This is a genomic window from Cognatilysobacter bugurensis (assembly GCF_014652095.1).
GTDB classification, from domain to species: domain Bacteria; phylum Pseudomonadota; class Gammaproteobacteria; order Xanthomonadales; family Xanthomonadaceae; genus Cognatilysobacter; species Cognatilysobacter bugurensis.
The window spans coordinates 866324-923139 of the sequence record NZ_BMYD01000001.1 but is presented as its reverse complement, the minus strand read 5'-3'; the positions used below and the strand labels follow the sequence as shown (position 1 = coordinate 923139).

The window sequence follows — 56816 nt, the reverse complement described above, 5'->3', positions numbered from 1 at the left end:
GTCGGTGGACGTCCCGGTCTCGGTCTCCACGCCCTCCGCGCCGCGTGTGCTCATGCTCGGCGGAGCGCCGGGTCCCGAACTCAAGTTCCTGCGGCGCTGGGCGGAGGACGCCGGCGTGCCTCTCCACACGCAGATCAACCTGGGAGGTGGATTGCAGGCCGGCGATCCGCCGATCTCCTTGAGCAAGAGCAGCCTCTCGCGTTTCGACGTGGTGGTGCTCGATGAGCGGGCCTGGTCGTCCCTTGGCGAGTCCCAGCGCGATGCGCTGGCGGCTGCGGTCCGCAACGGACTCGGCATGCTGGTCCGTGTGACGGCCGCGCCGTCCGAGGTCGAGCGTCGCCGGCTGCGCGCGCTGGGATTCAGCGTCGACGGCGGCCGCGATGCCGTGGACGTGCAGCTCGCTCCGGCCCTTGGCGATGCGGATGCGCTGCGCGCGCGACTCGGCCCGGGAACGCCCGACGCGCCGCTCGGCCGCGAGGCAGACGTGCCCGAGGTACCCGTGCTCACGAGGCGCACGCTGCGGATTCGCGCACCGGACGGCGCAACGCTGCATGCCGGCAGCGACGGTACGCCGGTCGCCATCTGGCGCGGAGAAGGGCGGGGTCGCATCGCCGTCTCATCACTGGTCGACAGCCACCGTCTTGTCCTCGGAGGGCGCGGCGACCTCCACGCCGAACTGTGGAGCCACGCCTTGGCAACGCTTGCGCGCGCGCACTCAGGCACCCGCATCGAGATCAGCGGCGCCGGCCCGGTCGGCGAACGCATGACGTTGTGCCGCGTCGGCTCTGACGCACGTGTAATGGCGCCGGACGGCAAAGCAACTGCGTTGACCATTGATCCAGCCACAGGCTCGCGCAGCTGCGCCGCCTATTTTCCAAGGCTCGGCGGTTGGCATCGCCTCCACTCGAGGGAGCAGGCACAGCTGTTCCATGTACGCCGGGCAAACGAGCTTGCCGGTGCGCGCGCGCTCGAACGTCGGGACGCGACACTGCAGCTCGCTGCAAGGCAACCGGAGCAGCAGCCCGCCGGGCCCGCGGCTGGACCGATGCACGCCGGTCCGCGTTGGCCCTGGTGGCTCGCTTGGCTGCTCGTCAGCGCGGCGGTTTGGTGGTTCGAGCGTTCGCGTATCGGACGGCCTGCCTGATGCTGCCCGCGCGTCGTTGCAACTGTGGAGCGAAACGTATCCGGTGAGTCGTGCGTGGCCGGCCGGTCGTTCGAGAACTTCTTGTTCGACTCAACGCGGAGGCACCGCGCCACGACACTCGCTGCATCCGCGCCGCGCCAGACTCGCAGTCCGCCCACAGCCGTCTGGCGCTATGTCCCCTTCGACTCCGCGCTTCTTCCGCGACCGCGACGGTCGTGTCGTCATCGGTCAGTTGCCCAACGTGCCGCTGATCGGTTGGCTCGTGCTTCGCGTCGCCGCGTGGCTGATTCCGCCGGGGCATGCCGAAAGGCTCTGCGATGCGTTCGCGGACGGCTTCATGTTCACGTGGGCGTATCTTGAGCTCGCGCGCGGCGACAGCCCGTTCCGGCGCGTGCTCGGCGCCGTCGTCTTGGCGTGGTTCGGGTTCAAGATCTGGTCTGGGACGGCCCCATAGCAGCCGTCCTGGGCAAGCGCAGGGCGCCCGTGAGGCCTGCGCCCTCAACGTGGACGAGGCGGCGCAGGCGGCGCGACGACGCCTGACGTCGACGGCGCGCGCCAGCAGGTCGGCAGCCGCGGCGTCGCGAAATAGAGGTTTCGCTTGGCACAAAAAAAGAACGCGCGTTTCCGCGCGTTCTCAGTCGATGACGAAGGCGGATGCGCCGCACGCGACCACGACGCGCGACGCATCCGGCTCCGGAGCCCGTCAGTGCGGTCGCGATGCCGCGCCCGACGACGCACTCGAGGTCGTCGATGCACCGGTCACCGCGCTCGGCGTGACCGGAGTGCTCGACGCGCTGCTTGCTCCCTGCGAATCACCGCCCTGCGGCGAGGTCACCTCGCGGCTGGCGTCCTTGATCGTGTCGGCGCCCGTGCGGGCGAATTCCTTCGCCTTGCCGGTCAGACGGTCGCTGTGCTGACCCAGCAGCTCGTCTTCCTTGCGGGTGACCGGCATCAGTGCACCGAGCAGGGCGCCGACCGCGATACCGATGCCGGCGGCGGCCATCGGGTTCTCGTTGAGCAGACGCTGCATGCCATCGTTCGCGCGGCGAGCACCGTGCTTCACAGACTGGCCGGCACTGCTGGCGCGGTCACGGACCGATCCTGCGGCGCTGCTTGCGTGGTCACGAACGGAAGTGGCCATATTGTGCGTGCCTTCACTGACGCGGCTGCCCGCGGAGCTGATCTTGTCGCGCGCGGCGTGGATCTTGTCGCGCATGCCCGACGAATCGCTGCTGCTGGACTCGTAGGTCGACGTGGTGTCGAAATCGCTCGAACCGTACGCAGTCGCGGCATACGGGGAGGCGGTCGACGTGCGGTACGACGTGCTGCGCGTCGCCGGCGAGTCATTGCGGCCGGCATACAGCCACACCAGACCGGCAGCGGTCAGAAGCGCCGGGACCGGGTTGGCCTTCACGGTGTCCGCAAGGTTGCTCGCAAACTCCTTGCCGCCGCCACTGCGCATCACGCGGTCGAACATCTCGCTCGGCGAAAGACGGTTTTCGAGGGCCGAGACGATCTGCTCGATGTTGCCGCGCTTCTGATCGATTTCGCGTTCGAGCTGTGCCGGGTCCTTATGGGATTCGGCGCGGATATTGTCCTGTGTATTCATTGCGTCCCTCCACGAATGGCGTTCTTGTCCTTACGCAGCGAGTCGACCGTGCGGTCGGGCTTCAGCGCGCTCGAGTCCATCTTCTTCTTGCCTGCCGAGACCATCGCAAAGCCGATGAGCAGGGCGCCGGCGCCGACGAGCAGGGCCGCAAGCCACGGCGCCATGACGTTGCTGAGCGCGTAGACCACCGCCATCAGCAGGATCACAAGACCCGACAGAGCAACGGCACCGCCGGTCGCGATCGAAGCCGTGGCCTCCTTGACCTCCTGCAGGTTCTCGCGCATCTCGCTCTTGGCGAGCGCGACTTCCTTGGTCAGCAGGGCAGGAACTTCGTGTGCAAGCTCGCGGAGGAGCGTGCCGATCGACGCGTCGGTGACCGGGGCGCCTGCGGTATCACGCTGCGTCACGCGGATCTGGTCGTCGCGGCTGTCGTCGAAGTTGTAGTTAGCGCCGTGGCCATTGCCATTGCCGTTGCCACTGCGCGGCGTTTCGTTGGGTCGATAGTTCATGAGCTGGTACCTCCTCGATTACTGCCCGTGCGGTTCGCGTCATCCGTCGCGGATGTGCCCGCGGAGGACGCGAGGTTGCTGCCCGGGGAGTAGTTGTTCAGGCCGGTCGTACCGCTGCCGATGCCGCTGGCGCCCGTTCCAGTCGTCGAACCGGAGCTGAGGCCTGCGTTGCTCGTGCTGCTGCCGAGGCTGCTGGAGCCGCCGGTGCTGCCCGTCGAAGCGGAGCCGGAAAGATTGGAAGAAGACGATGACGACATGCCGCCGATGCTGGAAGTCGAGCCGCCGATGCTGGAGCCCGTGCTGCTCGAGCCGGTCGCCGTTGCGCCGCCGGTGGCGCCCAGGCTCGCGGAGCCGTAGCCGCTAGAGGCGAGGTCGCTGCCTGCAGTGGAGCCGCTGGAGTAGTTGGAGCCGGTGCCGACGGAGTACTCGTCGCTGTTCGAGCTGGAGCTGCGCGAGGTGCGGTTTTCCGGGGACGTGGCGCGCGCAAAGCGTGCGAGCCCGAAGCCGACGGCAACACTGCCTGCAACGAAGAGACCGGGGTTCTCACGACCAAGACGGCCGAGCTCCTGGGCAATCTCTTCACCGCTCTTGTCGCGCAGCCGGGATGCGAAGCTGCTCAGGCCATCGGCCATGTTGCCGATGTACTGCGAGAGGCCGCCGATGTCGTCGCCTTCGAGCTCCGACGCTGCAGCGCGTGCGCTGCGAGCAATCTTTTCGATGCTCTCGGCGCCGGTCTGGCGCGCATTCTCAAGCTGACGCTTGCTCTCTTCCTTCGCCTGTCCGGCAAGCTGGGTCGCCTGCTCCTTGAGCTGGTCTCCGTTCGCGCCGTTACGCGAGTCGGTCGTACCGCCTGGGTTCTGCGTGGGTGTGGTCATAGATGCCTCCTGCTGTGGGGGATGCAGGCCGCCGCCGTTGCGGCGACCGGTCCCGGGCAATAGCCCGGGTGGATCAGCGATGCATCACTCACGCTGTGCCGGGCCGGCCGGCGTCGGAAACTGCCGCATGTGCGGCCGGGTCCGGCGAGGCAGGACGGTGACGCGGCGGGATGCGACGTCGCGTGCTGCAGTCTGATCCGTGCCCAGCATGGACCGCGACCGGTGACAAGCCCGTAAAAAAAGGCCCGCAATGCAGCGGGCCGTTTAGATCAAGGCGAGATGAAGGCCATTCGCTGCGTGATCGAATCAAATGCTCGAGCTTCAGCACGCATCATGCGTTCGCCGTCGCGTCTTCCAGGGTCGGGTAGTCGGTGTAGCCCTGTGCGCCGCCGCCATAGAACGTGCTGCGGTCTGCTGCGTTGAGCGGCGCGTTTTCCTGCAGTCGGCGGACGAGGTCCGGATTGGCGATGAAGGGAACGCCGAACGCAACTGCATTGGCGTCGCCCGATGCCACCGCGCCAATCGCCATTTCGCGGTCGTAGCCGTTGTTGACGATCCAGGCGCCGGGAAACTTCGCACGGAGGCTTTTGTAGTCGAACGGCGCCGCGTCACGCGGGCCGCCCGTTTCGCCCTCAATGATGTGGACATAAGCCAGCCCAAGCGGAGCCACGCGCTCCAGCGCGCGCTCGAACAGCGGCTGTGGGTTGCTGTCATTTGCGTCGTTCGAGCCTGTGACCGGCGAGATGCGAACACCGACACGACCGGCGCCGATCTCCCCTGTGACCGCGTGGACTACTTCGGAAAACAGCCGCGTGCGCCCTTCGATATCCCCACCGTATGCATCCGAGCGGCGATTGCTGCCGTCGCGCAGGAACTGATCGATGAGGTAGCCGTTTGCGGCATGCACCTCGACTCCGTCAAAGCCCGCCTCGATCGCGTTGCGCGCCGCACGCCGGAACTCCTCGATAACGCCGGGGATTTCATCGAGCTCGAGCGCGCGCGGCTCGGACACATCCACGAAGCCCTCGGCGGTGAACGTCTTCGTTTCTGCACGGATCGCACTCGGCGCGACAGGCACCTCGCCTTCGGGCAGCAGGCTGGTGTGCGAGATGCGCCCCACATGCCAGAGCTGCACCACGATGCGGCCGCCGCGTGCGTGCACGGCATCGGTGACCTTTCGCCAGCCCTCGATCTGCTCGCTCGAGTAGATGCCCGGCGTGTCGAGGTAGCCCTGGCCGAGCGGGCCCACCTGCGTGGCTTCGGTGATGATGAGCCCTGCGCTCGCGCGCTGGGCGTAGTAGTCGACGGCGAGCGGAGTCGGGACGCGGCCGTCCACAGCGCGGTTGCGCGTCAGCGGCGCCATCACCACGCGGTTTGCGAGCTCCAGGTCTCCGAAGCGGGCCGGGTCGAACAGAGAAGGTGTCGTGCGATCGGTCGATGTCATGCGGGTTTCCTGAAAGGGCCAGTCGAAGCCAGCGGTCCTTCCCGGGTGAGGGCAACCGGCAGCCGGCACGAGAGCAGCCGATGCAACACTGCGTCGCACGCCATCAGCGCGGATGCTTCGCAGCCTGCGCAATGACGCGCACGCCGTCTGCTGCTTCACGTACGCGGCGCAGGTCGTCATCGAGGGTGAGCGCTTGCTCCGCCCGCTCGAGCGCGAGCGCCGAACCGTGCAGCGCGGCTTTGGTGAATGTGTCATCGCCCAGTCCCGCTAACACGCCCAGCGTTTCCTGCAGGCGCACGGCCACCTCCACCGTGCCGGCGCCGTCGCGCGCAATGGGCGTGAACAGGTCGTCGAACAGCTCCAGCGCGTTCACTTCGCGCAGGTAGACGAAGGGATAGCGCGGGGGGCTGGCCGGGCCGCGCGGGGGCACCTGCGTCCACGTTGCAAGAACACGCGCGGCTCGGCCGAGCACGTCGATCGCGGTGCCGGGATCATTGACGCCTGGCGACAGCGCGCGCGACGCGATCTCCGCGAGCACGGTCAGCCCGAACCGCGGGTCTTGATCGAACGAACGCGTGTCACCGATGCTGAAAGCCTCGCAGATCTCCTTGAGGTCCTTCTCATCCGTGGGTCCTGTGACCAGCGCCAGGGGACGCCGTGGATGCACGTAGGCGCCGGGTGGCGACAGCACGTAGATGCGGATCGCGCCCTGTCGGGTGCGGTCGTGCAGCGCGTCCATGTCGACGTGCTGCACGTACCCCATCTCCGGCGCTTCGACGCGGGTGGCGTCCTGCGGTAGGTCGTCCTCGGACGGGAACGGATAGCCCCCGAGGTTCGGGTGCTCGCGCCGTTCGCGCAGCGCGCGCTCGGCGGCCTTTTCGACACGGCCGGCCGTCTGGCTCACGCGGCCGAGCTGGAGCACGTGATCGATCCAGCGCAGGAGCGTGACCACGACCAGCAGAATGACCACGAGGGTGACGATGTAGATCAGCAGACGGCCCGTGCTGCCGTAGAGCCCGGTTTGCAGTGCGATCAAGCCGACGAGGCTGTAGAGGAACGTGCCAACGAAGGTCGACAGCGCGTTCTGGGCCGTGGGGTCCTGGCTCAGCAGCCTGGTTGCGCGCGGCGTCGCGTGGCTGGTGGCCTGCGCATGGGCGGCGACGACCGTACTCAAAGAGAAGATCGTGACTGACAGCATGCTGGTCGCAATGATCGTCAGCAGCCCGTCGACGGCCTGCGCTCCGATCTTGCCCGGGATGTCCGGCGGGATGTACGGGTCGAGCATGCCGGCGACCAGCGCAGTCGCAACAGCCAGGACCGAAAACGCAGTGGCGCGGAACCAGAGCCGCCGCGTCATCTGCTGCCACAGCCAGTGCAGGCGTGAGGTCATCCGGCGCGGCGGGCGTCGATAGGTGGGGGCACGAGCGGGCGGGGCAGTGCGATCATGGACGCTTCCCGGCGGACACGGGCGCAACACATATCGCGCCGCCGGTGAGCAGGCGGCGAAGGAACCGGGCGTGTAAACGGGCGTGACGGCGCCAGTGGTAACGTGCGAGTCGAACTGTCCGCGACCTGCAGATGAACCTTTCGAACGACCTCGTCACGCCGCTCGGCCAGCTCGAGGCCGTGTGCGAGAACGCCACCGTCGCGCTGTTTGTCATGGACGAGCGGCAGCACTGCGTGTACATGAATCGCGCCGCAGAGGCGATGACCGGTTATACGCTGGCCGAAGTGCAGGGCGGGCCGCTGCACAACTACGTGCACCACACCCATGCGGACGGGACCCCGTTTCCGATCGACGAGTGTCCGATCGATCGCGCCGCGCCCCAGAACAACCATGAACAGGGCGAAGAGCTGTTCGTACACAAGGACGGGCACTTCTATCCGGTCGCGTTCACGGCCAGCCCGATCCGCAACGGTAAGCGCGTCATAGGGACCGTCATCGAGGTTCGCGACATTTCGGAAGACAAGCGACGTGAAACGGCGGATCGCGCGACGCGCGAACTTGCCGAGGTCATGCTGCGCGAGGTACGACTCGAAGCCATCGTGCAGGCAGTGACGGACACTGCGACGCGCATCACGGGCGCCCAGTTCGGTGCCTTCTTTTATAACGTCACGGACGCAGCGGGTGACCGCCTGACCTTATACGCGTTATCCGGCGTTGGCCACGAGCACTTCTCGCAGTTTCCGATGCCGCGCGCGACACCGCTGTTCGGCCCGACGTTCGAGGGCGCGGGCACGGTCCTGATCGGCGATGTTCTGCGTGATTCGCGCTACGGCAGGTGGGGCCCGCACGGCGGCATGCCCGCCGGCCATCTGCCGGTAAGGAGTTACTTGGCGGTCGCCGTGAAATCCGACAACGGCGAAGTTCTGGGCGGTCTATTCTTCGGTCATGGCGAGCCCGATGTGTTCAGTGCACGTGATGCCGGCTTCGCGGAAGCATGCGCGGCCCAGGCGGCCATCGGCGTAAGCCGTGCGCACCTGTTCAAGGCGCTGGAGGATGCGCGCGAGCGCGCCGAGGCAGAGGCCCGCGAGAAGCAGGAGCTGTACGCCGAAGCGACCCGCGCCAACGAAATGAAGGACCTGTTCCTGGCGACCGTTTCGCACGAACTGCGCACGCCGCTGACGTCGATTCTGGGCTGGAGCGACATGCTCGTCTCCGGGCGTCTCCCGCCGTCCATGGTCGACAACGCGGTGCTGACGATCTCGAGAAGCGCACGCGCGCAGGCGCAGATCGTCGAGGACCTGCTCGATATCTCCCGCATCGTGAGCGGCAAGCTGCAGCTGCATCCGCGGTGCATCTCGATCGAGCGCGTCATTGAAGCCGCGATGGAGGCGATCCAGCCTGCCGCGTTCGCGAAGGGCATCGCGCTCGAGCTCGTGGTCGCCGAGGACGTCGGCGAGATCACGGCCGATCCCGACCGCATGCAGCAGGTGGTGTGGAACCTGCTTGCGAACGCGGTGAAGTTCACGGACCGCGGACGCGTCAGCATCGGCGTCGCCCGGCAGGGCGATTGGGTCGAGATCTCCGTACGTGACACCGGGCGCGGGATCGAATCACAGTTTCTGCCGTATCTGTTCGAGCGGTTCACCCAACGCGACTCGACGAGCACGCGCGAGCACGGTGGGCTGGGACTGGGCCTTGCGATCGTGCGGCAGGTGGTGGAAACGCACGGCGGCACCGTGTCTGCGGTCAGCAACGGTTTGGGGCAAGGCGCCTGCTTCACGGTGCGGCTCCCGGTCGGCCGCAGCATGCCATTGGAGGGCGGCGAACGCGGCCCCGCCGATCGCGATGCGCGTGGCTCGGCCGAGATGACGGATGCGCTTCCGCGACTCGACGGTTGCGATGTGTTGCTCGTCGAAGACGATCCGGACTCGCGCCGGATGCTGCAGATCGTCCTTGAGATGCAGGGTGCGCGCGTGCATGCGTGTGAGAGCGCGGCGGCGGCATTGAAGGTCGCAAGCACCGAGCCCGTCAATCTCGTGGTCAGTGACATCGGCATGCCCGGCACCGACGGCTACGCCTTCATTCGCATGCTGCGCATACAGGAATCCCACGCGGGCCGCCCGCCCGCGCCCGCGGTCGCGTTGACGGCGTATGCGCAGAACAGCGATCGCGAACGCGCGCTCGATGCTGGTTTCCAGCGACACGTCGCCAAGCCCGTGCATCCCGCTGAGCTGCTTGCGGTGGTCAGCGAGCTCCGTACTGCAGCGCTGGTCTGAGTCGTCGGAGCTCGGGTCCTGTTAGCAAGGCCCGAGCATTACCGCTGCTGCGCAAGGCCGGCGGCGACTCGAAGCCCGTAATCCGCGTCGCAGGCGTGGAAGTGCTCGATCATGTGTGAGCGGATCGGCTGGTCGCAGTCGCCGAGCGCGGCAACCAGGTTGCGCACGAGTTCCTCGCGTTCGGCGGAGCTGAGGCTGCGATACGTGTCGCCCGCGTGTCGATGATTGCTGTCGTAGCCCGCGCACTGGCGCGATCCTGCGGAGAGCCGCGGTGCATTTGCCGCCCGGCGACCGGCCATCAGCTGCCGCAACTCGTCCGCGTGGGTCCGCTCTACGGCACGAGCCGCCGGCAGCGGTGTTTGTCCCGTTTCGTGCTCGACCGACACCAGGCCGTCCACGAGCGCCGACGGCTTGAACATCACCTGCTCAACCTCGGCAAAGTAGCTGCGCGGGTTGCGGTCGAGCACCACCCGGCCAATTGGGCGGAGCGGGGCGCGGCTCTTCGGCCACACTGCGGTCGGGTCGAGTGGATCGAAGTCGTCTTCTGCGCAGTCCACGTCAGTAAGCACCTGCACTGCGAGCTCCCACTCGGGCGCATCGCCTCGCGCGATTGCCTCGTGCAGGTCCTGTGTCGCGTGGTTGAAGTTGACTGCCTGCAGTGCGTCCGCTTCCGCCTGCGTCAGGTTGCCGTCGCCGTTCTTCGGCACCAGGTGGTAGCGGACGTGGGACCGGCGACCGTTCGCGTTGACCCAGGCGCCGGTCCCGAAGCCGTGCATCGACCGATAGTTCGCAGGAATGCCCCAAGGGCTGAACAACCACGTCAACATGTTCAGTGCGGACGGCGCGAAACGGATGAACTCGAACACGCGCCGCGGGTCGAGCCGGTGGGTCAGCGGCTCCGGCCGGAACGCGTGGGCAACCGACGGAAAGAGCGTGGGATCGCGCACGAAACTCACAGGCAGGCTGCTGCCGACGAAATCCCAGCGGCCGTCGTGGGTGTGGAAGCGGATCGAGAACCCGCGCGGGTCGCGCACGGTCTCCGGCCCGTGGCCCCCGTGGGCGACGGTCGAGAACCGTGTAAACACGGGTGTGCGCGCGCCGGCATGCAGGAACAGATCGGCGCGCGTGTACGCCTCGATCGGCTCATCGCCGAGGCGACCATACGCTTCAAAAAAACCGTACGCACCGGCATTGCGCGCGTGGATCACGCGGTCGACAGTGCGAAGACCGGATACGCGCGGCAGGGCATCGATCATCGGATCGATTGCTCGCGCGCCGCCGGCCGCGAACGCAGCCGCGTGACCTAACGCCACGGATTGGAACTGCCCCGCACTTCGTAAGGGGTCCGATGACGCCGCCTGGCGTCCATTTCCTGAATCGAAAGTCACGCCCAACCCCGCACGAGAGCCCACGGCCTGCGCTTGGCGTCGGCGCCAGGCAGTGCCGCGAGAGTAGGCCCCCTGGGATCAACGACGCGTGGTGAGGCTCATCTAGACGAAGCCGAGCACGGCCGCCACGGCAAGCGCGGCCGCGACGAGCACGTAGTTGAGCCAGCGCATGCGTGAAAGGGGCAGCGACCGGATCTCGTGTGATTCGAGCTCGGACGCGACCGAGCACGCGCGCCGGAACGCGAACCAGATCACTGCCGCCCCGACCAGCGCGAAGACGATGGCGACTGCCTTCGCGACCCAGACCGGCTCGAAGTCGCGCAACAAAGCCCGGAAGCCGAGCGCGACGGCGACCGCCGCCATGCCGGTGCGCATCCAGCTCGCGTACGTGCGTTCGTTTGCGAGCAGGGTGCGGTCTTCGGCGAGATCGGTGCGTTGGCCCGCCTCGCCAGGTCGCTGGCTGTTCGACTCGGATGCGTCGGTCATGGCGGCGAGGCGCTCTTACAGCGCCGGGTTACTGGAGCTTGCCGAGGCTGCTGTCGAGCGCACGCTGCAGCTTGCGGGCCGCGCCGCTGACCGCGCTGGCGACGGTCGCCGCGTCGTCCGACGCCACCACGGGTGGCCGCCCTTCCAGGCGCGCCTCGAGCAGGCAGGTCTTGTCATCGTCACCTGACTTGCCTGCATTCGTGTCGCGCAGATGAACTTCCACTCGCGTGATCTGCGTGGAAAAACGGCCGAGCGCGGATTCGAGCGTCTGCTCGACATGGCGAACGACGGAGGGATCGTGCTGGATGTTGTGGTCCGTGTTGAGCTGAATGTGCATCGGCAACTCCTATTGATGGCCGCGTGGGGCGCGACGCGGATGGTTAATTCGAGTGCGGGCGCGAAACCGCGACGCCGCATAGATTCCAGGGGTACAAGCGTTCGTGTAGGAGGGCAGGGCCAGCGGCGTTGAATGCGTCGACGGCGATCTCCCCGCGCCGCGAGCGGCGCAGGAGGTGATCGCTGTCGCCCGAGTGTCGAAGCTTGGCCCCGGCGTGGCTCGGCGAAGGATCGCTGCAATGGCTCAAGTTCCTACCTCCTGCCGCGAATCCGGTCGACGCCCGAGATGGCGCACGCCGGAGCCCGGCTTGGATCAGGCTGCCGCGCAGGAGGTCAATGCAACGTGACTCGTATGAACGGCTGTTGGGCGGGGCGCGGTGCTGAAACGGAGCCCTTGGGGCGGCGTCTCGGACATCCGCTGACTGCGGGACCACAAACAACCGGTGCGATCAAGGCGCGCATTCGCGGCGAGCGCCGTCGGCCGGCTTTCTACGACCTGCGGCCAGGGGTTCAAACGCGCCAGGCGCAGCGGGCTGCCGGCGCAGCGCTCTTGGCCCGGCTTTGCCTGTTCGGGCGGCTGGAGCAGGGTGAGACCCGCGTCAAGTTGTGGTGCTCCCTGCCGATAGGGTGAAGGAGAATTCGAATGGATTCCTGTGAACGGCCGATCACAATGAGCCAGACCGTTTGCCGCGCGTCCGAGGCGGCGCGGCACCGCGCTCGGTCACCATGGCGCCGGCTTGCGGCGGCAGGGGTGCGCGCCGTCCTCCATGTGTCACACGGAACACTTGCATGAATGCCGCCGTCCGCGAATTCCGCATCAGCGTGCTCGGTCTCGAGCGCGGGATGTTTGTTGCGCGGCTCGACCGCCCGTGGCTCGGCACCGGCTTTCCGCTCGAAGGCGTCGCAGTGCGGACGGACGAAGAGGTCGAGCGGCTCCGCCGCATGTGCTCGTACGTCTATGTCGACCCCGCGCGCGGCCGCTCACCAGAGCTCAGATATGTCTCGCTCGGCGAGGAACCGGTCGTCCAGCGTGCGCGCGGCGAAGAGGAGATCGAGGCGCTCCGGCACACCCGCTGGAACGTGACGGCCGACTTTCATGAGGAGGCCGTCCGAGCGGAAACCTCGCACGCGCTCCTCCAACAGGGCGTGGGCGAAGTGATGCGCGACCTGCAGAGTGGCAAGAAGCTCGACCTGCAGAAGCTTGCAGACGGCGTGGACACGATGATCGAGTCGATCACTCGCAACCCCGCGGCGTTCCCGTGGATCATGGAGTTGCGGCGCACCTGTGATTACGCCTACCAGCATGCGCTCGGTTGCTCGGTCTGGATCGCTACCTTCGGCCGCCATCTCGGGCTGGATCGCGACGATCTGCGCGAACTCGCGATCGGCGGCCTGCTCTGCGATGTCGGCAAAGTGCGCCTGCCCCAGGCGCTGCTCGTAAAGCGAGGACCGCTGGCCACCAGCGACGTCGCGCAGCTGCGCAGCCACGTGGACGAAAGCGTACGAATCGTCGAGAGCACCGAGGGTATTACCTCGCGAATTGTGCAGATGGTGGCCGGCCACCACGAGCGGCACGACGGCAGCGGGTACCCACATGGCCTCGGCGCGCTCGAGATTCCGATTTACGCGCGGATCGCGGGGTTGATCGACAGCTTCGACGCGATGACCAGCGTGCGCCCTTATGCGCCCAGCCGCTCGCCTCACCAGGCGATCATGGAGCTCTACCAGAGCCGCGACAGCCTGTTCCAGGCCGAACTCGTCGAGCAGTTCATCCGGGCATGTGGCATCTATCCGACCGGGTCTCTCGTGGAACTCAGCGACGGCACGGTCGGCGTGGTTATGTCCGTCAACGCATGGCGGCGGCTGCGGCCCGTGGTGATGCTGTTGCTGGGCGCCGACAAGCTGCCGCTGCGGGAGTTCCGCCGACTGGATCTGGGCGAAGTGCTGATCGACGACCGCGGCCAGCCCCTGAACATCCGCGGCGGACTGCCGCGCGGCGCACACGGGATCGACCCGGCAGCGCTCTTTCTCGACTGACTGGAGCGACGCCGTGGACCCCATGCACGACGCGCTCACCGGGCTGCGAAACCGCAGCAACTTCATGTCGCTGTTGCGGCGTTGCGTAACCGTCTCCAACGAGCAGCGCGCGACGACGGCGCTCATCGTCGTCGACATCGATCAGTTCGCGCAGTTCAACAACGTCCAGGGCTTCGAGCTCGGCGACCGCATGCTCAAGCATCTCTCGGAGTTGATACAGCAGGTCGCGCGCGGACACGACTACACGGCGCGCATCGGCGACAACCGGTTCGCGATCATTCTCAATCGGGTGCTCAACCGGGGGCACGTCGAGCTTGCGGTGCAGAAGCTGTTCCGCCTGCTCGAGGTGCCCTACCAGGGCGAGAGCACGCGTTTCCGCGTGCCGGTGACGCTCGGCATCGCCCTGTGCCCGATGCACGCGACCCAGTCCGAGATGCTGCTGCGACGTGCGGAGGCTGCCCTCGCGCGGGCACGGGTCGCGGGTCTTCGCCATGACTACGCACCGCAAATCTCGGGCGATCTCGACATCTCGGCGATGTGGGACCTCGAGATCCAGCTGACCGGCGCGATCGAGCGCGGCGAGATGAGCCTGCATTACCAGCCGCAGGTGCGCCCCTCGGACCGGCGATTCATGGGTGCCGAAGCGCTGATGCGCTGGAACAGCCCGTCGCGCGGGCCGGTTTCGCCTGATGTGTTCATCCCGATCGCTGAACGCACGGGCCAGATCCGTGCGCTGACGACGTGGGCGCTCAACATGGCGCTCCGTCAGGCCGCGGAATGGGAGTGCGACGCCCCGGTCACTGTCTCGGTCAACCTGCCAGGCACGCTTGCGACGCAGGCCGACCTGCCCGAACTCGTCGAGGCGGCGTTGAAGCTGTGGGGCAGCGAGCGGGTTCAACCGGTGCTCGAAGTGACCGAGAGTTCGCTGATGGATGCCGAGCGCGCGTTTGCCTCGCTCGCGCAGCTGCGCTCACTGGGCGTGCGGATCTCGATCGACGACTTTGGCACCGGCTACTCGTGCCTGGCGTACTTCAAATCCATTCCCGCCGACGAGCTGAAGATCGACAAGTCGTTCGTGCGCGAGCTGCTCACCGATCGCGCCAACGCCGACATCGTGCGCCTGATCGTCGATCTTTCCCGTCGCTTCGGTCTGAGCGTGGCCGCCGAGGGTGTGGAGGACGAGGCGACGTTCGATGCGCTCCGGGAAATCGGCTGCGACATCGTGCAGGGCTATCTGGTGGGGCGCCCGATGCCGTCGGCGCAGCTGCGCGAGTGGCTTGCAACGCAGGCGCCACTGTCCGCCTGAGGTTGCCCGCGACCGACTCGTTCGGTCGCCACGCGGCCTCAGGGCTTGTTGTCCGACCGCGGCTTCGTCGGATTGACAGGCTGCCCGACGCTGCCGGACAGGTTCTGCTGGAACTCCTTCCACATCGTCAGATTGCGCTCGGTCAGCTGATTCATCAGCGTCCAGGGCGTCTGCCCGAGCACGCTGCCCACCTGGCTGCGGAACTGCTGCTGCTGATCGAGGAACAGCTGCATCGACTTCTCGAGGTAGGTGCCCATGAAGCCCTGCATCGAATCGCCGTAGAAACGGATGATCTGGCTCAGGAGCTGGGTCGACAGCACCGGCTCGCCGTCCTGCTCGTGCTCGGCGATGATCTGCAGGAGCACCTGCCGCGTGAGGTCATCGCCCGAACGCGCGTCGCGCACTTCGAACTCCTCGCCGTCGACGATGAGTTGCCGAACGTCTTCGACCGTGATGTAGCTCGAAATCTCGGTGTCGTAGAGGCGGCGGTTCGGGTATTTCTTGATGACGCGGATCGAAGCCATCTTGCGCGTGCCTGGGGCGTGGTGCCTTGCAGCATGGCCCAGCGTCCCCGGCGCTTGCAACATTGGCGCGGCCGCGAAGCCGCTTTGCGCTGAGCCGTTCACGCCGGCGCCCACGCGACTCGCGCAGGACGCCGGCATTGCGCTCGTTACCAGCCCATGTACTGCCCGCCGTTCGCGGACAGGTTCGCGCCAGTGATCCAGCTGGCTTCATCAGGCACGAAGAACGCGACGGCATAGGCGATCTCGTCCGGCGTGCCGAGCCGGCCGGTCGGAATCTGGGCGACGATCTTGTTGCGCACTTCTTCCGGCACCGCCATGACCATGTCCGTGCCGATGTAGCCGGGGGAGACGGTGTTCACGGTGATCCCGAAGCGCGCGTTCTCCTGCGCGAGCGAAATCGTGAAGCCGTGCATGCCGGCCTTCGACGCCGCGTAGTTCGCCTGACCGTACTGGCCCTTCTGGCCATTGATCGAGCTGATCTGGACGATGCGGCCCCACTTGCGCTCGCGCATGCCATCGATCACGGGACGCGTGACGTTGAACACCGAGCCCAGGTTCGTGCGGATGACCTCGTCCCACTGGTCAAACGACATCTTGTGGAACGTCGTGTCCCGGGTGATGCCCGCGTTGTTGACCAGGATGTCGATCGGCCCGATCTGGCGTTCGGCCTCGCGCACCATCTGCTCCGCATTCTCGGGCGAGGACACGTCGCCCTGCGCCAACGCCACGTCGAAGCCTTGATCCTTCATGCGCTGCTGCCAGGCGCGCGCCTTGGCCTCGTCACGATAGTTCGTGGCGACGCGATGACCCATGCGGGCCAGGCGACAGATGATTGCGGTGCCGATACCGCCGGTCCCGCCGGTGACGAGTGCTGCGCGTGATTCCATCGACTGCGTGCTCCTGTGGCCGGAAGATTGTGATCAGTATGTGTTCACGCTTATGAACACTTTGTGTCAGTGGACGCCTGGTTGTCACGCGGCAGGCGCGCGGGGTCGAAGCGCAGCCGTGCTTCCGCGAGCCAACACGCCGTGTCGTCAGCCGCGAACGGGCGCTGGCCCAGCCGTCTCCAGGCAGCCCCGAGCGCGTCGAGCGGCCGCGTCGGGTCGACGGCCCCGGCGCCTTCCGATTTCGAGAGCTTTCGGCCGGCTCCGTCGGTCACCAGCGGCAAGTGCATGTAGCGAGGCGTGGGCACCCCGAGCGCGCGCTGCAGGAGGATCTGTCGTGGCGTGGACTCGAGGAGGTCCGCGCCTCGCACGACGTCGGTGATGCCCTGTGCTGCATCGTCGACGACGACCGCGAGCTGGTATGCCCAGAATCCGTCGGCGCGTCGCAGCACGAAGTCGCCGACAGCAATGGCGACGTCCTGGCGCTGCGCGCCGCACAGTCCGTCGTCGAACTCGACGACCGCGCTGTCGGGCACCTTCAGACGAACCGCCGGATCCGGGCGCCGCCGCGCCGCAACGCACCGGCGGTGCACGCCGCCGGCCGCCGCGAGGGCGCTCCGGCTGCAATGGCATTCGAACGCAAGTCCAGACGCAAGCAGGCGATCGAGCGCCTGCGCATAGAGTTCGCTCCGCGCGCTTTGGGACGTGACCGGAACATCGGAATGCAAGCGGCAGGCTGCGAGCATTGCGAGCTGGCGCTGGGCCGCGCCGGGCACCTCTCGCGGGGGGTCAAGATCCTCGATCCGCACCCGCCATTCGCCCCCCGCGTGGCGCGCGAGCAACCAGCTGCCCAGGGCGGCGACCATCGACCCCGCATGCAGGTCGCCGGTCGGCGACGGCGCGAAGCGGCCGCGATAGCGCGGCCGTGAGAGGTTGTCGCGGTCGAGGGGAAGGGGGGCTGAAGGCAAGCGGCGTCGAAACGGGCGGTGGCTTGAATTCCGCGGGAGCCTGCCACATTTCCACCTCGACCGCGCATGGGGCGCACTCGGGTGGCGACGATGTTCGAGCGTGTTGGATTGTTCCTGCTCACGAATCTCGCGGTGCTCGCGTTGCTGAGCATTGTCATGGCCGTGCTGCGGGCCTTCGGATTCGATTTCGGTGGCAACGGCGGGTTGCTTGCGATGGCCGCGGTCTTCGGATTCGGCGGTTCGCTCGTGTCGTTGATGATGTCGAAGTGGGTGGCGAAGCGGATGACCGGCGCCCACGTGATCGACCAGCCGCGGAACGAGCTCGAGCAGTGGTTGGTGTCGACGGTCCGCCGGCAGGCGGACGGTGCAGGCATCGCCATGCCTGAGGTCGCGATCTATGACGCGCCGGAGATCAACGCGTTCGCGACCGGCCCAAGCCGTAACAACGCCCTGATTGCGGTGTCGACGGGCTTGCTTCGCGGGATGGAGCGCGACGAGGCCGAAGCGGTGCTCGCGCACGAGGTCAGCCACGTCGCGAACGGCGACATGGTGACGATGGCGCTGATCCAGGGCGTGCTCAATACGTTCGTGATCTTCCTCGCGCGCGTCGTCGGGCGCGTGGTCGACGGCTACCTCAACGGCAATCGCGAAGGCGGCCCCGGGCTGGGCTACTTCGCGATCGTGTTCGTGCTGGACCTCGTTTTCGGCCTGTTCGCGAGCGTCATTGCGATGTGGTTCTCGCGCCACCGCGAGTTCCGTGCCGACGCCGGCGGAGCCAGTTTGGCGGGGCGCGAGAAGATGCTTGCTGCCTTGCAGCGCCTCTCGCGCACGTACGGCGAAACGACGCTGCCCAAGCAGGTCGCGGCGTTCGGCATCAGCGGCGGCGTCGCGCACGGGCTGCGCCGACTATTCATGACGCACCCGCCGCTGGAGGAGCGCATCGAGGTGCTGCGCCGGGCAGAGCTTCCGGCGCATCGAGGGCGGATCGTCGGCTGATCGCGGTCCCGAAATGAAAACGCCCGCGCGAGCGGGCGTTTTCACATGCGTCGACGCCGGGCCGTCAGAACTCGTAGTCGAGGTCGGGGCCGGCCGGCGCAAGGAAGTAACCCTGCGCGTAGTCGACGCCCGCCGAGAACAGGGAAGACATCGTGCTCGCATCGCGCACGAAGTCCACGATCGTCTGCTTGCCCAGGCCGCCGGCCTTCTGCGCCATCTCCCGCAGGCGCTTTTGCTGCTCGGGGTTCGTCGCCAGGCCCTCGGTGAAGCTGCGGTCGACCTTCAGGAGCGCGACGTCGACGTGGCTCAGCAGCTGGAACGAGTTGAGACCGGCGCCGAACTGTTCGAGCCCCAGGCGCACGCCGAACCGCGCGAGCTGCGAGAGGAACTCCTGCGTCTGACGCAGGTGCGTGAACACCTTCGACTCCGGCAGCTGCAGCACCAGCAGGCTGCCGTCCGCGCCGTGCTTGCCGAGTTGTTCCTCGATATGCCGGACCAGGCTGTCGTCCTGTAGCGAGCCCTGCGTAATCTTGACCAGAAGCGTCGAGCGGCGCCCGGCGCGCAGGCGCTCGCCGATCACCCGGATTGCCTCGGCCACCACCCAGCGGTCGATTTCCCACAGCAGGCCGTGTTCCTCCGCAATCTGCAGGAACTGCATCGGCGCGACCGTCTCGCCTATGTCACCGCGCAAGCGCAGGTACGCCTCGTACATCTCGCCCGGGTCCCCGTGCAGGCTGACCAGCGGCTGGTAGTGCATGAGGAAACGGTCGGAATCGAGCGCCTCGCGGATCCGTCCGACCCAGGCCTCGATGCGCTCTTCCTCGGCGCGATCGACGGCGCCGGGATCGAACAGTTCGACCCGGTCGCCGCCCACGCCGATCATCTGTTGCAGGCCCTGGCTGGCCTTCGCGAGCACTTGCGACAGGCTGGCGATCTTCTCGCCGATCTGCACGCCGCCGATGCTGACGGTCACATTGAGCGAGCGGTCGTCCGTCTCGAGCACGTGGTCGGCGAAGGCAGCGCGGATCGCTTCGGCGCGATTCGCCGTGGCCGTGTGGGTGCTGTTGCGGCTGAGCACGGCGAACTGGTGTTCGCCGAAGCGTGCAGCGACGTCGTCCGGCCCCAGCGCCCCCCGCAGACGCTGCGCGAACGCGGCAACGACGCGGTCCGCGGCGTCGAGGCCGATCTCATTGAGCAGCCGCCCGTAGTGATCAGGCTCGATGAGCACGAAGCCGTGGTGCGACGCGTTCTGCGCGGCATCGGCAACGGTGTCCTCGAGCGCCCGCAGGAATGTCGGCCGGTTGAGCAGGCCGGTGACCTGGTCGCGCTGGCGGAGTTCCTCCACCTCGCGGGCGAGCTCCGGGTCCAACTCCTGCCGGCGGAAGACGAGCTGCACGCACTGCTCGCCCTCGTACTGGGCAGGGCTGAACTCCATCACGGCTGGGAACGGGTGGCCTTCGAGCGTGCGTGCCTCGACTTCGTACCGCGGCGGCGGTGCTTCGCCCTTCGAAAGTTTCTTCAGCAGCGCCTTGAAGCCGTCGACGTGGCTGGGCGCGATCATGTCGAGCAGGGACATTCCTTCCACGTCCTCGAACGACTCGTACCCGAACGTCTCGAGGTAGGCGGAGTTCGCTCGGATGTGCATGCCTTCGTGGATGTAGGCGATCGGGTCGCGCGAGGACTCGATGAGCGCGTCGCAGCGGCGCTCGGTCTCGCGCACCTGCGCCTCGAGACGGCGCAACGCGCGGCGCGCTTCGAGATCGGTCCACTCGGTCTTGATGACTGCGACGACGTGGTCGAGCCGCTCGCGCAGCACCACGTTCCGGGCCCCGAGCTCATGCGCATCCAGCAACGCCGCATCGTCGACGCGGTCGAGCAGCATGAGCACCGGAAGGTCCTTCGCGCTCGCGGCAACGCGCTGCAGCAGCGCCTCGACCGAAACGGTGCGTGCCTGTCGCGCCGCGATGATCAGATCGAGCGGCTGTCCGGACAGCAATGCAGCGAGCTCGTCCTCGCCCTCGGGCCGCGAGGGGCGTACGGCGATGCCCTGGTTGCGCAGCGCGCTGACGATCGACTCCGCGGCCTCGACGTTGTCGTCGACGACCAGCAGCCGCAACACCGCGTCTTTTCCGAACTGCATCCGGTACCTCCGTGGACGGGTTATGGCACGAAGCGCAGACGGGCGTCCATCCGAGCTTCGTTACAGCGGGCGCTTCCCGGGGTCGCCCGCCACCTCGCGCACGAGGCGAGGCACGAGATAGCCTGATAGCCGCGCGGCGAGCTCCGCATGGAGCGCGCGCGCGCGGGCGTCGTCGACTTCGAAATGCGCTGCGCCCTGCACCCGATCGAGCTGGTGCAGGTAATACGGCAGCACGCCTGCTTCATAGGCGCGCTCGCTGAGCGCCGCAAGCGCATCGACCGAATCGTTGACGCCTCGCAAAAGCACCGCCTGGTTGAGCAGGGTGACGCCCGCACCGCGCAGCCTTCTGGACGCGTTATCGACGGACGCGTCGAATTCCTGAGCGTGGTTCGCATGCAGCACCACCGCAACGGGCCAGGGCAGCGCCGCGATCCACGCGAGCAGTTCGTCGTCCACTCGCTCCGGCAGTACAACCGGCAGGCGCGTGTGGATGCGCAGTCGGCGCACGTGCGGCACGACGGCCAGCGCGGCGGTGAGTTCGCGCAACTTGCGCGTCGACAGCGACCATGGGTCGCCGCCCGACAGGATCACCTCGTCGATTGACGTGTCCGCTGCGATCGCATCGATCGCGCCCGCCCAGTTCGCGGCCGCCGCCGTCTCGTCGGCATAAGGGAAGTGGCGACGGAAGCAGTAGCGGCAGTTGACCGCGCAGCTGCCGGTCGCGACGAGGAGGGCACGGCCGCGGTATTTGCGAATCACCCCATCGGCGGCCTTCGCAGCCGCATCGCCGACCGCGTCGAGCACGAAACCGGGCGCCGGTCGCAGTTCGTCGTCGAGCGGCAGCACCTGGCGCAGCAGCGGGTCGTACGCGTCGCCGCGCCGCATACGGGCGGCGAACCCGCGCGGCACGCGCATCGCGAACTGCGCGGCCGCCTCGTCGCTGATGGACAACGCGGCTGCGTCGAGATCGAGCAGGGCAAGCAGCTCGCGCGGGTCCCGGATCGCGTCCCGCCACAGCGCCTGCCAGCGCGCGGAGGCGCCGGCGGGCAGGGCATCGGGCTGCAGGGGCAGGGGGGCTGCGGGTATCATGCCGGTCCGTTTTTTGCGTGCGACGGCCAACCGCGGCCGCGCAGCCCGGCATTCTAGCCGCGGCGTCGCCTGACTCGGCGGCGACATCCCATCTCAATCAGGAGTTTGCAATGGCCACCCTCGGCATGAACGACGTCAAGACCGGACAGAAGATCCTGGTCAACAACGATCCGTGCGTGATCACGGAAACGGAGTACGTCAAGCCGGGCAAGGGCCAGGCATTCACGCGCATCAAGTACCGCAGCATCAAGTCAGGTCGCGTCGTTGAGTTGACCATGAAGGCGACCGACAACCTCGAGGTCGCCGACGTGATGGACACCGACATGCAGTACCTCTACAGCGATGGCGAGTACTGGCACTTCATGAACCCGGAGTCGTTCGAGCAGGTGCAGGCCGACAAGGCCGGCATGGGCGGCGCCGAGAAGTGGCTCAAGGGCGAGGAGGAGTGCGTCGTCACGTTGTGGAACGGCACTCCGATCTTCGTGCAGCCGCCGAACTTCGTTGAGCTCAAGATCACCGAGACCGACCCGGGCGTCCGCGGCGATACCTCGGGCGGCGGTGGCAAGCCGGCCACGCTCGAGACCGGCGCCGTCGTGCGCGTGCCGCTGTTCGTGGGCACGGACGAAACCATCAAGGTTGACACGCGCTCGGGCGACTATGTGAGCCGCGTCAAGTAAGTTTCTTGCGGCCGCATCACGCGGCCGATGATTTACCGGCACCGGCCGGTCGCCGCAAATGCCGCGGCCGGCCGGCCCGCTCCGTCCCCCGCGCGAGGTGCCGATGTCGTTTGATCCCGCTCTCCAGTCCTGCGACCTGCTGATCGAAGCCGGCTGGGTCGTGCCGATCGTGCCGCACGGTGTCGTGCTCGAAGGCCACGCCGTCGCGATCGACGGCGATTCGATCGTTGCCGTCCTGCCGATCGCGGAGGCGCGCGGGCGATTTGCGCCGCGTGAAGTGGTGTCGCGCCCTGATGCGGCGCTGATGCCGGGCTTCGTGAATTCACATACGCACAACCCGATGACGCTGCTGCGCGGCGTCGCGGACGACCTGCCGCTGATGGAGTGGTTGAACAACCACATCTGGCCGGTCGAGGCCGCGGTGATCGGGCCGGAGTTCGTCGCCGACGGCGTGACGCTTGCGGTCGCCGAGATGCTGCGGGGCGGCACCACCTGCGCGAACGAGAACTACTTTTTCCCCGATGTGCAGGCCGCGGTCTACAAGCGCCTGGGCTTTCGCGCGCGTGTGGGTCTTCCGGTCATCGATTTTCCGACCGCATGGGCCAAGACGTCCGACGAGTACTTCGACCGCGCCGTCGAAGTCCACGACCAGTGGCGGGGCGACGCGCTGGTGTCGACGACGTTCGCACCGCACGCGCCCTATACGGTGTGCGATGCGAACTTCGAGCGCGTGCGCATGCTCTCCGACCAGCTCGACGTCCCCGTGCACCTGCACACGCACGAGACCGCGCAGGAAATCGCCGACTCGCTGACCCAGTACGGCCAGCGGCCGCTCGCGCGGCTCGACCGGCTCGGCCTCGTCAACGACCGCCTGATCGCGGTGCACATGACGCAGCTCACGGACGGCGAGATCGCGCTGTGCGCCGAGCGCGGCGTCAGCGTCGTGCACTGCGCGGAGTCCAACCTCAAGCTCGCGTCCGGCTTCTGCCCCGTCTGCAAGCTGCAGCACGCGGGCGTGAACCTCGCGATCGGCACCGACGGCTGCGCGAGCAACAACGATCTCGACATGTTCGGCGAGACCCGCACGGCAGCGCTGCTGGCGAAAGCCGTCGGTAACGATGCGTCCGCGCTCGATGCCGCGTCTGCACTGCGCGCTGCGACGCTCGGCGGCGCGAAGGCACTCGGTCTGGACGCCTGCATCGGCTCGATCGAGCCGGGCAAGCAGGCCGACCTGATCTGCGTCGACCTCGGCGCGATCGAAACCCAACCCCTGCATCACGTGATCTCCCAACTTGTGTATGCGACCGGTCGGCACCAAGTCCGCGACGTCTGGATCGCAGGGGCGCCGCGGCTTCGCGAGCGCGTGCTCGTCGACCTCGATGTCGATGCGCTGATCGCGAACGCCCGCCAGTGGCGCGAGCGCATCCGCACGGTGCGCGCCTGAAGCCGTCCACCGAAGCAGGCCCACGTCTGCGTTCGATCCGTTGCTGGAGAACCGCATGAACCCGAACCCCGCCGACGCGTCCCCTGCGAACTTTCGCCAAGCCGAGCTGGACCGCTTCGGTTCGCTCGCGAGCCGTTGGTGGGATCCGGAGGGCCCGCAGAAGCCGCTTCACGCCCTGAACCCGGTGCGGCTGCGCTATGTCGCCGATCGCGTTTCGCTGCGCGGAGCCTCCGTGCTGGACGTGGGCTGCGGTGCGGGTCTGCTCAGCGAAGCGCTCGCGCTCGAAGGCGCGGATGTCACCGCGCTCGACCTCGCGCCGGAGCTGATCCGCGTGGCGCAATTGCACGCGCGCGAAAGCGGCGCCCGCGTCGATTACCGCGTGCAGTCCGTCGAGGCGCTCGCGCAGGAGGTGCCGGGCCGCTTCGATGCCATCATCTGCATGGAAATGCTCGAGCACGTTCCGGACCCGTCGGCGGTGATCGCCTCATGCATGCGCCTGCTCCGGCCGGGCGGCACGCTCTTCGTGTCCACGCTCAACCGCACGCCCGCGGCGTTCGCGCTTGCGATTGTCGGCGCCGAATACATCGCGCGGCTGCTGCCGAAGGGCACGCACCAATACCGGGATTTCATCCGCCCCTCCGAGCTCGCGTCGTGGATGCGCGACGCGGGGCTGTCGGTCATCGACGTCACCGGCATTGCATACGAGCCGTGGCGCAACGCCGCGCGGCTCACGCCACGCACCGACGTGAATTATCTTGCCTGCGCGACGAAGCCCGAATGAGCACCGCCACGAGCGAGACCGCATTTCCCGCGGGCGTTCTATTCGACCTGGACGGGACGCTGCTCGACAGCGCTCCCGACATGCTGGCCGCGGTAAACGCGATGCGCGCCCGACGTGGACGCGGGCCGATGCCGCTCGACACCCTGCGTCCGCACGTGTCGAAGGGGTCGCGCGCGATGGTTGCCGTCGCGTTCGCGGACGTGGACCCGGTGGAGCGCGAAACGTGGATCCCTGAGTTCCTCTCCGACTACGAGCGCGAGCTCGGCCGCCACGGTGCGCCGTTCGCGGGTGTCGAGGCGATGCTCGAACTGCTCGAGCGCGCCGGCACGCCGTGGGGCATCGTGACGAACAAGCCCGAATATCTCGCCCGGTTGCTGATGCCGGTGCTGGGCTGGGAGACGCGGTGCGCGGTGCTCATCGGTGGCGACACCCTGCCGGTTCGCAAGCCCGACCCGGCGCCGCTGCTCGTCGCGGCTGAACGGATCGGCGTTGCACCCGCGAGCTGCGTCTACGTCGGCGATGACGAACGCGACATCGCTGCCGCGCGCGCTGCCGGTATGCCGTCGGTGGTGGCCCTGTGGGGCTATCGACTGTCGGAGGACGATCCGATCGCGTGGCGCGGCGACGTCCTCGTCGAGGACGCGGTCGACCTGTGCTCCGCGGACGCTTGGCCGGCCGTTCGATGACGGACGAGGACATCCCCGCGACCGCCAGCGACGAGCTCGAAGGGTTTGTCGGCAAGTGGCGGGCGCGCTGGCCGGAGTGGCCGCTGGCGGAGGTCTTCGTTCAGCGGGAACAGCGGCCGGTTGCGCTGGCCTGGGCCGCGCTGCAGCAGGAGCTGCTCGATGCCGCCTGGGGCGGCAGCGACGCCCGGCCGGGCGAGCTCAAGCTCGCGTGGTGGATGGAAGAGCTTGCCGGCTGGGGCCAGGGTCGGCGCCGGCACCCGCTGGGCCGCGTGCTGCAGCGTGAGCCGGCCCCGTGGCCTGTGCTGGCCGCCGCCTTACCGGCGCTTGCCCGCAGCCGGGAACGACCGCTGGATGCGGATGACGCGTTCGCCGCGGTCGAGCCTGCTGCCATTGCGGCGGCCCAGGTTGAGCACGCCTTGTTCGGTGCGGGCGACTCCGACGGCACGTCCCGCCTGATTGCCGCCAGTTGGCTCGCGGCGCGGGCGCGCGGGGAGGGCGACGCCGCCGTTCCGCTCGCGCTGCTCGGCGCGAACGGCGACAGCGCGGCCGCACAGAATGCCTGGCGTGGCCAGCTGGCCGCACGCTGGCCACAGATGCACCGCGGTGCACCCCGCGTACGCCGGCTGTGGGCATCGCTCGCGCGCCTGCGCCTGACGGACTCGCGCGATACGCCGTTGCCTGCGCCCCGCGTGCTGTGGGACGCCTGGCGCGCCGCCCGCAACTGACCGTTGCAACGGCCCGCGGGGGCGCCAGCGGGTCGACCGGTAGAATGGCCGGCGTAGCCGACTGGAAAACCGCCGTGAACACTTTCCCCGACTCCGCCCGCCGCTTGCCGGACGTCGCCGGCGACGCCGCTGCGCTCGCGCGGCCGATCGATTGGGTCGGCATGTCGAACATTGCGCTGCCGTTGCGCGTTGGCTCGGACGCAGGCGGGGCGGTGCAAGTGCCTGCGTCGGTCGATGTGTGGGTCGATCTCAAGGACCCGAACGCCCGCGGGATCCATATGTCGCGGATGTACCTGCAACTCCAGAACGCGTTCGCAAGCGAGACGATCACCCCGGCGGGCCTACGGCGCGTGCTGCAGACACTCGTCGACGCGCAGAAGGGGCTCGCGACGCGGGCACGTGTCTCGCTGCGGTACGACCACCTGCTGCTCCGCGCTGCCCTTGCCACCGCGAACGCCGGCTGGAAGCGCTACCCGGTCGAGATCGACGCGTCGCTCGAGGACGGCCACCTGAGCGTCTCGATGCGCTTTGGTGTCGATTATTCGAGCACCTGCCCGGCGTCCGCAGCGTTGTCCCGGCAGCTCAACGCCGATCGCTTCGCGCAGGATTTCGCTGATACGCGGCCGCTTGCGGGCGCAGTGCACGAATGGCTCGCGTCCGAGCGCGGCCTTGCCGCCACGCCGCACGCGCAGCGCAGCCGCGCGGACGTGCGCGTTGAGCTGCGCCCCGCGTTCGACGAGCTGCCGCTTACGGCGTTCATCGATGCGATCGAGCACGCGCTTGCGACGCCGGTGCAGACCGCCGTGAAGCGCGAGGACGAGCAGGCGTTCGCGCGGCTCAACGCCGAGAACCTCATGTTCTGCGAGGACGCCGCGCGCCGCGTCGCGGCGGCGCTGGCGGGTGACGCCCGGGTCGAGCGCTTCGATGCCCGCGTGTCGCACTTCGAAAGTCTGCACGCCCACGACGCGGTGGCGCAGATCAGCGGGCGCGGCCCGGACGCCTGACGCGGACCTCGCGCTAGGCATCGGCTAGGCGCGGGGCTACGCGCGGTCGTCCTTCAGTCGCCGGTCAACGCCTCGCCGCGCTCGAGCACGAGCTGCGGGTCGATGCGCACGTCGAACCAGTTCATGCCCCAGTGCAGATGAGGCCCGGTCGCGCGCCCGGTCGCGCCGACCGCGCCGATCACGTCGCCCTGCTTGACTGTGTCGCCGACGCGCACATCGATGCGCGAGAGGTGCAGGAAGTTCGAGCTCACGCCGTGGCCGTGGTCGAGCAGGACGGTGCCTCCCGTGAGATACAGGTCCGGCGCAGTGAACGTCACCACGCCCGCGGCGGGTGCAAGCACTGGCGTGCCCGTCGGCGCCGCGATGTCCATGCCCGAATGCGCGGAGCCCGGCTGGCCGTTGTACACGCGCTGCCGTCCGAAGCGTCCACTCGTGCGTCCTTTGACAGGCGCGATGAATCGCTCTGCGAACCCCGTACGCGCGTCGTCGCGCGCACGCGCGGCCATGACCAGTGCCTGCTCACGCGCGATACGCGCTGCGATGGCCGGCGGCGGGTTCACCGTCGCCGGCGGCACGCCGTTGATCCGCTCGATCGGCCAATCGCGCGGCAGCACCTGGATCGTCGCGACGTGGCGCGCGCCTTCCGGCGTGGTGGTCACGACCTCGACAGGACCGACCTCATCCCGGCCGAGGCCGAACGCCACCGTCCCGTACCGCGTCACGCGCAGGGCGCGACCCGCGTGGGTCACCTGGCTCCCGGACGGCACCCGGCCGAACACCAGCGCGCCCTGCAGCGCTCCGGCGGGAAACGCGATGCGCGTGTCGCTCGTCGAGGCAGCAGCACGGGGAGCGGCCGGGCCGGGGGCGGCCGCAGGCACGGGTGCATCGGTAGAGTTCTCGAGCGTCTGTACGGACGCGCAGCCCGCGAGGCTGCCGATGGCGGCGAGCGCCAAGAGGACGGGCAGGGACTTCACGTTGATCACCGATCGAATCGCAGCCGCTCGCCGTTGGGCTCGCCGACCAGTCGGGACCCGTCCCAGGCGAGCTGCCCGTTGACCCAGGTCGCGGCGATCCGCGAATGGAACGTGCGGCCCTCGAACGGCGACCAGCCGCATTTCGAAAGCACATCCTCGCGCCGCACGGTAAACGGGGTGTCGTCGATGAGCACGAGATCCGCGGCGTAACCTTCGCGCAGGTAACCGCGGCCGGCGACGTCGAACAACTGCGCCGGCGCGTGCGCGAACTTCTGCACCACCTGCGTCGTCGTGAGTCGGCCTTCGTGCACGAGCTCGAGAGCGGCGACGAGCGCGTATTGCACCAGCGGCAACCCGCTCGGCGCGCCGGTGTAGGGCTTCGCTTTTTCTTCAAGCAGATGCGGTGCGTGATCGGTTGCGAGAACGTCGATCACGTCCTCGGCGACCGCCCGGATCAACGCTTCGCGATCGCTCGCGTCCTTGATCGCCGGATTGCACTTGATGAGGTGCCCAAGCGTGGCGTAATCCTCGCGATCGAAACGCAGGAAGTGGATGCAGGTCTCGGCCGTGATGCGTTTGCGCGTGCCGTCGGCGCGGATGAGCGGGCCGGCTTCGAACAGCGCGAGTTCGTCGGCGGTGCTGATGTGCAGCACGTGCAGGCGCGTGCCGTGGCGCTTTGCGAGCGAGAGCGCCAACAGCGTCGACTTCATGCACGCTTCGCGCGAGCGGATATCCGGGTGGCACGCGGCGGGGATGTCATCGCCGTACTGCGCGCGGTAACGCGCGAGCTCGGCGTCGATCATCGGGGTGTCTTCGCAATGCGTGATGATCGGCGTCGGTGCGTGCCGGAAGATGCCGTCGAGGATCTCCGGGTTATCGACCAGCATGTTCCCCGTCGACGCACCCATGAACACCTTGATGCCCGGCGCGCTCAGCGGATCGAGCGTGCGTATCGCTTCGAGGTTGTCGTTGCTCGCGCCCATGTAGAAGCCGAAGTTGCCCCACGCGCGGCCCTGTGCACGTGCGTACTTGTCCTCGAGCGCATCGCGTCCGAGGGTGGGCGGCGAGGTGTTGGGCATGTCCATGAAGCTCGTCAGGCCGCCTGCGACCGCAGCGGCGGACTCGGTCGCGATGTCCGCCTTGTACTCGAGGCCGGGCTCGCGGAAGTGCACCTGGTCATCGATCATGCCCGGCAGCAAGCGGCGACCGACCGCGTCGACGACCGTTTCGTTCGCGCGCGCCGACAGCCCGGTCTCGATCCGCGCGATGCGTCCGTCTTCGATTCGCAGGTCGCCATCGAACTCGCGGCCCTCGTTGACCAGGCGTGCATTGACGATGAGGGTGGAAGACATCAGTCGTTTCCTTGCGGCGGGTGGGAGTGGGGAGGCGCCGGCACGGGGTCGTGCCCGCCCGGGTGCAGCGGATGGCAGCGCAACAAGCGTCGCGCAGTGAGCCAGCTGCCGCGCAGAGCACCGTAGCGCGCGATGGCCTGCATCGCATAGGCCGAGCACGTGGGGTAGAACCGGCAGCGCGGCCCGAGCAGCGGGCTGATCCACCGCTTGTAGCCGCGCAGCATGGCAATGAGGATGCGTTCGATCACGGCGACTTGATGCATGCGGTCGATGATGGGCGACAGGGTGCATCCGTCGCGATTAACGTCCAGTGTGGACGATGGCCGCCGCGGGCGCCCGGTCGCGTGTTAGAGCAGGAGCGCCGCATACAGCCCAGGTCGCTGCGCAGCGCGTAGACAACCCGCGAAAGACCGCGATTCCCGTCGTATTTCGCGTCGTGCGGTGCTCGCGAGAGTGCCATTCGGCGCGGTTGCTGCAGGGGGCGCGGCAGGGTATAACAGCGCGCTTTCCCGTCACCAGGGAATAGAAGGACACGCCGCCCGTGGCAGCCAAAAAAACCGCGAAAAAGGCCGCCAAGGCCGCCAAGAAAGCCGCTCCTGCAAAGCAGCCGGCTGCGAAAAAGGTCGTCGCGAAAAAGGTCGTCAAGAAGGCAGTCGCTAAAAAAGCGGCGAAGGCGGTAAACAAGGTGGCGGCAAAAAAGGCGCCCGCGAAGAAAGCAGTCGCAAAGCAAGCGCCGGCGACCAAGGCGCCATCCAAGAAGTCGCCTGCCACGACCGCGGCTGCCAAGAAGACGGCGGCAGGCCAGGTGCCGGCAAAGAAGGCATCGGCGGCTCAAAGCGGCGCTTCCACGTCGGCGCCAGCGCCGGCCTCTAAAAAGATCGCCGCGGCGACGAAGACTTCGGCGAATGCGTCAAAGTCCGCGTCGTCGCCCGTAAAGACGGCGGCCTCCAAGGTCCCGTCGACCTCCACCCCGACACCGAACCAGGCGTCCGCGCCGGCGGTGGCGAAGAAAACGGCGACCGCCACTGCGTCCCGCGCGGCATCGCCCAAGGCTCAGGAACAGGACATGACCAACAAGAAGCCGGCTGCACCGGCCAAGACCGCCGCGGCCACGAAGCCCGCGGGCAAGGTGGCGGTTGCCGTCGCCGCGCGTTCACAGGACACCGAGAAGAAGGGCGAGCCCCGTCAGGTGGACTTCAAGACCGACAAAGCCACCGGCCGTCCGATCGTGCCAGAGGGCTACCGCCCGGCAGCCGACGAGGAGTACATGAGCCCGCTGCAGCTCGAGTACTTCCGCCAGCGCCTGATCCAGTGGCGCACGGACCTCGTCGAGGAATCGAAGCAGACGATCGAGAACCTCAAGGACGAAGTGCGCGATGTCGGCGACGAGGCGGAGCGCGCAACGCGCGAAACCGAGAACTCGCTCGAGCTGCGCACCCGCGACCGCTACCGCAAGCTGATCAGCAAGATCGACAGCACCCTCAAGCGCGTCGATTCCGGCGACTACGGCTTCTGCGTCGACACTGGCGAGGAAATCGGCCTGGAGCGCCTCGAAGCGCGTCTCACCGCCGAGCGCACGATCGACGCGCAGGAGCGCTGGGAACACCTGCAGAAGCAGATGGGCGACTGACGCGATTGCGAGCGCCGAGATCGACAGGCCCCGCTCCGGCGGGGCTTGTCGTTTGTGCGGGGAGACATGCCGCCTGGACGGGGCGCTGGCCCGGAGGCATTGCTCTGCGTCATCCACGGAGGCCGCCGCGCTTTGATAGCACTACGCACACGCCATGACTGCGCGCGGCGGGATTGCGGCCGCGCGGCCACAGCCGTGGACCGCGATGGCCCTCAGTGCAGGTCGCGCAGATTCAAGCGGCGCAGCGCCGGTGCGAGACGCGCGGTAGTTGCGACGACGACGAGCGTCATGCAGCCGCCGAAGACGATCGACGGCACCAGCCCCATCAGCCGTGCGGCAACACCCGACTCGAACGCACCGAGCTCGTTCGACGAGCCGATGAAGATGCCGTTGATCGACGCAACTCGCCCCCGCATCGCATCGGGCGTTGCGAGCTGCAGGATCGTGGATCGCACCACGACGGAGATGCCGTCGAACACGCCGGACAGGGCGAGCATCGCAGCCGACAGCCAGAACACGTCCGAGAGCCCGAACCCGATGATGCACAGGCCGAAACCGGCCACGGCGAACAGCAGCAGGCGACCCGCGTTGCGCTCCGGCGGGTGGCGCGCAAGCCAGGCCCCGGCGATCACCGCACCCGCCGCCGGGGCCGCACGCAGGATCCCGAGCGCTTCAGGCCCTTCGTGCACCACCTCGTTGATGAAGGCCGGCAGCAGGGCGACCGCACCGCCGAACAGCACCGAGAACATGTCCAGCGCCTGCGCGCCGAGCACGACCGGTTGGCGAAGCACGAAGCGCAGCCCCTCGCCGATGCTCTTCAGAACCGGCGCGCGATGCTCGGGCGGCGGCGGATCCGGGATGCGCAGCGAAATAATGGTTGCCGCGGCCGCGAGCGCGAAGCCTGCGGAGACCAGGTAGGCGGTGGTCTTGCCGCTCCACCCAACGAGGGCACCGCCGAGTGCCGGCCCGACGACCAGCCCTGTCTGCATGACGACGCTGCCGATGCCTGCGCCGCGCGCGAAGTGCTCGCGCGGCAGCACGCGCGCGAACAGCGACACGTAGACGGGGCCGAGAAACGCGCGCACCACGCCGTTGAGCGCGATGGCCGCGTAGATCGTGAGCGTCGACAGGCCGGCAAATCCCGCTGGCAACACGCCGGCCGCCACCGCCGCGAGCAGCATCGTCGTCAGAAACAGGCCGATGCAGGCGGCCATGCCGAGTCTGCGCCTCGGCAGGTGGTCGACCGCATAGCCTGCAAAAAGCGCGAAGCCGATGTACGGCACCACCTCGGCCAGACCGATCAGCCCGAGCGACAGCGGGTCGCGCGTGAGTTCGTAGACGTGCCAGCCGACCGTCACCGCGACGATCTGGTACGAGAGCATCGCGAGGATGCGGTAGCCCAGAAGCACGAGGAAGGTGCGGTTGCGCAGCACCTCGGCCGCGCCGGCGGGCACCGCGCTCAACGTTGCCGGTGTGCGTATTCGCGGATGAACGCGAGCAGCGCCGCGAGCCCATTGCTCCGGCTCGGCGAAAGGTGCTTGGCCAGTCCGATGTCGCCGATGTAGTCAGCCTCCGTTGCGACGATCTCGTCCGCGCTCCGGTGCGAGTACACCCGAAGTGCGAGATACACGAGCCCGGACACGATCGCCGAATCGCTCGACGCGTGGAACACCAGCTTCGAGGCGTCCCCTTGCGGCACGATCCACACCATCGACTGGCAGCCCTGGAGCCGATGCTCCTCCGTGCGCCACTCGTCGGGAAACGGCGGGAGCTTGCGGCCGAGGTCGATGAGGTACTGGTACCGCTCGGACCAATCGGAGAAGAACGCGAACTCCTCGCGGATCGCAGCCTGCGCCTCGACGGCGGTGGGTTCGAGTGGGAAAGGCGAGGGATTCAAGTCGAACTCCTGGAGGATCGTGCATGGCCCGCGCAGGCGGCAGGCGCGACGTCGGCGGTCGGACCGCGGATCAGGCCCTGCGCCAGCGCACGCCCTGGGGTGTGTCCTCGAGCAGCACGCCTTCCGCGGCAAGCTGCGCGCGGATCGCATCGGCCCGCGCGAAGTCGCGCGTGCGCTTCGCCTCGTTCCGCTCGTCGACCAGGGCCTGGATGCGTCCGTCATCGTCATCTGCGGCGCCACGTGCGAACCACTCGGCGGGCGCCTGCTGCAGCAGCCCGAGCGCAAGGCCGGCGCCGAGCAGCGCGGACTTGAGCCGTGCGCGCTCTTCGATGGATTCGGCCTTGCGCGCGTCACCGGCGATGCGCGACAGCTCGGCCAGCGCTTGCGGTGTGTTGAGGTCGTCGTCGAGCGCGGCTTCGATCGATGCGGGGATCGCCGTGGCCGATTCGACCTCGACAAGGTCGCGCAGCGTGCCGTAAAGGCGGTCGAGCGTGCGCACGCTCTGTTCGATGAGCGCAGCCGACCACTCGAGCGGCTGGCGATAATGCGCGCTGAGCAGCGCGTAGCGAAGCGCCTCCGGCGGGTGCGCGCGCACGAGATCGTGCACCTTTTCGATGTTGCCGATCGACTTGCTCATCTTCGTGCCGCCGAAGTTGAGCATGCCGTTGTGCACCCACCAGCGCGCGAACGTCCTGCCACCGTGCGCGCATTCGCTCTGCGCGATCTCGTTCTCGTGATGCGGGAACTGCAGGTCGACGCCGCCGGCGTGGATGTCGATCGTCTCGCCTAGGTGAGCCGCCGCCATCGCGGAGCACTCGATGTGCCAGCCCGGTCGGCCGCGGCCCCACGGCGAGTCCCAACCCGGCAGCGCCTCGGTGGAGGGCTTCCAAAGCACGAAATCGCCCGGATCGCGCTTGTACGGCGCCACTTCGACGCGGGCACCGGCGAGCATGTCGTCCACGTCGCGGCGCGACAGCTTGCCGTAGCCTTCGAAGCTCGCAACCGCAAACAGCACGTGCCCCTGGGCCGCGTACGCGTGACCGGCATCGATCAGCCGCCCGATCATCTCGATCATGTGCGGGATGTGGCCCGTCGCGGTCGGCTCGATGTCGGGCAGTTGCACGCCGAGTGCCGCCATGTCCTCGCGATACGCCGCGGCAAAGCGGTCGGTGATCGTCGAGATCGGCACCCCGGCTTCGCTGGCCGCCGCGTTGATCTTGTCGTCGACGTCGGTGATGTTGCGCGCGTACGCCAGCGCACCGTATCGCCGGCGCAACAGATCGGCGAGCACGCCGAACACGACGGGCCCGCGCGCATTGCCAATGTGCACGTAGTTGTAGACCGTGGGGCCGCAGACATACATCGTAGGCCGGGCCGGGTCGAGCGGCGAGAACGGGTCGACGCGGCGCGTCAGGCTGTTGTAGAGATGCAGGGTCATGGCGAAGCCGTCGTGGACCTCCACCATTCTACCGATCGTGCGATGTGCATCGGCCGGCGACAGCGCCGATTCAGGCCGTACACGGCGTTGGCGAATACACTTCATGAACCTGTCTACGGGATGCCCCCCACCGATGACGCGAATGCGTCCACTGCCACTGCTGCTCATGCTGGCGCTGTCGAGCGCCGCGCAAGCGCAGCAGACGACGGTGCTGCTGGCGGAGAACGTACGCTTCGCATATGCGCAGGTGCTGCGGGTCACGCCGGTCTACCAGACGCTCACGGCAACCCGCATGGAAACGCAGTGTGACCAGTCGCCGAACCCCGAGGGCGACAACAAGCTCTCGCGCGTCGTCGGGGCGGTCAAGGACGCCTGGCGGCGCAACCAGAGCACGACCGAGGGCGAGGAGAACTGCCGCTCGGTTCCGGTCGCGCGTGAGTTCCGTCGACCCATCGCCTACGACGTCGACTACACCTACCGCGGTGCGAAGTACCGCTCGCGCCTGCCTGAAGACCCCGGAAACCGCCTGCGCATCCGTGTCTCAGTCGTTCCGGTCATGCCGGGCGTGCGCACGCCGTGAAGAAGGGCTTGCGCGGGGCGGATGCGCGTGCGAGCATCCGCGCCCTCATGACGCACCTCCGCGCCGACGCCGACATCCTGACCTCCGCCTACATGGCGGCAGGCATGACCTCGCGCGCGCGTCGACCGTTCCCGCTCCGAGCTGGGTAACGGCGTCTCGCCATTCGCGCACCGAATCCCGGTGCGATCCGAAAAGCCCAGCCACCGCGCTGGGCTTTTTTGTTTTTCGCCCGGCGCTTCGAATTCACAAGGACCTTCGACCCATGCGCCATTTCCTCAACACCCAGGACTGGACCCGCGCCGAGCTCGACGCTGTGCTCGCGCAGGCCACCGAGTTCAAGCGCAGCCGCTTCGGCGACCAGCTCAAGGGGCGATCCATCGCCCTCGTGTTCTTCAACCCCTCGCTTCGCACGCGCACGAGCTTCGAGGTGGGCGCGTTCCAGCTCGGCGGTCATGCCGTCGTGCTGCAACCGGGCAAGGACGCCTGGCCGATCGAGTTCGACTTCGGCACCGTTATGGACGGCGAGGCCGAGGAGCACATCGCGGAAGTCGCGCAGGTGCTCGGCCGTTACGTCGACCTGATCGGCGTGCGTGCGTTTCCGAAGTTCGTGGACTGGGCGGCCGACCGGCGGGATCGCGTGCTGCAGGGCTTTGCGAAGTACTCGCCGGTGCCGGTGATCAACATGGAGACGATTACCCACCCGTGTCAGGAACTCGCCCACGCGCTCGCGCTGCAGGAGCACTTCGGCACGACCGACCTGCGCGGCAAGAAATTCGTGCTGACCTGGACCTATCACCCCAAGGCGCTCAACACGGCCGTTGCGAACTCCGCGCTGACGATCGCCACGCGCCTCGGCATGGACGTGACGCTGTTATGCCCGACGCCCGAATACGTGCTCGACGAGCGCTACATGGGCTGGGCCGAAGCGAACGTGGCCGAGAGCGGCGGCTCGCTGCAGGTCAGCCACGAGATCGACAGCGCGTACTCCGGCGCGGACGTGGTGTACGCGAAGAGTTGGGGCGCGCTGCCGTACTTCGGCAACTGGGACGCGGAAAAGCCGATCCGCGACGAGTTCAAGCACTTCATCGTCGACGAGCGAAAGATGGCGCTCACGAACGACGGCGTGTTCAGCCACTGCCTGCCGCTGCGCCGCAACGTCAAGGCCACCGATGCGGTCATGGATTCGCCGCGCTGCATCGCGATCCACGAGGCCGAGAACCGCCTGCACGTGCAGAAGGCGGTCATGGCCGACCTCATCCGCCACGCGCCGCAGCGCTGAACCGCACTCCGACTATTCCTTCGCCTCCGGACCCGACATGACCGACTCCACCGCCACTTTCGCCGCCCAGGCCCGCGACATCGTCCTCGCGTTCTCCGGCGGCCTCGACACCAGCTTCTGCGTGCCTTACCTGCAGGAGCAGGGCTGGACCGTGCACACCGTGTTCGCCGACACCGGCGGCGTGGACGCCGAGGAGCGTGCCTTCATCGAGCAACGCGCCGCCGAACTCGGCGTGTCGTCGCACGTCACCGTCGGCGGAGGCCCGGCAATCTGGACCGGCTTCGTCAAGCCGTTCGTGTGGGCGGGCGAGGGCTATCAGGGGCAGTACCCGTTGCTCGTCTCCGACCGCTACCTCATCGTCGATGCAGCGCTGCAGCGTTGCGCCGAGCTGGGCACGAACGCGATCGCCCACGGCTGCACCGGCATGGGCAACGACCAGGTCCGCTTCGACCTCGCGGTCAAGGCGCTCGGTGACTACCGCATCGTGGCGCCGATCCGCGAGATCCAGAAGGAGCACACCGAGGTGCGTGCGTACGAGCAGGCCTATCTCGAGGGGCGCGGATTCGCCGTGCGCGCCAAACAGAAGGCGTACACGATCAACGAGAACCTGCTCGGCCTGACGATGTCCGGTGGCGAGATCGACCGTTGGCAGGCGCCGGGTGAGGGCGCGCGCGGCTGGTGCGCGCCGCGCAGCGAATGGCCGGCGCAGCCGCTGCAAGTGCGTGTGGGCTTCGAGAACGGCGAGGCGGTGTCGCTGGACGGGGAGCGCATCGCCGGGCACGAGTTGCTCGCAAGGCTCAACACGGTGTTCGCGAAGTACGGCGTCGGCCGTGGCATGTACACCGGTGACACGACAATCGGCCTGAAGGGCCGCATCGTGTTCGAAGCGCCGGGACTCGTCGCGCTGTTGACGGCACATCGTGCGCTCGAGGAGGCGGTGCTAAGCAAGCAGCAGAACCGCTTCAAGCCCGAGATCGCGCGCAAGTGGGTCGAGCTCGTGTACGAAGGCTTTTTCCACGACCCGCTCAAGACCAACCTCGAGGCGTTCCTCGCATCGAGCCAGTCGACGGTGAACGGCGAGGTAGTCCTCGAAACCTTCGGCGGCCGTGTCGACGCCGTCGCGATCGACTCGCCGCACATCCTCAACGCGAAGGGCGCGACGTATGCGCAGGCCGCGGACTGGGGCGTCGAAGAGGCCGAGGGCTTCATCAAGCTCTTCGGCATGAGCTCGGTGCTGTGGGCCGAGGTGAACCGCAGCGGTCAGGGCGGCTGAAACGGAGCGACACGACGATGATGCTTCCCGCTGTCCTCGACCACCTCGACGCACTTGTCGGTTTCGACACGCGCAATCCGCCGCGCGCGATCGGCACCGACGGGATCTTCGACTACCTGCGCGCGCAGTTGCCGGGCTTCGACTGCACGGTGACCGATCACGGTGCCGGCGCGGTCTCGCTGCTCGCCGTGCGCGGTACACCGCGCCGCGTGTTCAACGTGCACCTCGACACCGTGCCCGCGTCGCCGGCGTGGACAGCCGACCCGCTGCGCCTGCGCGTCATCGGCGAGCGCGCGGTCGGCCTCGGCGCCTGCGACATCAAGGGTGCGGCCGCCGGACTGCTCGCGGCGGCGGCCGTCACTGACGGCGACGCGGCGTACCTGTTCACGACCGACGAGGAAGCGAATGACGCGCGCTGCATCGGGGCCTTCATCGCGTCCAAGCACGGTTTCGAGGAGGCGATCATCGCCGAGCCCACGCAGTGCGAGGCCGTGCTCGCGCATCGGGGCATCAGCTCGGTGCTGATGCGCTTCCGCGGCGCGGCCGGCCACGCGTCGGGCACGGATGCGCTGCACGCGAGTGCACTGCACCACGCGATGCGCTGGGGCGCGGATGCGCTCGCGTTCGTCGAGTCCGAATCGCATCGCCGCTTCGGCGGGCTCACGGGGCTGCGCTTCAACATCGGACGCGTCGAAGGTGGGATCAAGGCGAACATGATCGCGCCCGAGGCCGAGGTGCGATTCGGCTTCCGGCCGCTGCCCTCGATGTCCATCGATGCGCTGCACGAGAAAATTGGCGGTCTTGCGAGGCTCGGCACCGTCGAGCGCTACGAGGAGACGTTCCGCGGCCCGCCGCTGCCGGCCGGCGACGTCGCCGATGCCGAACAGCGCCGTCTGGACGCACGCGACCTCGCCGATGCGCTCGACCTGCCGATCGGCAACGCGGTCGATTTCTGGACCGAGGCCTCGCTGTTCTCCGCGGCCGGCCTCACCGCGATCGTCTACGGCCCCGGCGACATCGCCCAGGCGCACACCGCCGACGAATGGGTCGCGCTCGAGCAGCTCGACCGCTATGCGCGCTCCATCGTCCGCATCCTCGGCGGCGAGCCCTCGTGAGCGCCGTTGTCCCGCTTCCTCTGCCCGCGCAAGCCGGCCTGGTCCCGATGCCCCGCATGCACCACGTCCACGACCCCCAGACCCGCCAGACCATCGTACGCCTGCTCTCGAGCATGGGCAGCGCAAAGGAAATCACGCAGTACCTCAAGCGCTTTTCCCAACTCGACGCGGCACGCTTTGCTGTGGTCAAGGTGGGCGGCGCGGTGCTGCGTGACGACCTCGAGGCGCTCGCCTCGTCGCTCGCGTTCCTGCAGGACGTCGGTCTTACACCGATCGTCGTGCACGGCGCCGGCCCACAGCTCGACGAGGAACTCGGCGCTGCAGGGATCGAGAAGCAGACGGTCAATGGCCTTCGTGTGACCTCGCCCGAGGCGCTCGCCGTAGTGCGCCGCGTCTTCCATGCGCAGAACCTGCGGCTCGTCGAAGCACTTCACGGCAGCGATGCGCGCGCGACGTCGATCGTGTCGGGCGTGTTCGAGGCGGAGTATCTCGACCGCGAGACCTACGGCCTCGTCGGCGAGGTCAAGCGCGTGAACCTCGCGCCGATCCAGGCGAGCCTGCAGGCGGGTTCGATCCCGGTCATCGCAAGCCTCGGCGAAACCGCGGGCGGGCAGATCCTCAACGTCAATGCCGACTTCGCGGCGAACGAGCTGGTGCAGGTGCTGCAGCCGTACAAGATCGTGTTCCTGACGGGCACGGGCGGGCTGCTCGATGCCGACGGCCGCGTGATCGACTCGATCAATCTGTCGACCGAGTACGAGCATCTTTGCGCGCAGCCGTGGATCAACGGCGGCATGCGCGTGAAGCTGCAACAGATCAAGGACCTGCTCGACGGCCTGCCCTCGGCCTCGTCGGTGTCGATTACGCGGCCGGCGGAGCTGGCGAAGGAGCTGTTCACCCATAAGGGCTCGGGCACGCTCGTTCGCCGCGGCGAGCGCGTGCTGCGTGCCGCATCGTGGGATGCGCTCGACCTGCGGCGGCTGCGCGAACTCATCGAGTCCGCCTTTGGCCGGAGGCTGCTGCCTGGCTACTTCGAGACCACCCCGCTGCTGCGGGCCTATGTCAGCGAGCACTACCGCGCGGCGGTGATCATCACCGACGAGGCGGACGGGCCGTATCTCGACAAATTCGCGGTGCTCGACGAGGCGCAGGGCGAAGGGCTCGGCCGCGCGGTCTGGCAGGTCATGCGCGAAGAAACGCCGAGCCTGTTCTGGCGTTCCCGGAGCGGCAATCCGGTCAATGCGTTCTATTTCGCCGAATCCGACGGCTGCATCAAGCGCGAGACCTGGGATGTGTTCTGGTACGGGCAAGACAGCATCGACCGGGTGGGGCGCTGCGTCGCCCACTGCGATGCCCGGCGCGCGACGCTCGAGGATTGAGGCATGGATGAATCAATGAAGGTTGATGCGTGGCGCCAGCCGCCGACGCTGCGCGGCTCGCACGTGCAACTCGAGCCGCTGGCGTCGGGCCATGCCGACGGCCTGCGCCTGGCGTGCGCCGACGGCGAGCTGTGGCGCCTGTGGTACACGAGCGTGCCGAAGCCAGATGCCGTCGAGGCCTACATCGCCGGCGCGCTGGAAAAACAGGCTGCCGGCGAGGCGCTGGCGTTCGCAGTGCGCGATGCACAGGGCGACGTCGTCGGGACGACGCGACTGTACGAACTCGATCCGGCCACCCCGCGGCTGAGCATCGGCTACACCTGGTTCGCCCGTCGGGTGCAGCGCACCGGGCTCAACACCGAAGCTAAGCGGCTGCTGCTCGCCTACGCGTTTGAAGTCCTGGGTTGCATCGCGGTCGGCTTTGAAACGAGCTGGTTCAACCATGCATCGCGTGCCGCGATTGCCCGGCTCGGCGCCAAGCAGGACGGCGTGATCCGCAACCACTTTCGGCATGCCGACGGCACCGTGCGCGACAGCGTGGTGTTCTCGATCATCGATGCCGAATGGCCGGCGGTGAGGCGGCATCTCGATGTGAAGCTGGGAGCGCACGGCCGTGGTTGATCGTAAGCACCCGATCCGCGTCGGCCTCGTGGGCGCGCGCGGCTACGTGGGCGCGGAGCTCATCAAGCTGCTGTCCGCGCATCCGGCATTCGAGCTGGCCTACGTCGGCTCGCGCGAACTCGACGGCCAGCGCCTTGGCGATCACCACGCAAGCTACACCGGCGAACTGCGTTTCAGTGCGCCCGCCCTCGAATCCCTGCCGACGCTCGGCGCCGATGCGGTCGTGCTCGCGCTGCCGAATGGCAAGGCGGGCCCGGCGGTGGCGGCGTTCGACGCGGCCGGCGCGGATCCGGTGATCGTCGATCTGTCGGCCGATTACCGGTTCGACGAGCGCTGGTTCTACGGCCTGCCCGAGCTCACCCGTCGGGCGTACGCGGGCCAGCGGCGGATCAGCAATCCCGGTTGCTACGCCACGGCCATGCAGCTCGCGGTCGCGCCGCTACTCGGTTTGCTCGCTGGCGCCGTGCAGTGCTTCGGCGTGTCGGGCTATTCGGGCGCCGGCACGTCGCCTTCGGACAAGAACGACCCCAGGCAATTGCGCGACAACCTCATGCCGTACGCGCTCACCGGGCACATCCACGAGCGTGAAGTGACCCGGCGGCTCGGGCATCCGGTGGAGTTCATGCCGCACGTGGCGCCGCACTTCCGCGGGCTGACCGTAACGGCCAACCTGCATCTCGCCGAGCCGGCAACGCAGGAGCACGTTCGCTCGCGATACCGGGCCCGCTACGCGGACGAGCCGCTGGTGCAGGTGAGCGACGCGCCCCCGTGGGTGAGCCGCATTGCGTGCACGCACGGTGTCGAAATCGGCGGTTTCGCACTCGACGAAACGGGGCATCGCCTCGTCGTCGTCGCGACGCTCGACAACCTGCTCAAAGGCGCCGCGACGCAGGCGCTGCAGAACCTCAACCTCGCGTTCGGTCTCGACGAGTGGCTCGGCATTCCGCTGCCGTTGGCGTCGCACGCGGATGACGCGCCCTTATCCAACGGCAAGCACCCATGAGCGAACTCCTCTGGCAGAAACCCGGCGTGCGCGTCGAAGCCGAGATCCAGAAATTCCTCGCGGGCGACGACGTGCTCCTCGACCGCGAATTCTTCCTCTACGACATCGAGGCAAGCCGCGCGCATGCGCAGGGTCTGCATCGCATCGGCATCATCGACGATGCCGAGGTCGATGGCCTTACGCGCGAACTCGCGGCGCTCGCCGACGACACGCGTGCCGGTCGCTTCGTTCTCGACGAGCGATACGAAGACGGCCACTCGGCCATCGAGGCCCGGCTGACCGAGCGGCTGGGCGACGCCGGGCGGCGCATCCACACCGGACGCAGCCGCAACGACCAGGTACTCGTTGCGACGCGCCTGTGGCTGCGCGACAGGCTCGACGCCTTGGCCGAACTCTGCCAGCGCTGCGCGCGGATTTCGCTCGACCGTGCGCAGGCCGAGCAGTCGCTTCCGATGCCCGGTTACACGCACCTGCAGCGCGCCGTCGTGTCGTCGTGCGGGATGTGGTGGGCGGGCTGGGCCGAGGCCTTCATCGACAACGCAGCGCGTGCGCGCGACACCCGCGCTTGGGTCGATGCGAACCCATTAGGGACGGCAGCCGGCTACGGCGTAAACCTGCCGCTCGATCGCGACGGCGCGACGCAGGCGCTCGGCTTCGGCCGCCTGCAGGTGTCAGCCACCTACGCGCAACTTTCGCGCGGCAAGTTCGAGCTGGCCGCGGTCGAGGCGCTGGGCTCGGCGCTGCTCGACCTGCGTCGCCTTGCGTGGGACCTTAGCCTGTTCACGAGTGCCGAGTTTGGCTTCGTCTCGCTGCCGTCGCAGTACACGACCGGCAGCTCGATCATGCCGAACAAGCGCAACCCGGACGTCATCGAGCTCATGCGCGCGAGCTACGCGAGCGTCGCCGCGGCGCGGTGCGAGATCGAGCAGTTGCTGTCGCTGCCGTCGGGCTATCACCGCGACCTGCAGTTTTCGAAAGGCGCGATCGTGCACGGGTTCACGCGCGGGCTGGCTGCGCTCGCCCTGTTGCCGGACCTCATGGCCTGTCTCGAATGGCGCGAGGCTGCGATGGGCGCCGCGCTGGAGCCGTCGATGTATGCGACGGACTTGGCCGTCGATCTCGCGCGCGAAGGCGTGCCGTTTCGCGAGGCCTACCGGCGTGCGGCCGATCCGCAGCATTGGAAAGCGGGTGACCCGGCTGCGAGCCTGGCCTCGCGCGTGTCGGCAGGCTCCGGCGCCAACCTGAGGCTCGATGCCCTGCAGGCCAGGCTGGCGGCCATGCAGCCGCCAGCCGGTACGGAGGCGTCGGGCTAGGCTTCGACCGCCGGAAGCAGCGGGGCGAGCACTACGTCCGGCATCGTGGTCGGCTGCGCGGCCGGGATCAGCTGCGGCGCTCCGTCGACCACCATGTAGGGAATGGCGTCAGTATCCATCTGGAGGACTGCGATCTTCAGCTCCTGCAGCGCGTGGGCGATCGGCTGGGGGGTCTGCAGCGCTGCGGCCACGCGATCGATGCTCACGTTCGGCACCTGCCCACGACGCTCCTTGCCGACGAACCAGACCCGGTTGATCTCGGCCCAGCCGATCAGGAGCACACCGGTCATCACCGCCAGTAGCGGCAGCACGCTCAACAGGAAGACATCGATCTTGTGCTGGTGCAGGTACAGTTCCATGACCGCAAGCCGCACGCCTGCCGCCCACATGGCCAGCGTCGCGGCTGGTAGCCAGAGGTAGAGGTAGGCCACCCAGAATCCGAGCGTCACCATGCCCCACGCGGTGCGGTACAGGCGCGGTTGTAGACCCGCATTCTGAATGAGAAATCCCTCGTGTTTCATCGCAGGCCTCGATCGGGGCTGGTCCAGACAGCGCGAGCGCCGCGTCGCTTCAGGAGCGTCTTGGGAACGGCAGCGAGCGTCGTCGTGAGACTCAGCAGCCAGTACACGAGCGGGTACCAGATCATCCAGAAGTAGTTGCGTCCGATCGCGGCTTCATAGCGGCGATCGATGACCAGGCTGCAGGCGAACTGCAGCAGGCACACCAGCGCGAGCACCACGCCGTGCCACGCCGGCAGCAGCGATTCCACATGCAACGCGGGCGGCAGCTCGACGAACTGGCCGATCGTCCAGAGCACGATCATCAGCGCCATGACATGCGCCCACAGCAGGCTCAGCAGGTACTCGACCAAGACCGCCCACATGCGCCGCATGCGCCAGACAAAGAGCCCGTGGAACTGGCGCAGCATCACCTCCATACCGCCCTGGGCCCAACGCAGGCGCTGCCGCCAGAGGCCCTTCAGCGTCTCCGGCATCAGGATGAAGCACAGTGCGTTCGGCTCGTAGCGGATGTCCCAGTAGTCCATCTGCAGCCGCCAGCTGATGTCGATGTCCTCGGTCACCATGTCATCGGACCAGTAGCCGATGCGGTTGAGCGCGGTGCGGCGGAAGCCGCTGATGACGCCCGACACGGTGAACAGGCGGCCATACACGCGCTGGGCGCGCTTGATGATCCCGATGATCGAAGAGAACTCGCCCACCTGCAGTTTGCCCAGCAGGGTGGAGCGGTTGCGGATGCGCGGGTTGCCGGTCACCGCACCGACGCGCGGGCCGCTGGTGAGGTGCCAGACCATCCAGTGCATTGCGTACGGGTCGAGCAGGGCGTCACCGTCGATGCAGATCAGGTACTCCGATCGTGCGGCGAGTGCGCCCATGCGCAGCGCGTTCGCCTTTCCGAGGTTGCGATCCAAGTGCACCACCCGCAGGCGCTCGTGCTGCTGCGCGAGTGCGTCGAGCTTCTGAGCGGTGTCGTCCCGGCTGCCATCGTTGATCGCGATGACCTCGTAGTCCGGGTAGCGCTGCGCCAGCGCCGCACACAGCGTCTCGTCGACCTGCGCGCCCTCGTTGTGGCAGGGGATCAGGATCGACGCGAAAGGAAATGACTCCATCGGCGGCGGATCGGTGCGCGCCGGTGCGTGACGCTCGCGCCGGAGGTAGTAATACAGTCCGCCCGACATCCAGAAAAGGGACATCACGAGCGGGTAATAGAAAGCGAACTCGAACAGCGGCGCGAGCCAGAGGTTCTGTCCCATCTCAACGCTCCTCGTACGGGAATGAGCGCGCCGACATGGCTTCCTGCGCATGTTCCAGCTTCGGGCGGTTGCCGATGAAGTCGTCGGGGTACCAGCCCACGTGCCGCACTCCCTGTGCAAGCAGGCGACGAACTTGGCGCACCAGCCGCTCACCGGGGATCGGTCGCGACGTGCGCCAGTCGATGGTCTGCAGTTCGAACAGCGTCTGGGTGAGGTCGGGGTCGTAGCGGCGTGCGGCTGTCACAAGGCCGTCGAGCCATCGCTCCGGCGTGCGGCTGCCCTCCATCCAGGGCATCGCCATGACCGCGGTGTAGTCGTAGGCCGCGTTGAAGCGGTCGAGCCGCTGCGCAAACCAAGCCTCGCTTTCCGGCTGCAGCACGGTCCGCGCGTAGAGGTTGCGCACGGTCTTGAGCTTCGGCCGCCAGCGTTCGGCGGCGCGTTCGAGCTCGAGAGTGAAGTCGATGAGCGCCCGCGTCCGCAGCGCGGGGTCGGACGGCAGCGTGCCGAGCAATTCGGTATCGCGCACGTAGGCATCGTCGTGGAACAGCAGGCCGTCGAGATAGGCGGCGACAGCAAGGTCCTCGTAAATGCCGCGCACCATCGACCGAACCTCGGGGCGGGTGAAGTCGAGGCGGAAGATCTCGTCCGGCGCCGTGTTGCGGATCGCAAGGTCATGTCGCACTCGCGCGTCTGCCGGCTCGAAGCCCAGCACCGGCAGCCAACCGATGACTTCCACGCCGGCACGCGACTTCAGCTGCCAGGACACGCGGTTGAAGAGGTCCGCGCGCATCGGCAGGAAGCGGTTCGGGAAATACAGGGCGTCAGCTGAGCCGTTGCCATCGGGGTCCGCGAATGCCTGCAGGAAGACATGCGTGGGCCCGATGCGCTTGACCCGCTCGACGAGCACGTCGAGGTTGCGCCCCATCTGGGCCGGATCGGCGTCATAGACCGCGTCGAGATCGATCTGCAGTGCGCGCACGCCCACGCGCGCCTTGTCGTGCCGCAACTGGTATGCGAGGTCCCCGAGGCTCGCGTTGTCCATCACGAGCAGCCGCGACAGGCCGTGGAGGTTGGAGGTCAGCTTCGTGGACCTGCCTTTCAGGTCGAACGAGACCGTCATGCCCAATGAATCTGCGATTTCGTTGGTCACGTCGCTGTAGGCGGCGTACGGCCAGACGATGGCGCGCGGCGCGCGGCCGAGTTCGCGCTTGATCGTCGACGAGCTGCGCGTCAGGTCATTGCGGATACGCGCGAGGTAGGCCTGCTCTGTCTCGTAGCCGTGCGCAGGATCATAGATGCGCGTGATCGCGGCGGGGGTCGAATTTCCCTGTGGATTAGAAATCACGCCGCGGTGCAGGTCTGCGCTGTGGCTCGCCACGTCGATCAGCCCGCTCGCCTGCATCTCCCGGAGTTGCTCCCAGGTGAGGAAGTCGTCGGTCGTGAAGGGCCGCGGACCATAGTCGACGCTGCGCCCGGCCGGAAGATCGACCCAGTCGGTCACGACCGCGGCCAAGGCGGGGTAGCCGTACGCGCGCAGCAGCGGAAAGGCCTTCGTGTACACGCTGCGCAGTCCGTCATCGAACGTGATGAGGACCGGCTTGGGCGGAAGCGGGGCGCCGCCCTTCGATGCCTCCACGATCTGCGACAACGACACCGGGTGGTAGCCCTCTCCGGAGAGCCAGTCGAGGTGCGCCGCAAAGTTCTGGGTGCTGACAGCGAAGGCGTCGGCGTCGCCCTTGCGGGCAACGTCGTCGCGGATGTCGTGGTAACTCAGCACCAGCAGCGGCTCGGAGGCCGGTGCCTGCGTCGCTGCCGCGCCGAACGGCAGGGCGAGCACGAGCAGAAGCGCGGACAGCGCCGAAATCATCGAACGCATGCGGTTCATCGCCCCCACCTCACTTCCATATCGACTGCGACGCGCGTTTCGCGCTGGCCGTCGTACACCGGCCTTGACCAGCTCACGCCGTACTGCAGCACCCGCGAAGGAGTGAGCTGCCATTCGTGCCCGTAGCGGACTGCGGGCACCCAGTCCGAACCGAAGTTCTGCTGCCAGTGCAGTCCCGCCGTAGCGAGCAGGCGATGGCGGAAGTGGCGGTCGTAGTGGCGCCAACCGATGCGATCGATGTCGATGCCGAGATCGAGCGATGCGACGCGTTCCGGGTTGAAGTACGGCGCGTCTTCGCGTGTGCCCCGGCTCGCGTCGATGTCGAGCAGGCCGGTCACCAGCAGATGCGGCTCGCTGATCCAGCGCTGATTTGCCGAGACGTCGAACCCATCGCGGCGGTTGCCGTCGTCGTAATGCGAACGCTGCAGACCAAACGCGACGCCGGCGGCCTCGTGGCGCTCGTAAGCCATGGTGATGCGCGCCGAGTCCGCGGTGATTCCGGCCGCGCGCGCCTGCAGCGACGCGTCGAGATCGTTGCGGCGCAGCACAACGCCCGCGTTCCAACGGTCACCATAATGCCGGCCGAATGCCAGCGACGCAGCGGTTCCACCCACGCCGTCCGACGCCCGCCCGGCCAGCGCCTCGGCGGCAAGGCCGCGATACGCGTAGTTGATGCCCACGTCATTGCGGTGCACGCGGACGCTCTGGTCGGAGAACTCTGCGCCACGGTGTTCGCTGCGCGCGAGGACCCGCCAGCGGTCGGCGAGGAGTGGGCCGCGAACCTCGATCCCGTATTCGAAGTCGCGGCTCCCAAGCGGCGCGGCACCGTCGCGGCCGTCGCCGGCGGCCGCATGGATGCGGGCCGATGGATCCTGCGCAAGCCGCCAACGACGCTCCATGTCCTGGACGCGCACTTCGCTGCCGTGTGAATCCAGCAGGCGAGAGCGGATCGGGCGTGCCTCGTCGAAGCGGCCAAGCTCCGACAGCGCCGCCACCTGGCCCAGCATCGGCGAAATGTTTAGGTTGTCCAGAGTGGCCGCGATCCGGAAGCGCTCCAGCGCCGCGCGAGGCCAGCCGCGAAGCAGGTAGACCGTGCCGAGGCTGGACTGCAGCTGCGCGTTGTTCGGCGCGGTCGAAGCCAGGGGCTCCAGCGTGGCTTGTGCACCGGCGAGGTCTTCGCCGTAGGCGCGCACGAGCCCATAAGCGGTCTCCACGTCCAGGCGAAAACGGTTCTCATGCCCGCGACGCGCGCCCGGCGCCTTCGGCCAGGCCGGCTGCTGTGCAAGGAGCTTCTCGAGCATGGCCAGTGCGCTGTCGAAGCGCTCGCTTTCGATGTGGGCGTAGGCGAGCTGCACGGCGGCGTCGTGATCGGTCGGGTCGTGTTCGACGACGGTCGACAGCGCGACGACGGCTTCGTGCGGGGCGCGCTCGGCAAGCAGGGAATCACCCACTGCGGCAAGCGCATACGCAGGGACCGACCGGCCCTGCGCAAGCATCTGGCGATAACGGCGCACGACCTCGCCATGCCGGTTAAGCCGGTTCAACAAAATCAGTTCGTCGAAGTCGACGTGCGTCGAGGCGGCCGCATCAGCGACCGGCATCGACCTGAACTCGGCGAGCTGCTTCGCCGCGGATTCCGCAGCGGCAAGGCGCCCGCTCTCGTGAGCGACGTACAGCCGGCTCCAATTGATCGCACGCGCCACCAGCGCGGCTTCTAGACGGGCGCGCTCACCTGCTTCGAAGAGCTCCGGCCGGGCGCGATAGAGCGCCCACGCACGATGACTGGACCCGATGTCGCTGAGCGTCAGCACGCGCAAGCGGTAGAGGGTGGCGTCGCCGGGAGAGCGGGCCAGGGCCCGCTCGATGCTGGCAAGCGCGCCGAGCCAGTCTCGGGCACCAAGCATTTTTTCGATATCGGCGTGGGACGCATCGGACTGCCCGATATCGTCAGTTGCTGACACAGGTGGTGACAGGCTGCCGGCGAGAAGCACGGCAACAGCCACTGCGGTACGACGCAGCGAAGGCATTGGGATCAGAACTCGAGGGAATGATGACGACTGGCAATCCCCATTGCCGGTCATTCACATGTTGCTAACGCACAATCTGTGCCAACTTCATGGCCAAGGCCAGCCTAAGGCCGCATGCCAAGCACATCCATGCACTGCGCACAAAAAAACCGGCCATGGGCCGGCTTTTTCATGTCTGCGATTGGTCGGGGAGACAGGATTTGAACCTGCGACTTCTACGTCCCGAACGTAGCGCTCTACCAGGCTGAGCTACACCCCGACTGCAGAGCCGAGAATTCTAGCCACGCGCTCACGCCGCCGCAAGTGGTCGAGCCTCATCCGGCGGAGAAATCCGTGACGCGGGCACAGGCACGCAACGCGGCCGGTACACTGCGCTGCTTTCCGATTCACCGAATTCGCGCCTGGAGCCTCACTTGATCAAGCCGCGTACCCCCGCCGGCGTGCTGGAACTGCTGCCGCCTGACCAGATCGCGTTCCAGCGCATGCTCGACACGATTCGTCGCAACTTCGAACGCTTCGGGTTCCTACCGGTCGAGACGCCGGTGATGGAGCTGACCGACGTGCTGTTGACGAAGTCCGGGGGCGAGACTGAGCGGCAGGTGTACTTCGTACAGTCGACGGGTGCACTGGCCAAGGCGGAGGAGGGCACGCCCGAGCTCGCGCTTCGCTTCGACCTCACGGTGCCGCTCGCGCGCTACGTCGCCGAGCACGAGCACGACCTCGCGTTCCCGTTCCGCCGCTATCAGATGCAGCGTGTCTACCGCGGCGAGCGGCAACAGCGCGGCCGGTTTCGCGAGTTCTACCAGTGCGACATCGACGTCATCGGCAAGGACGCACTGAGCGTGCGCTTCGATGCCGAGCTTCCCGCGGTCATCCACGCGGTGTTCTCCGAGCTCGACATCGGCGCATTCACGATCCAGCTCAACAATCGCAAGCTGATGCGCGGTTATTTCGAAGCGCAGGGCGTGGCCGATCCCGAACTGCAGGCGCTCGTGCTGCGTGAAGTCGACAAGCTCGACAAGCGCGGGGAGGACTACGTACGGGAGACCCTGGCGGGGGAGGGCTTCGGTCTGCAGCCGGACTCCGTCGCGCGCATCCTGGACTTCGTCAAAGTCCGGTCCACCTCGCACGCCGATGCGCTCGCGCACCTCGACGCGCTCGGGGACGGCAACGCTGCGCTCCACGAGGGCGTGGCGGAGCTTCGCGAGGTGCTGGAGCTCGTGCGTGCGCTTGGCGTGCCCGAGTCGAGTTACGCGTTGAACTTCTCGATCGCGCGCGGCCTGGATTACTACACGGGCACCGTCTACGAGACCACGCTCAACGACTACCCGCAGATCGGCTCGATCTGCTCGGGCGGGCGCTACGAGAATCTCGCCAGTCACTACACGAAGTCGAAACTGCCGGGCGTTGGCATCTCGATCGGCCTGACGCGGCTGTTCTGGCAGCTGCGCGAAGCAGGGCTCGCGCACAGTGCCGACAGCACGGTGCAGGTGCTCGTGACGCAGATGGACGAGGCTCATCTTCCGCACTGCCTGTCGATTGCGAACGAGTTGCGCGCGGCGGGCATCAACACCGAGGTGGTGATGGAGCCGGCGAAACTCGGCAAGCAGTTCAAGTACGCGGATCGCGCCGGCATCCGCTTCGTCGTCGTGCTCGGGGAAGACGAACTTGCCCGCGGCGGCGTCACCGTCAAGGATCTCCGTCGCGAAGACCAGTTTGAAGTCACGCGCGCGGAGCTCGCCCAGACGCTGCGTGTCGAGCTCGCGCAAGCCCAGGTGTTGTCGACGCGATGAGCACGATGAAGCCCGTACGCCTCGATGGCCGCTCGCTGACGCGCCCGCAACTCGTGTCCGTTGCGCGTGGCGCACCGGTCGAACTCGATGAAGCGCAGCTGCCCGCGGTGGCGCGCGCGGCCGCGTTCCTCGCCGAGCAGGTGGGGCGCGAAGAGCCGATCTACGGGGTGTCGACGGGATTCGGCAGCAACGCGGACCGCCTGCTCGGCGCCAAGCGCACGCGCTCCGGGGGCGGCGCGGACGCGATGAATCCGCACGAGTCGCTGCATGAAGAGCTGCAGCGCAACCTCATCGTGACGCATGCCGTCTGCGTCGGTGAGCCGTTCGCGGCCGACGTGGTCCGCGCGATGCTGTGCATCCGCATCAACACGCTCATGCGCGGCCACTCCGGCATCCGCGTCCAAACCCTGCGCGCGCTTGCGGCGATGCTCAATGCCGGCATCGTGCCGGTGGTCCCGCAGCTGGGTTCAGTGGGTGCGAGCGGCGATCTTGCGCCCCTGTCACACCTCGCGATCGTCCTGCTCGGCGGTGGCGAAGCCTTCTTCGACGGCGAGCGGCTGCCGGGCGCGGACGCGCTGCGCCGAGCCGGTTTGGAGCCCGTGACGCTGTCGTACAAGGAGGGCCTCGCGCTCAACAACGGCACCGCGCAGATGCTCGCCTGCGGCGTGCTTGCGCTCGCGACGCTCGAAGACCTGCTCGATACAGCCGATCTTGCCGCCGCGATGACGATCGATGCGTTTGCCGGGCGTCTGGGCGCGTTTGCGCCTGAGGTCCATGCGCTGCGCCCGCACCCTGGTCAGGTCGAGGTCGCTGCGAATCTGCGTCGTCTGCTCGACGGGTCCACGCTCGCCGACATCCCCTATCACCTCGTGCCGCGGTACCGGCCGTGGCTCCCCGACAGCTGGGCGATGCTGTGCGAGGAGCGCCCGCACCTCGACGCCTTGCGTTTCGACATCGGCTGGGACTGGGTGCCGTTCTCGCAACGGCACGGTCGCGAGAAGTTCTATCAGCGCTTCCGTCCGTTCCGCGGTGGAAAGAAGCATCAGCCGCAGGACAGTTACTCGCTGCGATGCACGCCGCAGGTCCACGGCGCCGTGCGCGACGCGGTCGCGCAGGCCGCGCGTGTCCTCGAGATCGAGCTGAACTCGCTGACCGACAATCCGATCGTGTTCCCGGACGCGCAGGCCGACCACGTCGAACAGCAGGTCATCTCGGCCGGTCATTTCCACGGCATGCCGCTGGCACTCGTCATGAGCTACGTGAAGGCGGCGATTCCGGTGCTTGCGAGCATCAGCGAGCGGCGCATCAACAAGCTGGTCGATCCGGCGACGAGCGACGGCTTGCCGGCGTTCCTCATCGGCAACGAGGACGCAACCGAGTCCGGCTACATGATCGTGCAGTACACCGCGGCCGCGATCGTCAATGACCTGGCCAGCCGCGCGCACCCGGCGAGCGTGTACTCGATCCCGACGAGCGCGAACGCCGAGGATCACGTGTCCATGGGCGCGAACGAAGCGCGCCACGTGCTCGCGATGGCCGACGACCTCGGCAAGGTGCTCGGGCTCGAGCTGTACACGGCGGCGCAGGCGCTCGATTTGCGTCGCGACATGATCAATGCGGCGCGCGAGCTGGCTGCGCATTCCGATGCGGCAGCGCTCGCGACGAAGATCGGGGGCGGTCCTCGGTCGCCGTCAGACGAAGCCGAGGCGTTCCTCGAAGAGGTCGAAGGGCTGCGTGCCGAGCTCGCGGCCGCGCCGGAGTTCCGCCCGGGTCGCGATGTATCCGTCGCGCACGACACGATCCGCTCGCGTATCCCATTCCTCGATCGCGACCGCGCGCTCGACGCGGAAGTGGCCACGGCGGTCGCGCTTGTGCGGGATGGAGTCGTGCTCGAGGCGGTGCGCGCCCAGCGCGCGGGCTAAGAAAGGGCGGTACGGCGGCTCACGTTCGCCCGCGCGGCAAGCGCGCGCAGGCTAGAGCCGGTCGGACGGGGGGCGGGCGGAGGGCGTGGACACGCACACGCGGTCCCGGCCTTCGTGCTTCGCGCAGTACAACGCGTCGTCCGCGTGGCGCAGCGCCAGTTCGAGGCGCGGTTCGCGCTCGGGGTCGACCTCGTGCACGCCGATGCTCGCCGTGATCCCAACATCCTGGCCGTGCGCAGGGCAGGGGCGCGCGCGCAGTTTCGCCAGCACTTCGTCCGCCACTTCCACGGCCCGCTGCGCGTTGAGCCCGGGCAAGGCCACGATGAATTCCTCGCCGCCGAATCGGGCCGGGACGGCGGCGTGCGGCCTGAGCGTCTGGCCGATGCAGTGCGCCGTCCAGCGCAGGCACTCGTCGCCGGCGAGATGTCCGTAATCGTCGTTGATGCGTTTGAAGTGATCGACATCGATCATGAGCAGCGTCAGGGGCGATCCGTCGGTGCGTGCGCGCGTCAGCAGGCCTTCGTACAGTTCGCGGAAATGGCCGCGGGTGTGGAGGCCGGTTAGGGCATCGCGCTGGCTGGTTTCCCGCAAACGCGCGTGTGCATCGCCGAGCTGTTCGAGCGCCTGGCGGAGCTCGGTCGTGCGCAGCTCGACTTTATGTTCGAGGTGCATCTTCGCTTCGCGCACGATGCGTTCGTTGTCGCTCCGCAGAGCGGAATAGCGGTAGCCGATCGCAATCGACAACAGCAGCATTTCCAGCGCGGACCCGATCTGCACGCCGTACTCGGTCACGAAGGTCTTGGGCAGCATGCCGAACGCGATCGCAGCGAACATCACGATGCCAAGCAGCAGCATGGCCCACGCCAGCACGAACAAACGCGCGGGCTTATACCCCTGCAGGGCGACCCGGGTGCCGGCCACCGCGATCCATGCGGTGCTGAGAAAGACCGCGGCCGAGGCCAGCTGGGTCGAGATCGAGATCGGCAGCCAAAACGTCGCGATCGCCAGCGCAATGAAGAACGCAATCAACCAAGCGCCGGCGCGATCACCGGCAGGCCAGCGCTTTCGCAGGTCGAGAAACACACGTGCGAACTGCTGCATCCCGACCTGGCCGAGCGAGATGAACAGCGGCACCGCGAGCTGTGCAAACGCGGGCGAGTGCGGCCAGAGGTATTCGAAGCCCAGGCCGTTGAGCGTAAACAGCACCAGGCCGAACGCGCCGATGTGCAGCAGGTACCAGAAGTACGTGGCGTCGCGCAGGTTGAGCCACAGCACCAGGTTGTAGAACAGCAGCGCGAGCAGCATGCCGTAGTAGATCCCGATTCCGAACTGAGCGTCCCGGGAGCTCTCGGCGAATGCGACGGGCGTGTGCAGCCAGAACGGGACCTGCATCGAGCTCGTGCTCTTGACCCGGATGTACAGGTCCACCGGTGTGTCGGGCGGCAACTCCAGCCAGAAGTTGGGGTGTCGGTACGGCACGCTGCGCGCGCCGAACGGGTGCGCGTCCCCGCTCGCGTAATGCGCGACGCGTCCATCCGAAAAGCGCAGGTGCACGTCCACGTGGTCGCTCAATGCATAACGTTGCACGAGCAACCAGCGCGGCTCATCCGCCCGCCGGTTGAGCAGCGACGCGTGGAACCAGTACGCGCCGTCACGAAATCCGAGCGCCGTCGTGTGGAGCGGAGTAAAGCGCCCGCTGCGCTGGAGCTGGGTGGCTTCGTCGAGCCCGAGCTCGCCACTCGGGTCATGCAGGTGCGTGAGGTGCGGGGTAAGCGGCAGCGATGCCGCTGCGTCGTCGAGGACTAGGGCAGGGCGCGACGACGCGACCGCAGGCAGCAGGCACAGCAGCCAAGCAAGGCACAACGCGGCGGCGGTCGACAACGCTCTTCGCACCCTCGCACCTTTCCGGGTCGGGCCGCCCGCCGGGATTGCGCGGCCACCGGGCCAGTCTAGGCGCAGCCCGCTCGGGCTACGCCCCGAATAAACCTTGGTCCGACAGCCGGCAGGTTCCTGTTGACGGCCGGGCCTCATGCGACGCACAATGTGTTAACGCGCTATTACATTGGCATCTCATGAAACGACGTGCAGTGCCCGGAGAGTCGTTCGACGCCGCCCTTGATGAGCTCGCCCGTGCATTGGCGGCCGTGCAGGAGCCTGAGCGCATGCGCGCCTTCCTCGAGGACCTGTGCACGCCAGCGGAGCTCGAGGCGATGAGCGATCGCTGGCGGGTCGTGCCGCTGCTGCTGCAGGGCGTGCCGTACCGCGAGATCCACGACCGCACCGCGGTCAGCGTCACCACCATCGGCCGAGTCGCACGCACGCTCGAGCGCGGCGCCGGTGGCTATGCCGTCGCGGTCGACGCCCTGGGCGATCGACTCGAACGCGCCTGATCCAGACAGACCGGACCTTATATGACTTCTTCCGTTACCGCTCCCGCGCGCGACCGCCTGCGTATCGCCATCCAGAAATCCGGACGGCTTGCCGATCCTGCGCGCTCGCTGCTCGCCTCGTGCGGGCTCAGCTGGCGCGAGAGCCGCGATCGGCTGTTCTGCTTCGGTGAGACCTTGCCGGTCGACCTGCTGCTCGTGCGCGACGACGACATCCCCGGCCTCATCGCCGACGGTGTCTGCGATCTCGGCGTGGTCGGTCGCAACGTGCTGACCGAAACGGGGCTGGCCCGCGGCGCGTCCGGCGGCGCGCCGGTGTTCCGCGAATGGCGATCGCTCGGCTTTGGTCAGTGCCGTCTCGCCGTCGCAGTGCCCGACAGCTGGCAGTGGACGGGCGCCGAGCAGCTCTCGGGCAAGCGCATCGCGACCAGCTACCCGGGACTGCTGCGCCAGTGGCTCGAGGCGCAGGGCGTCGACGCCGAGATCGTGCTGCTGTCGGGCTCGGTCGAAATCGCGCCGCGGCTCGGGCAGGCGGATGCGATTTGCGACCTCGTTTCCAGCGGTGCCACGCTCGCCGCGAACCAGCTCAAGCCGGTCGAAACGATCCTCGAAAGCGAAGCTGTGCTCGCCGGCCCGATCGCGGAATTCGACCCGGTGCGCGCAGGTCTCGCTGAACTTCTGATGCGCCGCCTCGAAGGGGCTCTGCGCGTCCGCAAGAGCAAGCTGCTGATGTTCCAGGCCAACCGCGATGCGCTGCCACGCGTCATGCCGCTGCTGCCCGACGCGGAAACGCCCACCGTCATGCGGCTCGACGAAGGCGACAGCCTCGCGCTGCAGGCGCTCTGCCACGGCGCGGTGACCTGGCAGCGCCTGGAAGAGCTCAAGCGCGCCGGTGCGCGGGGACTGATGGTACTGCCGATCGAGGGCATGCTGGCATGAAGCGGCTGAAGTGGTCGGATACGCCGTCCGCCGAGCGGCATGACGCGCTGCGCCGGCCGGCGCAACAGGCCGGGGACACGATCACCGCCGCCGTATTGAACGTCGTGGCTGATGTGCGCACGCGCGGCGACGCCGCCGTGCGCGAACTCACCGCGCGCTTCGACGGCGTCGCGCTCGATGCGTTCGAACTGGACGCAGCATCGATTGCCGCCGCGGCCGACGCGATCACGCCATCCTTGCGCGACGCGATCGACGACGCAGCCGAGCGCATCGCGCACTTCCACGGCGCCGGCATGACACAGCCGTACACGGTCGACACCGCACCGGGCGTGCGCTGCGAGCGGGTGCTGCGACCGATCCGACGCGTCGGCCTCTACGTGCCTGCGGGATCCGCGCCGCTGCCGTCGACGGCGCTGATGCTCGGCGTGCCGGCGCAGCTCGCCGGTTGCCGTGACATCGTGCTGTGCACGCCACCGCGCAAGGACGGCACGGCGGACCCCGCGGTGCTGTACGCGGCGTCGCGCTGCGCCGTCACGCGCGTCTTCGTGCTCGGCGGCGCGCAGGCGATCGCGGCGATGGCGTTCGGCACCGGTTCCGTCCCCAAGTGCGACAAGCTCTTCGGTCCGGGCAACGCCTACGTGACCGAAGCGAAGCGCCAGGTTTCGATGGCTGACGGCGGCGCGGCGATCGACATGCCGGCCGGTCCGTCCGAGGTGCTCGTGATCGCCGACGCGGGCGCAAACCCCGCGTTCGTCGCCGCCGATCTGCTGTCGCAGGCCGAACACGGCCCAGATTCGCAGGTGATCCTGATTTCGGACGACGGCGCCATGATCGACGCCGTGGCGACAGCGATCGACGAGCAGCTGCGCACGCTGCCGCGGGCCGACACCGCCCGCCGCGCGCTGGAAAGCTCCCGCCTGATCGAGGTCGAGTCGCTCGATGACGCGTTCGACATCAGCAACGACTACGCGCCCGAGCACCTGATCCTCGCGGTGCGCGAGGCCCGTCGCTGGCTGCCGCGCGTGGACGCCGCCGGGTCCGTGTTCCTGGGCGACTGGTCGCCCGAAGCGCTCGGTGATTACTGCAGCGGGACGAACCACGTACTGCCCACCAGTGGCGCCGCGCGTTTCACCGGTGGGCTCAACGTCGCGAGCTTCCAGATCGCGATCACCGTGCAGGATGTCGCGCCGCAGGGCCTCGCAGCCATCGGGCCGTGCGCAGTCGAGCTCGCACGGGCAGAAGGACTGGATGCGCACCGCCTGGCCGTCGCCCTGCGCCTGGAGGCGCTGCCCGCATGAGTTCGCCTCTCGACCTGGTCCGTGCAGACCTGCGTGGGTTCGCTGGTTACAAATCCGCCCGCAGCGACCGCCTCGAAGGCAGCGTCTGGCTCAATGCGAACGAATCCGCCTGGGCGAACGCCGGCGACGACGCGGGCCGCGCGCGTCGCTACCCCGATCCGCAAC

51 protein-coding genes and 1 tRNA gene (2 of these 52 running past the window's edge) are annotated in these 56816 nt (G+C 67.8%); 27 read left to right on the top strand and 25 right to left on the bottom strand.

The features are described 5' to 3' along the window. Positions 1–1144, top strand: partial view of a carboxypeptidase regulatory-like domain-containing protein gene (locus tag IE075_RS04210; protein ID WP_189453600.1) — the 3' portion only. The gene continues 713 nt to the left of window position 1, outside the view; the window shows 1144 of its 1857 coding nt (coding positions 714–1857); its start codon lies off the left edge, out of view; its stop codon occupies positions 1142–1144. A gap of 172 nt (positions 1145–1316) precedes the next feature. After that, the gene (locus tag IE075_RS04205) at positions 1317–1598 is read left to right on the top strand and encodes a hypothetical protein (protein WP_189453598.1); all 282 of its coding nucleotides are present in this window, start codon (positions 1317–1319) and stop codon (positions 1596–1598) included. A 249-nt stretch (positions 1599–1847) separates the two neighbouring features. Here the strand turns inward: IE075_RS04205 and IE075_RS04200 are convergent, their stop codons facing one another. The 5 genes from IE075_RS04200 to IE075_RS04180 all read right to left on the bottom strand — a co-directional run bounded on the left by IE075_RS04200 (position 1848) and on the right by IE075_RS04180 (position 6971). After that, positions 1848–2753 (bottom strand): DUF3618 domain-containing protein, encoded by a 906-nt coding sequence (locus IE075_RS04200; protein ID WP_189453596.1) that lies wholly within the window; start codon positions 2751–2753, stop codon positions 1848–1850. Beyond that, positions 2750–3262, bottom strand: coding sequence for a phage holin family protein (locus IE075_RS04195; protein ID WP_189453595.1), 513 nt, complete (start codon positions 3260–3262; stop codon positions 2750–2752). Before IE075_RS04195 ends, IE075_RS04200 begins: the two co-directional genes overlap by 4 nt. Then, a complete protein-coding gene (locus IE075_RS04190; RefSeq protein WP_189453592.1) occupies positions 3259–4137 on the bottom strand; it encodes a hypothetical protein in 879 nt (292 codons plus the stop codon). The genes IE075_RS04195 and IE075_RS04190 overlap by 4 nt, the downstream gene beginning before the upstream one ends. Positions 4138–4468: 331 nt before the next feature. After that, positions 4469–5581, bottom strand: coding sequence for an alkene reductase (locus IE075_RS04185; RefSeq protein ID WP_229792305.1), 1113 nt, complete (start codon positions 5579–5581; stop codon positions 4469–4471). Positions 5582–5684: 103 nt separating this feature from the next. After that, positions 5685–6971, bottom strand: coding sequence for a DUF2254 domain-containing protein (locus IE075_RS04180; protein WP_189453587.1), 1287 nt, complete (start codon positions 6969–6971; stop codon positions 5685–5687). A gap of 188 nt (positions 6972–7159) precedes the next feature. On the opposite strand from IE075_RS04180, the gene IE075_RS04175 reads away from it, so the two are divergent. After that, a complete protein-coding gene (locus tag IE075_RS04175; protein ID WP_189453585.1) occupies positions 7160–9304 on the top strand; it encodes a PAS domain-containing hybrid sensor histidine kinase/response regulator in 2145 nt (714 codons plus the stop codon). 38 nt (positions 9305–9342) lie between these two features. On the opposite strand, the gene IE075_RS04170 is transcribed toward IE075_RS04175, so the two are convergent. The 3 genes from IE075_RS04170 to IE075_RS04160 form a co-directional block, all read right to left on the bottom strand. Further along, on the bottom strand, positions 9343–10560 hold the full coding sequence (locus tag IE075_RS04170) for a catalase (protein WP_189453583.1): 1218 nt from the start codon (positions 10558–10560) through the stop codon (positions 9343–9345). Between the two features lie 234 nt (positions 10561–10794). Next, positions 10795–11178 carry a YidH family protein gene (locus tag IE075_RS04165; protein ID WP_189453581.1) on the bottom strand — a complete coding sequence of 128 codons (384 nt, stop codon included), beginning with the start codon at positions 11176–11178 and terminating at the stop codon, positions 10795–10797. A gap of 28 nt (positions 11179–11206) precedes the next feature. Then, a complete protein-coding gene (locus tag IE075_RS04160) occupies positions 11207–11515 on the bottom strand; it encodes an HPF/RaiA family ribosome-associated protein (protein WP_189453579.1) in 309 nt (102 codons plus the stop codon). A gap of 788 nt (positions 11516–12303) precedes the next feature. Here IE075_RS04160 and IE075_RS04155 point away from each other — a divergent pair. Both IE075_RS04155 and IE075_RS04150 read left to right on the top strand, forming a co-directional pair. Further along, positions 12304–13551, top strand: a complete 1248-nt coding sequence (locus tag IE075_RS04155; RefSeq protein ID WP_189453577.1) for an HD-GYP domain-containing protein — start codon at positions 12304–12306, stop codon at positions 13549–13551. A gap of 22 nt (positions 13552–13573) precedes the next feature. Then, entirely contained in the window at positions 13574–14857 is a 1284-nt protein-coding gene (locus IE075_RS04150) for a putative bifunctional diguanylate cyclase/phosphodiesterase (protein ID WP_229792371.1), read from the top strand. A 38-nt stretch (positions 14858–14895) separates the two neighbouring features. On the opposite strand, the gene phaR is transcribed toward IE075_RS04150, so the two are convergent. From phaR to gluQRS, 3 genes are all read right to left on the bottom strand, one after another. After that, a complete protein-coding gene (gene phaR / locus IE075_RS04145) occupies positions 14896–15381 on the bottom strand; it encodes a polyhydroxyalkanoate synthesis repressor PhaR (RefSeq protein ID WP_189453573.1) in 486 nt (161 codons plus the stop codon). A gap of 146 nt (positions 15382–15527) precedes the next feature. Beyond that, positions 15528–16268, bottom strand: coding sequence for an acetoacetyl-CoA reductase (gene phbB / locus IE075_RS04140; RefSeq protein ID WP_189453571.1), 741 nt, complete (start codon positions 16266–16268; stop codon positions 15528–15530). 50 nt (positions 16269–16318) lie between these two features. Further along, positions 16319–17233: a tRNA glutamyl-Q(34) synthetase GluQRS gene (gene gluQRS, locus IE075_RS04135; protein ID WP_189453569.1), complete on the bottom strand. Its 915-nt coding sequence runs from the start codon at positions 17231–17233 to the stop codon at positions 16319–16321. Between the two features lie 90 nt (positions 17234–17323). Here gluQRS and htpX point away from each other — a divergent pair, with 90 nt between their 5' ends. Next, positions 17324–18229, top strand: coding sequence for a protease HtpX (htpX, locus tag IE075_RS04130; protein WP_189453567.1), 906 nt, complete (start codon positions 17324–17326; stop codon positions 18227–18229). Between the two features lie 64 nt (positions 18230–18293). Here htpX and IE075_RS04125 read toward each other — a convergent pair whose 3' ends face one another. Continuing rightward, positions 18294–20369 (bottom strand): GGDEF/EAL domain-containing response regulator, encoded by a 2076-nt coding sequence (locus IE075_RS04125; RefSeq protein WP_189453565.1) that lies wholly within the window; start codon positions 20367–20369, stop codon positions 18294–18296. Between the two features lie 60 nt (positions 20370–20429). Continuing rightward, positions 20430–21458, bottom strand: coding sequence for an EF-P beta-lysylation protein EpmB (epmB, locus tag IE075_RS04120; protein ID WP_189453563.1), 1029 nt, complete (start codon positions 21456–21458; stop codon positions 20430–20432). A gap of 110 nt (positions 21459–21568) precedes the next feature. Here epmB and efp point away from each other — a divergent pair, with 110 nt between their 5' ends. The 6 genes from efp (at position 21569) to folE2 (ending at position 26775) form a co-directional block, all read left to right on the top strand. Continuing rightward, positions 21569–22135, top strand: coding sequence for an elongation factor P (efp, locus tag IE075_RS04115; RefSeq protein WP_189453562.1), 567 nt, complete (start codon positions 21569–21571; stop codon positions 22133–22135). A 103-nt stretch (positions 22136–22238) separates the two neighbouring features. Beyond that, positions 22239–23579, top strand: a complete 1341-nt coding sequence (locus IE075_RS04110; RefSeq protein ID WP_189453559.1) for a TRZ/ATZ family hydrolase — start codon at positions 22239–22241, stop codon at positions 23577–23579. A gap of 55 nt (positions 23580–23634) precedes the next feature. Beyond that, positions 23635–24360: a bifunctional 2-polyprenyl-6-hydroxyphenol methylase/3-demethylubiquinol 3-O-methyltransferase UbiG gene (gene ubiG / locus IE075_RS04105; RefSeq protein WP_189453557.1), complete on the top strand. Its 726-nt coding sequence runs from the start codon at positions 23635–23637 to the stop codon at positions 24358–24360. Further along, positions 24357–25046: a phosphoglycolate phosphatase gene (locus IE075_RS04100; RefSeq protein ID WP_189453554.1), complete on the top strand. Its 690-nt coding sequence runs from the start codon at positions 24357–24359 to the stop codon at positions 25044–25046. Before ubiG ends, IE075_RS04100 begins: the two co-directional genes overlap by 4 nt. Continuing rightward, entirely contained in the window at positions 25043–25771 is a 729-nt protein-coding gene (locus IE075_RS04095; RefSeq protein ID WP_189453552.1) for an isoprenoid biosynthesis enzyme family protein, read from the top strand. The genes IE075_RS04100 and IE075_RS04095 overlap by 4 nt, the downstream gene beginning before the upstream one ends. A gap of 74 nt (positions 25772–25845) precedes the next feature. Then, on the top strand, positions 25846–26775 hold the full coding sequence (gene folE2 / locus IE075_RS04090; RefSeq protein ID WP_229792304.1) for a GTP cyclohydrolase FolE2: 930 nt from the start codon (positions 25846–25848) through the stop codon (positions 26773–26775). Positions 26776–26828: 53 nt separating this feature from the next. On the opposite strand, the gene IE075_RS04085 is transcribed toward folE2, so the two are convergent. The 3 genes from IE075_RS04085 to yidD form a co-directional block, all read right to left on the bottom strand. Next, complete coding sequence (locus IE075_RS04085; RefSeq protein WP_189454784.1) at positions 26829–27653, bottom strand: M23 family metallopeptidase; 825 nt, start codon at positions 27651–27653, stop codon at positions 26829–26831. Between the two features lie 101 nt (positions 27654–27754). Then, positions 27755–29101, bottom strand: a complete 1347-nt coding sequence (locus IE075_RS04080) for a dihydroorotase (RefSeq protein ID WP_189453548.1) — start codon at positions 29099–29101, stop codon at positions 27755–27757. Beyond that, positions 29101–29364 carry a membrane protein insertion efficiency factor YidD gene (gene yidD, locus IE075_RS04075; protein ID WP_189453547.1) on the bottom strand — a complete coding sequence of 88 codons (264 nt, stop codon included), beginning with the start codon at positions 29362–29364 and terminating at the stop codon, positions 29101–29103. Before yidD ends, IE075_RS04080 begins: the two co-directional genes overlap by 1 nt. Before the next feature lie 278 nt (positions 29365–29642). On the opposite strand from yidD, the gene dksA reads away from it, so the two are divergent. Continuing rightward, positions 29643–30731: an RNA polymerase-binding protein DksA gene (gene dksA, locus IE075_RS04070; protein ID WP_189453545.1), complete on the top strand. Its 1089-nt coding sequence runs from the start codon at positions 29643–29645 to the stop codon at positions 30729–30731. Positions 30732–30943: 212 nt separating this feature from the next. Here dksA and IE075_RS04065 read toward each other — a convergent pair whose 3' ends face one another. The 3 genes from IE075_RS04065 to cysS all read right to left on the bottom strand — a co-directional run bounded on the left by IE075_RS04065 (position 30944) and on the right by cysS (position 34066). Further along, positions 30944–32212: an MFS transporter gene (locus IE075_RS04065; protein ID WP_425489352.1), complete on the bottom strand. Its 1269-nt coding sequence runs from the start codon at positions 32210–32212 to the stop codon at positions 30944–30946. After that, positions 32191–32628 carry a SufE family protein gene (locus tag IE075_RS04060; protein ID WP_189453541.1) on the bottom strand — a complete coding sequence of 146 codons (438 nt, stop codon included), beginning with the start codon at positions 32626–32628 and terminating at the stop codon, positions 32191–32193. Before IE075_RS04060 ends, IE075_RS04065 begins: the two co-directional genes overlap by 22 nt. A gap of 70 nt (positions 32629–32698) precedes the next feature. Next, positions 32699–34066, bottom strand: coding sequence for a cysteine--tRNA ligase (gene cysS / locus IE075_RS04055; protein ID WP_189453540.1), 1368 nt, complete (start codon positions 34064–34066; stop codon positions 32699–32701). A gap of 142 nt (positions 34067–34208) precedes the next feature. Between cysS and IE075_RS04050 the strand changes: the two genes are divergently transcribed. The 8 genes from IE075_RS04050 (at position 34209) to argH (ending at position 42629) form a co-directional block, all read left to right on the top strand. After that, positions 34209–34646: a hypothetical protein gene (locus tag IE075_RS04050; protein ID WP_189453538.1), complete on the top strand. Its 438-nt coding sequence runs from the start codon at positions 34209–34211 to the stop codon at positions 34644–34646. 262 nt (positions 34647–34908) lie between these two features. Further along, on the top strand, positions 34909–35925 hold the full coding sequence (locus IE075_RS04045; RefSeq protein ID WP_189453536.1) for an N-acetylornithine carbamoyltransferase: 1017 nt from the start codon (positions 34909–34911) through the stop codon (positions 35923–35925). 37 nt (positions 35926–35962) lie between these two features. Continuing rightward, on the top strand, positions 35963–37198 hold the full coding sequence (locus tag IE075_RS04040) for an argininosuccinate synthase (protein WP_189453534.1): 1236 nt from the start codon (positions 35963–35965) through the stop codon (positions 37196–37198). A 20-nt stretch (positions 37199–37218) separates the two neighbouring features. After that, positions 37219–38313 carry an acetylornithine deacetylase gene (locus tag IE075_RS04035; RefSeq protein ID WP_189454782.1) on the top strand — a complete coding sequence of 365 codons (1095 nt, stop codon included), beginning with the start codon at positions 37219–37221 and terminating at the stop codon, positions 38311–38313. A 56-nt stretch (positions 38314–38369) separates the two neighbouring features. Beyond that, on the top strand, positions 38370–39692 hold the full coding sequence (locus tag IE075_RS04030; RefSeq protein ID WP_189453532.1) for an acetylglutamate kinase: 1323 nt from the start codon (positions 38370–38372) through the stop codon (positions 39690–39692). Between the two features lie 3 nt (positions 39693–39695). Next, a complete protein-coding gene (locus IE075_RS04025) occupies positions 39696–40313 on the top strand; it encodes a GNAT family N-acetyltransferase (RefSeq protein WP_189453530.1) in 618 nt (205 codons plus the stop codon). Beyond that, a complete protein-coding gene (gene argC, locus IE075_RS04020) occupies positions 40306–41316 on the top strand; it encodes an N-acetyl-gamma-glutamyl-phosphate reductase (RefSeq protein ID WP_229792303.1) in 1011 nt (336 codons plus the stop codon). Before IE075_RS04025 ends, argC begins: the two co-directional genes overlap by 8 nt. After that, complete coding sequence (argH, locus tag IE075_RS04015; protein WP_189453527.1) at positions 41313–42629, top strand: argininosuccinate lyase; 1317 nt, start codon at positions 41313–41315, stop codon at positions 42627–42629. Before argC ends, argH begins: the two co-directional genes overlap by 4 nt. Here the strand turns inward: argH and pgaD are convergent. The 5 genes from pgaD to IE075_RS03990 all read right to left on the bottom strand — a co-directional run bounded on the left by pgaD (position 42626) and on the right by IE075_RS03990 (position 48571). Continuing rightward, positions 42626–43150: a poly-beta-1,6-N-acetyl-D-glucosamine biosynthesis protein PgaD gene (gene pgaD / locus IE075_RS04010; protein WP_189453525.1), complete on the bottom strand. Its 525-nt coding sequence runs from the start codon at positions 43148–43150 to the stop codon at positions 42626–42628. The genes argH and pgaD overlap by 4 nt on opposite strands. After that, on the bottom strand, positions 43147–44400 hold the full coding sequence (gene pgaC / locus IE075_RS04005; RefSeq protein WP_189453523.1) for a poly-beta-1,6-N-acetyl-D-glucosamine synthase: 1254 nt from the start codon (positions 44398–44400) through the stop codon (positions 43147–43149). The genes pgaD and pgaC overlap by 4 nt, the downstream gene beginning before the upstream one ends. 1 nt (position 44401) lies before the next feature. Continuing rightward, positions 44402–46267 (bottom strand): poly-beta-1,6-N-acetyl-D-glucosamine N-deacetylase PgaB, encoded by a 1866-nt coding sequence (gene pgaB, locus IE075_RS04000; RefSeq protein ID WP_425489351.1) that lies wholly within the window; start codon positions 46265–46267, stop codon positions 44402–44404. A gap of 14 nt (positions 46268–46281) precedes the next feature. Beyond that, the gene (gene pgaA, locus IE075_RS03995) at positions 46282–48189 is read right to left on the bottom strand and encodes a poly-beta-1,6 N-acetyl-D-glucosamine export porin PgaA (protein ID WP_189453521.1); all 1908 of its coding nucleotides are present in this window, start codon (positions 48187–48189) and stop codon (positions 46282–46284) included. A 305-nt stretch (positions 48190–48494) separates the two neighbouring features. Then, a tRNA-Pro gene (locus IE075_RS03990) sits at positions 48495–48571 on the bottom strand. Between the two features lie 154 nt (positions 48572–48725). Here IE075_RS03990 and hisS point away from each other — a divergent pair. Together hisS and IE075_RS03980 are read left to right on the top strand one after the other, a co-directional pair. Further along, complete coding sequence (gene hisS, locus IE075_RS03985) at positions 48726–50105, top strand: histidine--tRNA ligase (protein WP_189453519.1); 1380 nt, start codon at positions 48726–48728, stop codon at positions 50103–50105. Further along, a complete protein-coding gene (locus IE075_RS03980) occupies positions 50102–52027 on the top strand; it encodes an HAL/PAL/TAL family ammonia-lyase (protein WP_189453517.1) in 1926 nt (641 codons plus the stop codon). Before hisS ends, IE075_RS03980 begins: the two co-directional genes overlap by 4 nt. A 51-nt stretch (positions 52028–52078) precedes the next feature. Here the strand turns inward: IE075_RS03980 and IE075_RS15830 are convergent, their stop codons facing one another. After that, positions 52079–53908 carry a sensor domain-containing diguanylate cyclase gene (locus IE075_RS15830; protein WP_189453515.1) on the bottom strand — a complete coding sequence of 610 codons (1830 nt, stop codon included), beginning with the start codon at positions 53906–53908 and terminating at the stop codon, positions 52079–52081. A gap of 191 nt (positions 53909–54099) precedes the next feature. Here IE075_RS15830 and IE075_RS03970 point away from each other — a divergent pair, with 191 nt between their 5' ends. The 4 genes in view from IE075_RS03970 to hisC are tightly spaced (at most 21 nt apart) and all read left to right on the top strand, a layout consistent with a single transcriptional unit that may run on beyond the window. Further along, positions 54100–54417: a YerC/YecD family TrpR-related protein gene (locus IE075_RS03970; protein ID WP_189453513.1), complete on the top strand. Its 318-nt coding sequence runs from the start codon at positions 54100–54102 to the stop codon at positions 54415–54417. 21 nt (positions 54418–54438) lie between these two features. Beyond that, complete coding sequence (gene hisG / locus IE075_RS03965; protein ID WP_189453511.1) at positions 54439–55353, top strand: ATP phosphoribosyltransferase; 915 nt, start codon at positions 54439–54441, stop codon at positions 55351–55353. Then, the gene (hisD, locus tag IE075_RS03960) at positions 55350–56651 is read left to right on the top strand and encodes a histidinol dehydrogenase (protein WP_189453509.1); all 1302 of its coding nucleotides are present in this window, start codon (positions 55350–55352) and stop codon (positions 56649–56651) included. The genes hisG and hisD overlap by 4 nt, the downstream gene beginning before the upstream one ends. Continuing rightward, on the top strand, positions 56648–56816 hold the 5' end (the start) of the coding sequence (hisC, locus tag IE075_RS03955) for a histidinol-phosphate transaminase (protein WP_189453507.1). Its footprint extends 911 nt past the window's final position; 169 of the gene's 1080 nt are visible here — the first part of the coding sequence; its start codon is at positions 56648–56650; its stop codon lies off the right edge, out of view. The genes hisD and hisC overlap by 4 nt, the downstream gene beginning before the upstream one ends.

Excerpts from the sequence above, each read along its gene's own strand:
- pgaD (WP_189453525.1), bottom strand. The coding sequence starts at position 43,150 with ATGAAACACGAGGGATTTCTCATTCAGAATGCGGGTCTACAACCGCGC.
- IE075_RS04190 (WP_189453592.1), bottom strand. The coding sequence starts at position 4,137 with ATGACCACACCCACGCAGAACCCAGGCGGTACGACCGACTCGCGTAAC.
- pgaC (WP_189453523.1), bottom strand. The coding sequence starts at position 44,400 with ATGGGACAGAACCTCTGGCTCGCGCCGCTGTTCGAGTTCGCTTTCTAT.
- IE075_RS04165 (WP_189453581.1), bottom strand. The coding sequence starts at position 11,178 with ATGACCGACGCATCCGAGTCGAACAGCCAGCGACCTGGCGAGGCGGGC.
- IE075_RS04205 (WP_189453598.1), top strand. The coding sequence starts at position 1,317 with ATGTCCCCTTCGACTCCGCGCTTCTTCCGCGACCGCGACGGTCGTGTC.
- IE075_RS04195 (WP_189453595.1), bottom strand. The coding sequence starts at position 3,262 with ATGAACTATCGACCCAACGAAACGCCGCGCAGTGGCAACGGCAATGGC.
- epmB (WP_189453563.1), bottom strand. The coding sequence starts at position 21,458 with ATGATACCCGCAGCCCCCCTGCCCCTGCAGCCCGATGCCCTGCCCGCC.
- phaR (WP_189453573.1), bottom strand. The coding sequence starts at position 15,381 with ATGGCTTCGATCCGCGTCATCAAGAAATACCCGAACCGCCGCCTCTAC.
- pgaA (WP_189453521.1), bottom strand. The coding sequence starts at position 48,189 with ATGCTTGGTGCCCGAGACTGGCTCGGCGCGCTTGCCAGCATCGAGCGG.
- phbB (WP_189453571.1), bottom strand. The coding sequence starts at position 16,268 with ATGGAATCACGCGCAGCACTCGTCACCGGCGGGACCGGCGGTATCGGC.
- IE075_RS04185 (WP_229792305.1), bottom strand. The coding sequence starts at position 5,581 with ATGACATCGACCGATCGCACGACACCTTCTCTGTTCGACCCGGCCCGC.
- IE075_RS03980 (WP_189453517.1), top strand. The coding sequence starts at position 50,102 with ATGAGCACGATGAAGCCCGTACGCCTCGATGGCCGCTCGCTGACGCGC.
- ubiG (WP_189453557.1), top strand. The coding sequence starts at position 23,635 with ATGAACCCGAACCCCGCCGACGCGTCCCCTGCGAACTTTCGCCAAGCC.
- pgaB (WP_425489351.1), bottom strand. The coding sequence starts at position 46,267 with ATGATTTCGGCGCTGTCCGCGCTTCTGCTCGTGCTCGCCCTGCCGTTC.
- IE075_RS04030 (WP_189453532.1), top strand. The coding sequence starts at position 38,370 with ATGCACCACGTCCACGACCCCCAGACCCGCCAGACCATCGTACGCCTG.
- htpX (WP_189453567.1), top strand. The coding sequence starts at position 17,324 with ATGTTCGAGCGTGTTGGATTGTTCCTGCTCACGAATCTCGCGGTGCTC.
- IE075_RS04170 (WP_189453583.1), bottom strand. The coding sequence starts at position 10,560 with ATGATCGATGCCCTGCCGCGCGTATCCGGTCTTCGCACTGTCGACCGC.
- IE075_RS03970 (WP_189453513.1), top strand. The coding sequence starts at position 54,100 with ATGAAACGACGTGCAGTGCCCGGAGAGTCGTTCGACGCCGCCCTTGAT.
- IE075_RS04200 (WP_189453596.1), bottom strand. The coding sequence starts at position 2,753 with ATGAATACACAGGACAATATCCGCGCCGAATCCCATAAGGACCCGGCA.
- IE075_RS04125 (WP_189453565.1), bottom strand. The coding sequence starts at position 20,369 with ATGCAGTTCGGAAAAGACGCGGTGTTGCGGCTGCTGGTCGTCGACGAC.
- IE075_RS04080 (WP_189453548.1), bottom strand. The coding sequence starts at position 29,101 with ATGTCTTCCACCCTCATCGTCAATGCACGCCTGGTCAACGAGGGCCGC.
- efp (WP_189453562.1), top strand. The coding sequence starts at position 21,569 with ATGGCCACCCTCGGCATGAACGACGTCAAGACCGGACAGAAGATCCTG.
- IE075_RS04100 (WP_189453554.1), top strand. The coding sequence starts at position 24,357 with ATGAGCACCGCCACGAGCGAGACCGCATTTCCCGCGGGCGTTCTATTC.
- argH (WP_189453527.1), top strand. The coding sequence starts at position 41,313 with ATGAGCGAACTCCTCTGGCAGAAACCCGGCGTGCGCGTCGAAGCCGAG.
- IE075_RS04150 (WP_229792371.1), top strand. The coding sequence starts at position 13,574 with ATGCACGACGCGCTCACCGGGCTGCGAAACCGCAGCAACTTCATGTCG.
- IE075_RS04160 (WP_189453579.1), bottom strand. The coding sequence starts at position 11,515 with ATGCACATTCAGCTCAACACGGACCACAACATCCAGCACGATCCCTCC.
- IE075_RS04095 (WP_189453552.1), top strand. The coding sequence starts at position 25,043 with ATGACGGACGAGGACATCCCCGCGACCGCCAGCGACGAGCTCGAAGGG.
- IE075_RS04035 (WP_189454782.1), top strand. The coding sequence starts at position 37,219 with ATGCTTCCCGCTGTCCTCGACCACCTCGACGCACTTGTCGGTTTCGAC.
- hisG (WP_189453511.1), top strand. The coding sequence starts at position 54,439 with ATGACTTCTTCCGTTACCGCTCCCGCGCGCGACCGCCTGCGTATCGCC.
- cysS (WP_189453540.1), bottom strand. The coding sequence starts at position 34,066 with ATGACCCTGCATCTCTACAACAGCCTGACGCGCCGCGTCGACCCGTTC.
- IE075_RS04110 (WP_189453559.1), top strand. The coding sequence starts at position 22,239 with ATGTCGTTTGATCCCGCTCTCCAGTCCTGCGACCTGCTGATCGAAGCC.
- yidD (WP_189453547.1), bottom strand. The coding sequence starts at position 29,364 with ATGCATCAAGTCGCCGTGATCGAACGCATCCTCATTGCCATGCTGCGC.
- IE075_RS04025 (WP_189453530.1), top strand. The coding sequence starts at position 39,696 with ATGGATGAATCAATGAAGGTTGATGCGTGGCGCCAGCCGCCGACGCTG.
- IE075_RS04175 (WP_189453585.1), top strand. The coding sequence starts at position 7,160 with ATGAACCTTTCGAACGACCTCGTCACGCCGCTCGGCCAGCTCGAGGCC.
- IE075_RS04155 (WP_189453577.1), top strand. The coding sequence starts at position 12,304 with ATGAATGCCGCCGTCCGCGAATTCCGCATCAGCGTGCTCGGTCTCGAG.
- IE075_RS04180 (WP_189453587.1), bottom strand. The coding sequence starts at position 6,971 with ATGACCTCACGCCTGCACTGGCTGTGGCAGCAGATGACGCGGCGGCTC.
- IE075_RS04045 (WP_189453536.1), top strand. The coding sequence starts at position 34,909 with ATGCGCCATTTCCTCAACACCCAGGACTGGACCCGCGCCGAGCTCGAC.
- IE075_RS04050 (WP_189453538.1), top strand. The coding sequence starts at position 34,209 with ATGCGTCCACTGCCACTGCTGCTCATGCTGGCGCTGTCGAGCGCCGCG.
- IE075_RS04040 (WP_189453534.1), top strand. The coding sequence starts at position 35,963 with ATGACCGACTCCACCGCCACTTTCGCCGCCCAGGCCCGCGACATCGTC.
- hisD (WP_189453509.1), top strand. The coding sequence starts at position 55,350 with ATGAAGCGGCTGAAGTGGTCGGATACGCCGTCCGCCGAGCGGCATGAC.